39 protein-coding genes and 2 tRNA genes are annotated in these 44,528 nt (G+C 59.0%); 11 read left to right on the top strand and 30 right to left on the bottom strand.

Going from position 1 to position 44,528, the window contains the following annotated elements:
- Positions 1-123: 123 nt before the first annotated feature.
- From ABHR63_RS06630 to ABHR63_RS06535, 20 genes are all read right to left on the bottom strand, one after another.
- Complete coding sequence (locus ABHR63_RS06630) at positions 124-873, bottom strand: transposase (RefSeq protein WP_161144683.1); 750 nt, start codon at positions 871-873, stop codon at positions 124-126.
- A 225-nt stretch (positions 874-1,098) separates the two neighbouring features.
- Complete coding sequence (rsfS, locus tag ABHR63_RS06625) at positions 1,099-1,554, bottom strand: ribosome silencing factor (protein ID WP_138374982.1); 456 nt, start codon at positions 1,552-1,554, stop codon at positions 1,099-1,101.
- A 28-nt stretch (positions 1,555-1,582) separates the two neighbouring features.
- Positions 1,583-2,116, bottom strand: coding sequence for a bis(5'-nucleosyl)-tetraphosphatase (symmetrical) YqeK (gene yqeK / locus ABHR63_RS06620; RefSeq protein WP_192923881.1), 534 nt, complete (start codon positions 2,114-2,116; stop codon positions 1,583-1,585).
- Positions 2,117-2,203: 87 nt separating this feature from the next.
- Entirely contained in the window at positions 2,204-2,881 is a 678-nt protein-coding gene (gene nadD, locus ABHR63_RS06615) for a nicotinate-nucleotide adenylyltransferase (protein ID WP_089573445.1), read from the bottom strand.
- A gap of 3 nt (positions 2,882-2,884) precedes the next feature.
- Positions 2,885-4,351 (bottom strand): GTPase ObgE, encoded by a 1,467-nt coding sequence (gene obgE, locus ABHR63_RS06610; RefSeq protein WP_192923878.1) that lies wholly within the window; start codon positions 4,349-4,351, stop codon positions 2,885-2,887.
- 85 nt (positions 4,352-4,436) lie between these two features.
- Positions 4,437-4,694 (bottom strand): 50S ribosomal protein L27, encoded by a 258-nt coding sequence (gene rpmA, locus ABHR63_RS06605; protein WP_006236075.1) that lies wholly within the window; start codon positions 4,692-4,694, stop codon positions 4,437-4,439.
- A 33-nt stretch (positions 4,695-4,727) separates the two neighbouring features.
- A complete protein-coding gene (rplU, locus tag ABHR63_RS06600) occupies positions 4,728-5,102 on the bottom strand; it encodes a 50S ribosomal protein L21 (RefSeq protein WP_035138585.1) in 375 nt (124 codons plus the stop codon).
- A 67-nt stretch (positions 5,103-5,169) separates the two neighbouring features.
- Positions 5,170-5,982, bottom strand: coding sequence for a TIGR03936 family radical SAM-associated protein (locus tag ABHR63_RS06595; protein ID WP_117745946.1), 813 nt, complete (start codon positions 5,980-5,982; stop codon positions 5,170-5,172).
- Positions 5,979-7,856, bottom strand: a complete 1,878-nt coding sequence (locus ABHR63_RS06590; RefSeq protein WP_161144681.1) for a TIGR03960 family B12-binding radical SAM protein — start codon at positions 7,854-7,856, stop codon at positions 5,979-5,981. Before ABHR63_RS06590 ends, ABHR63_RS06595 begins: the two co-directional genes overlap by 4 nt.
- Before the next feature lie 10 nt (positions 7,857-7,866).
- A complete protein-coding gene (locus ABHR63_RS06585; RefSeq protein WP_035138588.1) occupies positions 7,867-8,796 on the bottom strand; it encodes a YcjF family protein in 930 nt (309 codons plus the stop codon).
- An 18-nt stretch (positions 8,797-8,814) separates the two neighbouring features.
- Entirely contained in the window at positions 8,815-10,041 is a 1,227-nt protein-coding gene (locus ABHR63_RS06580) for an FtsW/RodA/SpoVE family cell cycle protein (protein WP_346965113.1), read from the bottom strand.
- A gap of 9 nt (positions 10,042-10,050) precedes the next feature.
- Positions 10,051-12,120 carry a penicillin-binding protein 2 gene (gene mrdA / locus ABHR63_RS06575; protein ID WP_271731241.1) on the bottom strand — a complete coding sequence of 690 codons (2,070 nt, stop codon included), beginning with the start codon at positions 12,118-12,120 and terminating at the stop codon, positions 10,051-10,053.
- A gap of 13 nt (positions 12,121-12,133) precedes the next feature.
- Positions 12,134-12,700 (bottom strand): rod shape-determining protein MreD, encoded by a 567-nt coding sequence (locus tag ABHR63_RS06570; protein WP_138112715.1) that lies wholly within the window; start codon positions 12,698-12,700, stop codon positions 12,134-12,136.
- 11 nt (positions 12,701-12,711) lie between these two features.
- Positions 12,712-13,653: a rod shape-determining protein MreC gene (gene mreC, locus ABHR63_RS06565; protein ID WP_195246017.1), complete on the bottom strand. Its 942-nt coding sequence runs from the start codon at positions 13,651-13,653 to the stop codon at positions 12,712-12,714.
- A 78-nt stretch (positions 13,654-13,731) separates the two neighbouring features.
- Positions 13,732-14,763: a rod shape-determining protein gene (gene mreB, locus ABHR63_RS06560; protein ID WP_006236061.1), complete on the bottom strand. Its 1,032-nt coding sequence runs from the start codon at positions 14,761-14,763 to the stop codon at positions 13,732-13,734.
- 127 nt (positions 14,764-14,890) lie between these two features.
- The gene (locus tag ABHR63_RS06555; RefSeq protein WP_346965914.1) at positions 14,891-16,195 is read right to left on the bottom strand and encodes a tetratricopeptide repeat protein; all 1,305 of its coding nucleotides are present in this window, start codon (positions 16,193-16,195) and stop codon (positions 14,891-14,893) included.
- A gap of 11 nt (positions 16,196-16,206) precedes the next feature.
- Positions 16,207-16,749, bottom strand: coding sequence for a peptidylprolyl isomerase (locus ABHR63_RS06550; protein ID WP_006236059.1), 543 nt, complete (start codon positions 16,747-16,749; stop codon positions 16,207-16,209).
- A 107-nt stretch (positions 16,750-16,856) separates the two neighbouring features.
- A complete protein-coding gene (locus ABHR63_RS06545; RefSeq protein ID WP_035138591.1) occupies positions 16,857-17,999 on the bottom strand; it encodes a zinc ribbon domain-containing protein in 1,143 nt (380 codons plus the stop codon).
- A 103-nt stretch (positions 18,000-18,102) separates the two neighbouring features.
- Complete coding sequence (locus tag ABHR63_RS06540; protein WP_346965112.1) at positions 18,103-20,826, bottom strand: HAD-IC family P-type ATPase; 2,724 nt, start codon at positions 20,824-20,826, stop codon at positions 18,103-18,105.
- 76 nt (positions 20,827-20,902) lie between these two features.
- Positions 20,903-20,979, bottom strand: a tRNA-Arg gene (locus ABHR63_RS06535).
- Positions 20,980-21,183: 204 nt separating this feature from the next.
- On the opposite strand from ABHR63_RS06535, the gene aroF reads away from it, so the two are divergent.
- The 8 genes from aroF (at position 21,184) to aroQ (ending at position 29,747) form a co-directional block, all read left to right on the top strand.
- Positions 21,184-22,206, top strand: a complete 1,023-nt coding sequence (gene aroF / locus ABHR63_RS06530; protein WP_035138595.1) for a 3-deoxy-7-phosphoheptulonate synthase — start codon at positions 21,184-21,186, stop codon at positions 22,204-22,206.
- A 3-nt stretch (positions 22,207-22,209) separates the two neighbouring features.
- Positions 22,210-23,124 carry a prephenate dehydrogenase gene (locus ABHR63_RS06525; RefSeq protein WP_346965111.1) on the top strand — a complete coding sequence of 305 codons (915 nt, stop codon included), beginning with the start codon at positions 22,210-22,212 and terminating at the stop codon, positions 23,122-23,124.
- A 36-nt stretch (positions 23,125-23,160) separates the two neighbouring features.
- A complete protein-coding gene (aroB, locus tag ABHR63_RS06520) occupies positions 23,161-24,267 on the top strand; it encodes a 3-dehydroquinate synthase (RefSeq protein WP_225093657.1) in 1,107 nt (368 codons plus the stop codon).
- Positions 24,261-25,580 carry a 3-phosphoshikimate 1-carboxyvinyltransferase gene (gene aroA / locus ABHR63_RS06515; protein WP_346965110.1) on the top strand — a complete coding sequence of 440 codons (1,320 nt, stop codon included), beginning with the start codon at positions 24,261-24,263 and terminating at the stop codon, positions 25,578-25,580. The genes aroB and aroA overlap by 7 nt, the downstream gene beginning before the upstream one ends.
- A 1-nt stretch (position 25,581) precedes the next feature.
- The gene (gene aroC, locus ABHR63_RS06510) at positions 25,582-26,679 is read left to right on the top strand and encodes a chorismate synthase (protein WP_271740143.1); all 1,098 of its coding nucleotides are present in this window, start codon (positions 25,582-25,584) and stop codon (positions 26,677-26,679) included.
- Positions 26,680-26,848: 169 nt separating this feature from the next.
- A complete protein-coding gene (gene pheA / locus ABHR63_RS06505; protein WP_346965109.1) occupies positions 26,849-27,994 on the top strand; it encodes a prephenate dehydratase in 1,146 nt (381 codons plus the stop codon).
- Positions 27,995-29,245: a shikimate kinase gene (locus tag ABHR63_RS06500; RefSeq protein ID WP_346965108.1), complete on the top strand. Its 1,251-nt coding sequence runs from the start codon at positions 27,995-27,997 to the stop codon at positions 29,243-29,245.
- A 64-nt stretch (positions 29,246-29,309) separates the two neighbouring features.
- Complete coding sequence (aroQ, locus tag ABHR63_RS06495; protein ID WP_195503086.1) at positions 29,310-29,747, top strand: type II 3-dehydroquinate dehydratase; 438 nt, start codon at positions 29,310-29,312, stop codon at positions 29,745-29,747.
- Between the two features lie 104 nt (positions 29,748-29,851).
- On the opposite strand, the gene ABHR63_RS06490 is transcribed toward aroQ, so the two are convergent.
- The 3 genes from ABHR63_RS06490 to ABHR63_RS06480 all read right to left on the bottom strand — a co-directional run bounded on the left by ABHR63_RS06490 (position 29,852) and on the right by ABHR63_RS06480 (position 31,607).
- Positions 29,852-29,928 (bottom strand) — tRNA-Arg (locus tag ABHR63_RS06490).
- 54 nt (positions 29,929-29,982) lie between these two features.
- Positions 29,983-30,750 carry an ABC transporter ATP-binding protein gene (locus ABHR63_RS06485; RefSeq protein WP_006236046.1) on the bottom strand — a complete coding sequence of 256 codons (768 nt, stop codon included), beginning with the start codon at positions 30,748-30,750 and terminating at the stop codon, positions 29,983-29,985.
- An 11-nt stretch (positions 30,751-30,761) separates the two neighbouring features.
- Positions 30,762-31,607 carry an ABC transporter permease gene (locus ABHR63_RS06480; protein WP_233504732.1) on the bottom strand — a complete coding sequence of 282 codons (846 nt, stop codon included), beginning with the start codon at positions 31,605-31,607 and terminating at the stop codon, positions 30,762-30,764.
- Positions 31,608-31,767: 160 nt separating this feature from the next.
- On the opposite strand from ABHR63_RS06480, the gene ABHR63_RS06475 reads away from it, so the two are divergent.
- Positions 31,768-32,739 (top strand): glycosyltransferase family 2 protein, encoded by a 972-nt coding sequence (locus tag ABHR63_RS06475; RefSeq protein ID WP_346965107.1) that lies wholly within the window; start codon positions 31,768-31,770, stop codon positions 32,737-32,739.
- Between the two features lie 102 nt (positions 32,740-32,841).
- Here the strand turns inward: ABHR63_RS06475 and ABHR63_RS06470 are convergent, their stop codons facing one another.
- The 5 genes from ABHR63_RS06470 to rfbA all read right to left on the bottom strand — a co-directional run bounded on the left by ABHR63_RS06470 (position 32,842) and on the right by rfbA (position 37,930).
- Positions 32,842-34,296: a sugar nucleotide-binding protein gene (locus ABHR63_RS06470; protein ID WP_346965106.1), complete on the bottom strand. Its 1,455-nt coding sequence runs from the start codon at positions 34,294-34,296 to the stop codon at positions 32,842-32,844.
- Between the two features lie 121 nt (positions 34,297-34,417).
- Entirely contained in the window at positions 34,418-35,437 is a 1,020-nt protein-coding gene (gene rfbB, locus ABHR63_RS06465) for a dTDP-glucose 4,6-dehydratase (RefSeq protein WP_346965913.1), read from the bottom strand.
- A 75-nt stretch (positions 35,438-35,512) separates the two neighbouring features.
- Positions 35,513-36,487, bottom strand: a complete 975-nt coding sequence (locus ABHR63_RS06460) for a hypothetical protein (RefSeq protein WP_346965912.1) — start codon at positions 36,485-36,487, stop codon at positions 35,513-35,515.
- A 9-nt stretch (positions 36,488-36,496) separates the two neighbouring features.
- Entirely contained in the window at positions 36,497-36,934 is a 438-nt protein-coding gene (locus tag ABHR63_RS06455) for a DUF4869 domain-containing protein (RefSeq protein ID WP_346965102.1), read from the bottom strand.
- A gap of 96 nt (positions 36,935-37,030) precedes the next feature.
- A complete protein-coding gene (gene rfbA, locus ABHR63_RS06450; RefSeq protein ID WP_346965114.1) occupies positions 37,031-37,930 on the bottom strand; it encodes a glucose-1-phosphate thymidylyltransferase RfbA in 900 nt (299 codons plus the stop codon).
- A 156-nt stretch (positions 37,931-38,086) separates the two neighbouring features.
- On the opposite strand from rfbA, the gene ABHR63_RS06445 reads away from it, so the two are divergent.
- A complete protein-coding gene (locus tag ABHR63_RS06445; RefSeq protein ID WP_117747065.1) occupies positions 38,087-40,558 on the top strand; it encodes a glycosyltransferase family 2 protein in 2,472 nt (823 codons plus the stop codon).
- A 132-nt stretch (positions 40,559-40,690) separates the two neighbouring features.
- Here the strand turns inward: ABHR63_RS06445 and ABHR63_RS06440 are convergent, their stop codons facing one another.
- On the bottom strand, positions 40,691-42,538 hold the full coding sequence (locus ABHR63_RS06440; RefSeq protein ID WP_346965101.1) for a hypothetical protein: 1,848 nt from the start codon (positions 42,536-42,538) through the stop codon (positions 40,691-40,693).
- A gap of 669 nt (positions 42,539-43,207) precedes the next feature.
- Entirely contained in the window at positions 43,208-43,621 is a 414-nt protein-coding gene (locus tag ABHR63_RS06435; RefSeq protein ID WP_138112739.1) for a hypothetical protein, read from the bottom strand.
- A 266-nt stretch (positions 43,622-43,887) separates the two neighbouring features.
- Here ABHR63_RS06435 and ABHR63_RS06430 point away from each other — a divergent pair.
- The coding region (locus ABHR63_RS06430; protein WP_346965100.1) for a DDE-type integrase/transposase/recombinase at positions 43,888-44,528 on the top strand (641 nt) is incomplete at its 3' end.

The following is a 44,528-nucleotide window of genomic DNA, read 5'->3' as shown; positions in this document are numbered from 1 at the left end:
GGTGAATGAATTAGGCCGAATGAATCTCAACCGATATATAGGGGTAGCTAAAATAGCCCCGTCCCAAATTGACTACCCCGGATGTCCGGTTTGCCCGCCGCAACAAAACTCTGTCCCAAATAGCTACTGATCGAGCTTGACCTTCTGAATCGTGCAGTGACCGATGCCCGTGAGGCGCACGATCTGCTTTATCGAAAAGCCCTCGTTTTTGAGCGTACGGATGTAGTTGTCGCGCACGGCTTTAGGCAAATCTTTAAGGTGGTGAGGCTCATACGGTTTAAGGAGAGCCTGTGCAAACTCCAGTGCATCTATGTCGCTCACATGAGCGCCGTCACGGAAGCAATATCGATTCGGTTCTCCCGAGGTACTGAAAGCAAAAAATCTCTGAGAATCTCCGAGCAAACCTAGCACACATTCAGTCATACAAATACCCGGGTATCCCATATATTCGCTAAAACTGCTCCAACGATATAGTGAAGCAGTCCCAATCCTGGCTTTCGCAGGATTATCGTGAATATATCTCACACAGTTGAGCAGCTGATCATCGTTAAGAATCGGCACGCTCTTAAATCGATCCTGAAAAACTGGTCCCTTCCGTCCGGTTTTCGCGTTGAAATACATCGCATATGCAGTCGTAACAGAGTGCATGCAATCGCTCAGGTGAACATGTTCATCATCTAGCAACAAGTGAATATGGTTGTCCATAAGGCACCAAGCAATGATATTGACGTCGTATTTTCGGCATTTCGAGGCAAGCAACCGAATCAAATATATCCGATCATCGGCATCCTCAAATATCAGCTGACCACCACAGCCCTTTTGGACGACATGGTAATAGCCGTAAACAGAGATTTCCCGCGCGGTCCGAGTCATACGCATCTCCTCCTCTACAGATAACAAATACGTTACCCGAGTCGGAAAGCTAAATATCACGCAATGAACCGCAACTCGCTTCTATCGGCGAACGGTAGGTAGTAGCTAAAAAAGCCCCGTCCCAAATTAGCTACTTTGGGCAAAAAGAAAGGCGGGCAGCTGCGGAAAACCGCAACTGCCCGGCGATATGCGTGAGGGTAGCTAAACCCCGTCTCAAATGAGCTACTAGAGGAGATTGAGGGGGAGCTGGGGGGCGTCTCCCCAGAGTTTCTCGAGGCGGTAGAAGTCGCGGGCTTCGGGAGTGAAGACGTGGACGACAACCGAACCGTAGTCCATGAGCATCCAAGTCTTCTGCTCGCGGCCCTCGATGGAGAACGGATGCTCGCCGCAAGCCTCGGCGACCTTCTCCTCAATCTCGTCGACGATCGAATCAACCTGGCGGTTGTTGGTGCCGGTAGCAAGGACAAAGTAGTCGCACACATCGGAAAGCTCAGTCAGGTCGAGCACCTGAACGTCCTCGCCCTTCTTGTCGTAGGCGGCCTGCGCGGCGGCGCGGGCGACATCCTCGGCGGCGACACCGCTCGCGGACAGCGAGGCGGCGGTGCGGTCGGACGTGGCGGCGAAGCTCTTGTGCTCCACATCCTTGAGAATCTGCTCGTCAGTCATGGTCTCGTCGGCCATGGAATACCTCTTTCTAGACGCACCCGAGCTAGCGTAGCTGGGCGTAATGGTTGTAAATCGTAATAGCCGTGGGATAAAGATAACGCCCGGACTGGATCACATAGACCAAACCCTGCGCAAAACAGGAGAAGAACAACTCATCGAGCGTCGACTCCCCCACCATCTTGCGCAGCGCATGCGCATAGTCGCCGTGGCGGTTGGGCTCGATGGCATCGGCCACAAAGACCACCATATCGAGCGGCGTCATGTCGCAAGCTCCCACGGTGTGACGGTCGACAGCCTGAAAGACCGCCGGCGACAGCCCGGGAAAAAGCTGCGGAAGCTCATAGGCGGCAACTGGGCCATGCAGCAGCGGTGTCGCGGCCGAAGGAGAGCCGGCAACCTTGATGCCATAGTGAAGCGCGCGGGCCACGAGCTCGTCATCGGAAAGCACCTTGTCCCAGTCGTGGATCAAGCCGGCGGCAGCGGCATCAAAGCGGTCAACGCCGTAGACCTCGGCCAGATGAAGTGCGGTCTCGGCAACACCCAGCGAATGCACATAGCGCTTGCGCTTATCCTTCATGCGAACATCGAGCAGCTCTTGAATGCGCTTGAGCAGTGCGCGCTCATCGCCCTCAAACTGATCCTCTACCGACAACGTAGACCCCCATCACTCAAAATCTTCTTGGCCCAAATCGGCATATAGCCTGCGTTTGCGAATGTAGCCGAGCACGGACTCGCTCGTAAGATAGCGCACGCTCATGCCGCGGGCAACTCGCTTACGAATGTTCGTCGAGCTGATCGCCAGCGCCGGAATCTGAATATAGCGCACGTCGAACGGCAGCCCCGACTCTTTGATTCGGGCACGCGCTGTATCGATATCAAAGCCCGGTCGTGTCGCCGCAATAAAGGTAGCAAGCTCAGCGATTCGTTCGGCATCATGCCAGGTCACGATATCGATAATCGCATCGGCGCCCGTAATAAAGTAGAGCTTTACCTGCGGCGGGTAAAAGTCGCGAAGGGCATGAAGCGTATCAGCCGTATAGGTTACGCCCGGGCGGTCGATCTCGAACCGGCTCGCCAAAAAGGCCGGGTTCGCGGCGGTGGCGAGGACCGTCATGGCATAACGATCCTCGGCAGGCGTCACCGGCTTGTCAAGCTTAAAGGCAGGCGTGCCCGCCGGCATAAAGAGCACGGCATCCAAGTCGAGGGACTCACGCGCCTGCTCAGCGGTCACCAGGTGCCCGTAATGGATGGGATCAAAGGTGCCACCCATAATGCCGAGCCTAAACTCCTGCCCGTCCTCTAGAGGAAGCTCGGGCAGACCGATTCCACCGCGCAGCGACATGGCTTACTCGCCCTCCGAGGTCTCGGCATCGTCCTCGGCATCCGCCGCATCGACAACCTCGACGCCCTCATCCGCAGCATCGGCCACGTCAATGGCCTCGACGGCAACGTCCTCGCCAGCATCCTCGAGCTCTTCGTACTCCGAGAAGTCCTCGGCGCCCTCAAAGTCAAAAGCGCGCTGGCAAATGCGGACCTCGTCGCCCGCACGGCAACCGGCCTTCTCGAGCGCGTCGTCAACACCCATACGCGCAAACTTATGCTGCAGGTAAATGACGGCTTCCTCGTTTTCCCAGTCGGTCTGGATGACCATGCGCTCGATGGCACGACCGACCACGCGGAAGGCACCGGGCTCTTCCTGGACAATGCGGAAACGCTTCTCGCGCTGCAGGCGGCGACGCTCCCACTCCTCGTCGCGCAGATCGACCGGCTCATCAGAGACCGCCAGCTCGGCGCGAAGCTTAGCCACCTGCTCGCCCACGGCAAGCATCAGCGTGTTGAGGCCGGCGCCCGTAACAGCAGACACGGCAAAGAACATATGGCCATCGTCGAGCGCCGCACGCTTAAGGTCGGCAATCTTGTCGGCCGTGCCCGGCGCATCACACTTGTTGGCAACGACGATCTGCGGACGCTCCGAAAGCTCGGCGCCATACTGCTCGAGCTCGCGGTTGATGATGCGATAGTCCTCGACCGGATCGCGATCCTCAAAACCACCCGTCATATCGACGACGTGCATGATGAGTGCCGTACGCTCAATGTGGCGCAGGAACTGGTGACCCAGGCCACGGCCCTCGCTCGCGCCCTCGATGAGACCGGGGACGTCAGCAACGACGTAAGAATATTCGCCGGCACGCACCATGCCGAGGTTCGGCACGAGCGTGGTAAACGGGTAGTCAGCAATCTTGGGGCGGGCGGCACTCATGCGCGCAATGAGCGATGACTTACCCACCGAGGGAAAGCCCACAAGCGCGGCATCGGCCATAAGCTTCATCTCGAGCTCGATCCAGTGTTCCTCGGCAGGCTCGCCGAGCTGGGCAAAGGCCGGAGCGCGACGCACCGACGTCACAAAGTGTGTGTTGCCCAGACCGCCGGCACCGCCGGGCGCCACGACGACGCGCTCGCCGTCGTGCACCAGGTCGGCAATCTCGAACATCGGGGTCTGCGTCTCGGGATCGAGCTCGCGCACCACGGTACCCATAGGGACCTTGAGAATCAGGTCCTCGCCGCTCTTACCGTTACGACGGGCACCCTGCCCGTGCGTGCCGCGCTCGGCGCGGAAGTGATGCTTAAAGCGGTAATCGATCAGCGAAGACAGCTGAGCATCGGCCTGGATGACGACATTGCCGCCACGACCGCCGTCGCCGCCATCGGGGCCGCCCTTGGGGACAAATGCCTCGCGCCTAAACGACATGCATCCGGCTCCGCCGTCGCCGCCGCACACGTTAATGCGGCTGATATCGGTGAACTGTGACAACAGAATCGCCTCCTACAAAAAAGAGGGAGACCCTTGAATCCTAAAACTCAAGTGCCTCCCACATATGTGCTCTATGAAGGGTGAATTACGCGTTCGCGAGCGGGCGTACGCTGACCCTGTGCTTGATACCCTTGTGGAACTCAACGGTACCGTCGACCAGCGCGAACAGCGTGTCGTCCTTACCACGGCCAACGTTCTCACCCGGGTGGATGTGCGTGCCGTGCTGACGGACGAGAATCGTGCCCGTGGTTACCGTCTGGCCGGCATAGCGCTTCGTGCCAAGGCGCTGACCGCGGGAGTCACGGCCATTACGGGAGGAACCGAGTCCTTTTTTGTGTGCCATTGTGTATACCTACTCTTTCGTTACGAGTGTAATCTACTCGGCGACGGGAGCCTCGGCAACAGCCTCGGCCTCTGCCTTGACAGCCTTCTTGGCGCGGGACGTAGCCTGGACCTTCACGATCTTCAGCTTGGTGAGCTGCTGACGGTGACCCTTCAGACGACGATAGCGCTTACGCTTGTGGAACTTGAAGACCAGCTGCTTCTCGCCCTTGAACTGCTCAACGATCTGAGCGGTAACCTTGGCCTTGGCCAGCTTGTCGGGATCGGTGACGATCTTCTTACCATCGTTGAGGAAGATAACCGGCAGGGTGACCTTGTCGCCCTCATTGCCCTCGATCTTCTCGACGGTGATGACATCGTCGGTGGCGACCTTGTACTGCTTGCCGCCCGTGTTAACGATTGCGTACATGTTTACTTGCCCTTCATGCATCAGTTAGTGCAACAGCCGAATATAGTAGCAGGCGAAAATACCCCCGTCAACGAGTATGTGGAGCAAATCCACAAGTTCGCACAGGTATGGGGCTGACGAGTCGGCCCTCGTCGTCCTCGCATGCTTGATTCTGACGCTCGACATCGTAGGAGCAGATGGTCACGAGGTCTTGCATACCGGTGGAAACAATAGGTGCATCCACGCCCGGGGTCAAGCCCTGCAACAAAACATCAGCAGCAGAAAGCAAAATTTCCGGACGCATAGAGCCCTCGTTGTCGGCATGGGTGTCGAGCATGAGAACCAAATGGTCCGGGCGCTCCCCCGCCGTGAGCTCATAGCCAACGAGCGTGTGATCCAAATCCAAGCGCTTGCTCTTTTTGCCGCGCGCGTAGTCGATGCCATGATCCGCGCGCAGCGTGTCGATCGCACGACGCACCTCGTCGGCGCTTACGGGCGCCTCGGGATCCAGGTGTAAGTCGATGCGATACGACAGGCGCGTGAGCTGCGCCGTCAATGCCGGCGTGCGCACGTCGATGTACGCCGCCTCGATGGGCGCCAGATCGGCCGGAGACGCCGCAGCCAGGCGCTCAAACGCCTCGTCGAGCGCCACGAACTCGGTCATAAACAGGTCATACCACTCGCAGGTCGACGACGTACCAACCGGTAGCGCCGAAGAGAAGCCCACGCGCATGTGCGGAGAGAAGCCCTGCGTGACGGCATAGGGAAGTCCCGCACGGCGCACGATGCGCTCAATGGTATGGATCACTTCGAGATGGCCCAGGTACTTAAGGCGATCGCGCTTGCCATAGCGAACACGAAGTCTAAAGAGCGTGGGGTTGTCGGTCAGGCGCTCACTCATGCGCGATCACCCATCAATACATTCTTGGCGTGGAGCGTGGGGCAGATCCCGCAGCCGGTGCACGACGTGCGGGTGCAGTCGGGAGTCGTGACGCCCTCGAGCGAGCGACGGTACTCGCGCTCGAGGAAGCCGCGCGTGCAGCCGGGGCTCACGTGCTCCCACGGCAGGCGCCAGTCCAACTCGTAGGGCAGGTGCACGAGCTCATTGAGGTCGATGCCGTTTTTGGCAGCAGCTTCCTTCCAGTTATCGAGCGAGAAATGCTCTACCCAGGCGTCAAAGCGAGAGCCCGAGCGCCAAGCGTCGATGATGACGGGCGTCATGTCACGACCGGCGCGGGACAGCGCAGCCTCGATGAGCGAGGTCTCGGCATCGTGGTAATGAACGCGGACGGCACGGTTGCGAACGCTCGTGATGAGCAGCTTCTGGCGACGCTTGACGTCGTCGTAGTCGAGCTGCGGGCACCACTGGAACGGCGTGGCAGCCTTGGGGATAAAGACCGAAACCGAGATCGACACCGAGATCGAGCCGCGACGAGCCTTGGGCACCACGGAACGACCGAGCTCCAGCACGTGATCGGCCAGATTGGCGATGGCCACGATGTCCTCGTCGCGCTCGCCGGGAAGGCCCATCATAAAGTAGAGCTTCATGCGGTTCCAACCGGCCTCGAAGGCCGCCTTGGCCGCACGGTCCAGGTCCTCCTCGGTCACGTTCTTGTTAATGATGTCGCGCATGCGCTGGCTGCCGGCCTCGGGCGCGAACGTCAGTCCGCCCTTCTTTTCGCCGGCGACCGACTCGGCCATATCCACGCCAAACGAATCCAGGCGCTGCGACGGAATAGACACGCGAATACCCGTATCCTCCAGGCGATGGTTGAGCCTGCCGAGCACATCGCGAATGCAGGAGTGGTCGGTCGTGGAGAGCGAGGTCAGCGACACCTCGTCATAGCCGGTCTTTTCCAGACCCTGAATCACCGACGAGACGATCTGGTCGGCCGAGCGCTCACGCACCGGGCGATACGTCATGCCGGCCTGGCAAAAACGACAGCCGCGGGCGCAGCCGCGCAGGATCTCGATAGACAGGCGGTCGTGGACCAGCTGCGCATAGGGCACGCACGACTGCGACAGCGGATTCGTGGCGCCGAAATCCTCGACGACGCGCTTGTAGACCACGGTCGGCGCATCCTTGCCCTCACGCGGCACGGTGTAGCCATGCGGCGAGCAGGGCTCGTCGTGACAAACCTCATAGAGCGACGGCACGTAGTTGCCGGCAATGGATGCAAGCTGCTCGACAATCTGCGCGCGCGGGACTCCTTCGTCACGCAGACGGCGATGCAACTGGCAGGTCTCGAGCAGCGATTCCTCGCCCTCGCCGATGAGGATAACATCGAAGAAGGCCGCGTACGGCTCGGGGTTGTACACCGAGGGGCCGCCGGCGATGATAATGGGGTCGTCCTCGGTGCGGTCAGCCGCTAACAGCGGAATACCAGCGAGGTCGAGTGCCTCGAGGAAGTTCGTCACCGCCATCTCGTGCGGCACATGCAGGCCGACGATATCAAACGAAGCGACCGGCGCTGCACCCTCGAGCGACAGCAGCGGAATGCCTGCCTCGCGCATGGCGTCACCCATATCGGGCCACGGCACATAGCCGCGCTCGCAGGAGATGCCCTCGGCCTGGTTAAGGATGTTGTAGAGGATGGCGATGCCCTGGTTGGGCAGACCGACCTCGTACACATCCGGGTAGATCAGGCAGCAACGGTAGTCGGCATCGGCCTTGGAAAGCGTGCCCCACTCGTGATCGATATAGCGACTCGGCTTCTCGACCTTGGCGAGCAACGGCTCAATTAAATGAAAACAGTCTTGGTATGCAACGCGCAACGGAAAACCCCTAAGCAGCGAGATCTGATGCGTCCTGATAGGACGCCATAGGACGGGTAGCGCCCGCGACCGCAGTCACCAGATCGCGAACGCGGGAAAACGTGGCAGTGACCACCTCGTTAGCACGGCTGTAGTCGACATCGCGCTCGTAGAGCGAAACGAGCGCACGGCCCATGCCATAGGTGCCCGCGGCAGCAGCGAGCGCCTTGACGGCAAACCCAATATGCGGCGTCTGCTTGACGAGCGCGCGGGTGACCGCGCGGATCACAAGACCGCCGGCAAGCACGCCCGCGACCTCGTAGCCGCGCTCAGGCTTAATGCCGCGTCCAAAGACGGCAGCGAGCTCAAAGAGCATGCCCACCTGCGCCAGCGCCATAACGGGATAATCGGTGCCCGGCAAAAACACCAAAGCCCCGGTCGCCATATTGGTGAGCGCACACGAGGTGATGATACGATTGGCCGCCGCGATGCGCATGAAGGCAAAGTTCGCCGCAAAAGCCGTTTCCTTGTCGGTGCGATCGAGAATCCAGCGGGCAAGCGTCTCGAGCAGATACGTCTTATCGGTTGCCGCCACCACACCGAGCATGGGCGTGGACTCCTCGATAAACGGCACCTCCACAGCAGACTCGGCAAGCACGCACACGGGCGCGCCGGCGATCACGAGCTCCTGCACGGCACTCTCCAAGCGGTCGGAACCACACGAGAGCACCAGCACCACATCGGTATCGGTCTTTGGAGCAATTCGCTCCTCCCCCAGACGCTCGACGCGCACAATGCCCGAGGTCGTCTGCGGCACAAAGGCGTCACGCACCGTCTCGGCCAGAAAGCGCGAGGCGGACGAATCCAGATAGACCGAGACGCGCACCGGCGTATCGGAATCCTTCTTAACGGACGCGCCCATCTTAAAAGCGCGGGTCAGCTTATCTACGGGAATTTTCATAGCAAACCCCTCCAGCGGTTACGCGGCGCCCGAACGATGCCGCCATATGGATTGTACGATACCCACCGTCAGCAGCTGGATCATCATCGAAGACGAACCGAAGCTAATAAACGGTAGCGGAATACCGGTAATCGGCATCATGCCGATGCACATGCCGATGTTCTCGAAGGTCTGGAATGCCCACATGCCGACGATACCTACGCACGACAGACGCAGGAACAGCGACTCACACTTAAAGGCGACGCGAATCGTCGAAAAGATCAGCAGCACGTAGAGGCACAAGAGAAAAAAGGAACCGCAAAAACCAAAGGTCTCGGACAAAAAGGCGAAGACGAAGTCGGTGTGGAACTCAGGCAGAAAGCCGCCGGCCGACTGCGTCGCATGGCCCAAACCCTTACCAAAGAAGCCGCCCGAGCCAACGGCGATAAGCGACTGCTGCAGGTTGTAGGCATCGTCCGAATCGGCATTATCGGGGTCGATAAAGACCGTCAGACGGTTCATCTGATACTGCTTGATGAGCACATCGTGGCCGAGCAACGAATCAAAGACCGAATCGAGCGCCAGAACGAGGGCCACCAAGCCCACGAGCAGGGCCAGGGTCGACAGCACCCATTCGCGGCGTGCACCGCTCATACAAATGACGATGGCGCCCGAAACCAGCACGACCAGGCCCGAGCCCAGGTCGCCCATGGCAACGACGGCCAAAAACGGAATGGACAGCATGCCGCAGAGCTTGACGTAGTCGCGAACGGTATCGATGCGACCGTTATACTGCGATCCAAGCGTAGCAATAAAGAAGATGGTGATGAGCTTGGCAAGCTCAACCGGCTGGAAAGTCAAGCCGATACCGGGAATCTTGATCCAGCCCGTCATGCCCAGACCGCCCGTATAGGACAGACCCGGAATCTTGGGCGAGAAGATCACGATCAGGTCGATGACGAGCAACGCCGTCGAGAAATTGGAAATACCGCGCAGGTCGGTACGCCAGACGAGCACCGCCAGCACCGCCCCGATGCCAATTCCCAGCAGATGGCGTGAGAACGAGGCATCGGCCTTAAACTGCGAAGCCGACCAGATAATGATGGCACCGTAGGCGACGAGCGCCACAGTAGCCACGAGCACACCGATATGCACCTTTTGGCGAAACGTGCCGCGCGAGGCCGAAAGTTGCTTGTTGACACGGTCCAGGCTGCTGCGAGAGCCGGTCTTGGTTGAACGGAACAGATCCGCCGGAGAAAAATCCATCGCAACCTCCTATCGAACCGAAGAATCGCCCGAGGCCGAAGAGGTATCGGGCTCGTCATAAATCACGCCGAGCACGTCGCGCACGACATGCATCGCGGTATCTGAGCCACCGCCGCCCTGCTCCAAGACGGTAGCGATGACATACTTGGGGTCATCGGCCGGTGCATAGGCGCAGAACCACGCGTATTCATCCTCGCCACTTTTCTCGCCCGTGCCCGACTTGCCGTATACCTGCGGCGTCAGGGTGCCAAAGTGAGCCGCCAGGGACGTCGATGCCGTGTAAATCACGTCGTGCATGCCGTTGCGAACAAGAGCCAAATCCGAATCGCTGTTGATCTTGGCCTCCAGGCGCTTCTTCTTGCCCTTGCCGTTGTACTTATAGGCATCGCCGTCGCCATCGCGCGACACGGCAGACAAAAACACGTGAGGCACGTACTGTTTGCCGCCGTTGGCAAGACCCATATAGGCACACGCCATCTGCAGGGGCGTCACCAGGATGTCGCCCTGACCGATGGCGATGTTGGTCATATCGCCGGCATTCCACTTGCGGTCCTCGGCAGATGCGTCGGTGAAGTACGACTCTTTCCACTCGGCATCGGGAATACGACCCGCGCCCTCACTCGGCAGATCGATACCGCAGGTCTTGCCTAGACCCCAGCGACGAAAGACCTCCTGCAGACCCTCGGGATGTTGCTCGTCATAAAAGAACGCCTTGCCCATGTCGTAGAAGACAGGGTCGCACGAGTTGGCGATTCCCGACTGCAGCGTCATGGTGCCGTGGCCGGAATGCAGCCAGCAGTACTTGCCCCACGACTTGCCCAGACCCGTCCAATAACCCGTGCAGTTGGTCGTCTGCCCCGACGTGTAGGTTCCAAACTCAAGACCGGCCAGTGCCGAGAGCGGCTTGATGGTCGAGGCCGACATGTACTGTCCGCTAATGGCGCGGTTGAGCAGCGGGTGCGAACCCTTGTCATCATTGAGCTCGGTCCACACGTCATTTGAGACGCCGCCAATAAAGACGGACGGATCGAACTTGGGCTGGCTCGCCATGCCCAGGATCTCGCCATTGTTGGGATCGAGACACACTACAGCGCCGTTGCCGGCATTGCTGTAGCCAGTGGTCTTGGCAAGCTCGATAGCGCTCGCCAGCGCCGTCTCGCAGGCCTGCTGGATCTTAAGGTCGAGCGTGAGCTTAATGTCAGAGCCGGCCTTCGCGGGCACGGCGCCGGCCTGACCGGTCACGTTGCCCGAGGCATCGACCTTGACGGTCTGCTCGCCACGAATACCCTGCAGCAGGTTTTCGTAGTAGCTCTCAACGCCCGCCTGCCCCACGATATCGCCCGACTGGTACGTAATCTTGCCAGCAGAAGCATCATCGTCGCCAGAAGTTTTCTTATTCTGGGCCTCGAGCTGCTCGGAGGTAATGGTGCCGGTATAGCCCAAGATATGGCATGCCGTCTCGCCGTATGGATACTGGCGCTCGGTACGCTCGGCAATCTTGACGCCCGGGAACTCGCCGGCATGCTCCTGAATATAGGCAACCGTGGAGCGACGGACGTCCGTCGCGATGGTATGCAGGCTCTGAGCGCCCTCTGTATTGTCCTGAATATTGCGAAGGACCGCCACATAAGGCATTCCAAGCACGTTGGCAAGATGGCGAACCAGAACCTCATCCTCGGCAAGGTCGCGGTAGGCCACGACAGCAAGTGAGGGACGGTTCTGGACAAGCGCCACGCCATTGCGGTCGAGGATGCGACCGCGCACAGCGGGTGTGGTAACGGTGCGAGTCTGATTACTATTGGCCTGCTTCTCGTAATAGTCCGACGAGACCATCTGCATGCCCCACAGCTTGACGGCAAGTGCCGCAAACATCGCGCCCACACCCGTGGTGAGGATGGAAAAGCGGCCCTTAAAGGCGGTCGCCGCGGTATTGCCTTCGCCCTCGGTGGCGCGCGGGGCCGTTCCATGCTGTGTATCGTAGGTAAAACGGGAATCGCCACGACGCATGACGACCAGCGCGACCACGATGGCCACAACCAGCACGATACCGGCGATAATAACCGTCATCTGGGAAGACATCTACGGGCCTCCCCTATTTGAGCTTGCGGGTCTTGGGCTTAAAGCGCATACCCGTCTGGCGTCCGCCACGTGCGGAGAATCCATAGCCGGACTGCGGCACGACGCCGGACATCAAAAACGGAATGGCAACCAGACCCGTCAGGATCGAGGACGGCAGCGCATGGCCGAAGATCGCCACGACAAAGCTCGTCTCCAAACCCATAAACAGCAAGATGATGCTGTAGATCACATTAATGACGAGCGCGAAGGCGCCCACAGTGACGCCGCGCGCACTTGGGGTACCGCCCGTCTGACCGACGGCGCTGTGCACCAGGGCAAAAGAACCCACGGTCAGCAGGAGCGACATAATGCCCACCGGCACGGCAGCGGACAGGTCATAAAACAAGCCGCTGCAAAAACCGCACACGACGGCACGGGTCGGGTCGCCCGAGAACACACTCAGGCACACCAAGATAATCATGAAGTTGACGCGACCACCCGCAATGGAGATCTGCGGTGCCAGGCCTGCCTGCAGCAGCACGCACACGATGGCGGCGATCACAAACGTGCGGGAGCTCATCCCCTGCTCGTGTAGATCCATGGACATGCCCCCTATTCGTTCGAGCCAGAATCGGTCATCTCGGACGTGTCGGAACTGTCATCCGAGCTCTCGTCCTTCGTCTTGGTTGCAGCATCGCGCGACGTTCCCTGCGGCGTGCTGTTGGCCGTGCTCACGTCCTCATCCGAGGCCGACTGTTCATCGGTCAGCGAGGTAATGACCAGCACTTCCTCGTTGTTCTCGGCCGTGGTCTGAGCGCGCACCACAATGGTGTAGTACACGTCGTTTGCCGATTTCTCAACCGACGAGACGGTGCCGAGCGGTAGACCCTTGGGGAACACACCGCCGATGCCCGAGGTCACGATGATGTCGCCAACCTTAACGTCGGAGTCGACGCTCACGTACTCAAGACGCAGCGTGCCGTCAGCCTGACCCTGCAGCATGCCCTGGGCGCGCGTGTCCTGTACCATGGCGGACACACCCGAGTTCTCGTCGCCAATCAGGCGCACGGTGGACGTCTTGGCCGAGACTTCGATGATCTGGCCGATAACACCGGCAGAACTCGTCACGGGCATGTTGATGGTAAGGCCGTCGGCAGAGCCCTTGTCGATGGTAACGGTCGAGGTCCAGGCATCGCCCGAGGCACCAACGATACGAGCAGCGGTCGATTTGAGGTTATAGGTCGACTGCAGGCCGACCAGCCCCTCCAGACGCTCGGCGGTCTTTTGAGACTCGGAGAGCTCGGCAACCTTAGAGGTCAGTTCCTCGTTTTGCTTCTTAAGCTCGTCGAGCGTGTCCTGCGACGCCGTAAGGTTAGAGAACACGTTGCCGATGGCATTGAAGGGAGCCGCCACAGCCGAACCCACAAAGCGCACCGGCGAGGTAATCGTCGTTACGCCCGAACGCACGGCATGAATCGGCCCAGCCTCGCCCTCACGAATATAAAACGTGAGCAGCAACACCGAAATCAGGCTGAAAACAATCAACGGGCGCATACCCGTTGATTGTCGCTTGGTATTCAGATTTGTGGAGAAACCCGAAGATCGTGCCAAATGGAATCCACCTTTTGGAAATTAAGCATTGGTCTGGACGAAGCCGCCATCAAACGCATTGGCCTCGAGCACGCGGGCACAGCCGTTAACAACGTTATCGAGCGCCGTGGGGCTGACGTTGACCGAAACGCCGGTCTCATCGCGCAGGCGCACGTCGAGACCGCGCAGCAGCGCGCCGCCACCGGTCAGCAAAATGCCGTAGTACATAAGGTCCGAGGCAAGATCGGGAGGCGTAGCGTCGAGCGCGTCCTTGACGGCCTTGGCCATCTCGTCGAGCGGCTTGTTGAGTGCGCGACGAATCTCCTCGCTCTCGATGCGCACGGTCTTGGGCAGACCGGTGATCACGTCGCGGCCGTTGACCTCGACGTCGAGCTCGTCCTTGAGCGGCACGGCGGAGCCGACCTTGATCTTGATGTCCTCTGCCGTACGCTCGCCGATGGCCAAGTTGTAGGCATCGCGAACGTGCGTGAGGATGGCCTGATCGAACTCGTCGCCGGCAATACGGATGGACTGCGAGACGACGATGCCGCCCATAGCGATAACGGCAACCTCGGTGGTACCGCCACCGATGTCGATGACCATGGAGCCGGTAGGCTCCTCGACGGGCAGGTCGGCGCCGATAGCGGCGGCCATAGGCTCTTCGATCAGATAGGCCTGGCGAGCGCCGGCCTGGATCGTGGCCTCAAAGACGGCACGCTTCTCGACCGACGTGACACCGGAGGGAACGCAGACGACAACGCGCGGACGCGGGGTCCACGGATAGCGCTTCTCGGACGCCTTGTCGATAAAGTAGCGAAGCATAGCCTCTGTAACATCGAAGTCGGCGATGACGCCGTCCTTCAGGGGACGAACGGCCACAATGTTGCCGGGCGTACGGCCGAGCATGCGCTTTGCCTCGATACCGACCGCCAGGATGCGCTCGTCGTTCTTGTCGATGGCGACGACGGAGGGCTCGCGGATGACGATGCCCTTGCCGCGCACGGAGACAAGCGTATTTGCGGTGCCGAGGTCGATGGCAAGATCGCCCGCATAGCTACCGAAGAACATATCCATCAAAGAAAACAACGCAACTCCTGATGTGTTGGATGATTGCTGGAAAACTACTAGCTCATCATACTAGCGCAAGCCCGGCACCTCACTTGCGGTGAAGCGCCGGGCAAAGCTAAATCCCATAAGGTCACTACTGGTTGTCAGCAGCCGAGAAATCCATATCGAGCGAGGAAACGGCCCAGCCGATATGGTTGTCGGAGCGCACGAATTTGACGGTGTACTCCTGCTCGCCGCCCTTGGACAGCGATGCCTTCACCTTGGCGGCCGTCTCGGTCATGGACTGATCCATGCCCTCGACGGACACGGTGGCACCCTGCGGAATCGAGGAGATGATCATCGATTTGGCGTCCTCGGACAGGCTCGAGGCCAGGTAAGACTCGGCCTTTGCGGTGTCACCGTCGCCGGCAGCCTGGAACAGATCGGTAACGACAGACTCCTGGGACGGGAAGCCAAAGCCGCGCGTGTAGGCAAAGCCAAGACCGCCCACTGCGATCAAAATGAGCAGAAGCAGCACGACGAAGACTTTGAGACCCGTGTGGCGATGGCGACGACGGACCTTGCCCTGCTTACGATCCTGACGGTCCTGCTGGACCATCTCGGACTCGGACAGCGTAAAGAAGCCGGTGTCCGAGGGATCGGGCATAAACTGACCGGTCGCGCCCGTAGGATCGAGCGGATCGACGGCAGGGGCGTCCATCGCGGGCGCCGGAGCCGTGGCCATAGCCGTCTGGGCAGACAGCGCGGCAAGCGAATCGTGCACGCGGGCAAGCTCATCGGCCTGCTCGGAGGTGAGCTGGTAGATGCCATCGGCAGTAGCGGCGTTAAAGGCGTCGAGTGCGTCGGAGGGACGGCCGGCGGCAGAAAGCGCCTGACCCATGCCGGCGTTGAGCGCACGCGTGTCGTCGCGGGGGCCGGCAAAGTCGATAGCCGTGCGGTAGGTCTCCACGGCATCCGCCGGACGGCCGAGCTTAATGAAGCAACGTCCAAGCTCGCCGAGTGCGGCGGCAGGAGCCGGATTGGCGCCGTCGATGGCAGCCTGACGGAAGGCAGTACCCGCGTTGGCATAGTCGCCCGACTGGAACAGCGCATTGCCCAGGCCCAGATAGGCCTTGAACGGCGTGGCATAGGAAGCATCCTGCGTAGCGGCAGAGAACGCCTGGGCGGCCGTCGTGTAGTCGCCCACGGCGGCGAGCGCCTTGCCGCGGTTGGTGAGCAGCGCGCCGCGCTTGCCATAGGTGCCGTCGTTGAGGGCGGCGGCATAGGCCTCGGCGGCCTCGGCATACATGCCCAGGTGCATCAAGGCGTTGCCACGAAGGTGATCGGCCTCGCCCATAATCTCATCGGGAGTCTTTGCCGCCCCAAGCATCTGGGCTGCAGCGGAAAAATCACCCGCGCGGTAAGCGGCGCGGCCCTGTTGGATCAGCTGGCTATTCAAGGAAGTCCCCTTTACTCGTGAACGATCTCGACATGAACGATCTCGTCGCCGGCACGCAGCTGCGAAATCACATCGAGACCCTCGACCGTGGTACCAAAGACGGTGTAACCGGAATCGAGGTTATGCTGGGCACCCAGGCAGAAGTAAAACTGCGAACCCGCGGAATCGGGGTCCATGGAGCGTGCCATGGCAAGGGCGCCATCGACATGGCTGTTGCGCGGATTGGTGGCAAACTCGCCCTTGATGCAGTAGCCGGGGCCACCGGTACCAGGCATGCCGTCGGGGCCCTCAAGACCAGCGGCGACGTCGGCGCCGGACATATCGCGGGTATTGGGGTCGCCGCCCTGGATGACAAAACCGGGCACATAGCGATGGAACTTAAGGCCATCATAGAAGCCCATCGTAGAAAGCTCGCAGAAGTTCGCGACATGAATGGGAGCGCCCTCGCCGTCAAACTTGACCTTGATGGTACCCTTCGACGTCTCGATAACGGCGCACTCGTCGCCGGCAAGCTGATACTCGGGCGTGTAGAGCTCTTTCTTAAAACCAAACATGTGGTTCCTTCCTCGTGCGTTTAAAGCATATTTGTTCGAATTGTAGCAATAAGCATGCGCTTACATCAATTGCGCACGTAGGTTATGCCGACTATGGCGAACTAATTTTAGGAACGCTGCTGCGGCTTCCAGGAACCCACATTGGCGTCGTACTGGTTCAGTGCGCTGTTGCCGCCCTGCGCGATGGGCGCCAGGATATCGCTTTGGTGGGAACTCATCGACTCACCATCGGGAATGGCCAGCGAGATGTCCCAGCTCTGACAGATCACGTCGACACGCTCGTACATCCACTCGGCAAGCTGCTTTAAGTGGGCGATGTCATCCGCATAGACCGTATCGTCCTGATACTTAAGGTTGTTAAGCTCATCTTGCGTCTTTTTGATCTGGTCGCGCAGGGCGTAGGCACTCTGCGACAGCTCCTGACGGGTGGACAGCGGCGTTCGAAGATAGCCATTGTTAAAAGAATCGATGACCTCGCCGATCTGGTCCTCGTCACCGTAGGACACGATGGTCTGATACAGACCGTCGAGCCTGGTATAGAGCTGATCATCGGTAAGCACGGTTTCTTCCTGGACCACCTCGGCAGAATCGTCCTGCTTGGTATCGTCCTCAGTCGCCTCGCCCTTTTGGCGCGTGGGGAAGGTCGTCTGCGCGGCCTGGCCAAACTGGTCATAGAAGCCAGGCATGACACCCATGGGATCGGCCGTCACGAACCAATACGCACCACCGCACACGACGGCAAGGACCGCGATGACGATGAGCGGCTTGGGGATATGACGCTTGTGCTTGTGATAGGCGTCCTCGTCGGGGTGCACCTTGCGCTTGGGTTTTTGAGCATCGTCGTGCAGGGAAACGGGCGTGGGAATGTCGACCTTGGGGATACCGAAATCCTTATCGAAAGCCGGCAGCACGCAAGTCTCATTGGGGTCGGCGGCATCCGAAAGAACCGCGGCAGCCGAGGCGGGCGCATGCGGCACCTCGGTATCGATCTGCTCTTGCGTTAGGCGCGGAAAACCCGCCGTGCGGCCCGCAGCCAAGTCGGATGCGGCCGCGTCCTCGGAGAGGATACCCGGAGCGGGGCGTCCGCATTTGGGGCATGTACGATCATGCGGAGAAAGACGGGCACCGCAGCCCTCACAGAACACGAACTCGGTGTGCTCGGGACCATCGCCCGGACCCACATAGGCGTTGCAGTAGGGGCAGAACGAGGCGCCGTCCTCGATAGTCTTAAGGCAATGCGGGCAGATCACGGCATCCTCCTTTCGAAGCAATTCAAACAATCGAGGTTAGAGCATAACATCGCCACGGCCCCACAGGAGCAAGGCACCAATTCAACATCGGCAGGGCGCGTAGTTACTTCTTCTTTTTGCTTGGCATCGAGACTTTGATGCCTTGGGCGGACTTGGTCACGCGAGAGCGCTTGGCTCCGGTACTCTTCTTTTTCTTGGGCTGGGCCTGGGCCACGCCCTCGAGTGCGCGGGCCTCGGCCTCGCGAGCGGTGCGATCTTCGCGGCGCTGCGCCATGTCGGCGGCGACGCGCTTGGCAAAACGTTCGGCCGTCGAGCCCGTCGAGCTCACCTTGCCGCCACCGCGACCCAGGCGGACGCGCACACCGCGGCCAAAACCAGTTGCGGCATGACGACGACGCGGCTTGAGCGAATCCATCATCGTGGCGAGCTTAAAGAACACCGAGCAGGTAAAGACCACGATGACAGCCAAGATAACCATCTGGCCCATCGACAGGTTAGCAATAGACAGCAGCTCCGGGAATCCGATAACGCCCACCAGGATGCCGGCGACTACAAACACAAAGAGCACCACACGTAAGGGCGTGAGAGGCTGTGAGATGCGCCAGATCAGGCTGACGCTCGCCGCGCACGACGTAAGCAGGCACATCGTAGACAGTGTGAGCTGGCTAAAGCCAAACACGCGCGCCACAAAGATATCGAGTGCCGCAGCCAAAATGACCGCAATCGACGCCGGCAGTGCACGCTTGAGTACGTTGCTCAAAAACGCACCCTTCACGCGAGCATTGTTGGGCTCCAGGCCCAACACAAAGCCCGGCGCGCCGATGCAAAAGAAGTTGATGAGCGTCATCTGGATGGGCTCGAAGGGGTACGGCGGCAGCGCGATGCACAGCGCCGCCAGGCCCATCGAGAACAGCGTCTTGGTCAGGAACAGCGACGCCGAACGCTGCAGGTTGTTGATGGAGCGACGGCCCTCGGCCACCACGGCGGGCATCGAGGCAAAGTCGTTGTCAACGAGTACGATCTCGGCCACGTTGCGCGCGGCATCGGAGCCGGCCGCCATGGCGACGGAGCAGTCGGCCTCCTTGAGCGCCAGCACGTCGTTGACGCCGTCGCCCGTCATGGCCACGGTGTGCTCGCGGCGCTTGAGCGCCTGCACGAGCTCGCGCTTCTGCTGCGGGGTCACACGACCAAAGACATGGTAGCGGTCCACTGCGGCATCGAGCTTGGCCGGCGTATCGAGCGTCGTGGCGTCCACATAAGCGTCCGCCCCCGGCACGCCCACCACGCGCGCGATCGACGACACCGTACGCGGGTCGTCACCACTGATCACGTTGAGGGTCACGCCCTGCTCGTTAAAGTAGCCGATGGTCTCGGCCGCCGAGGTACGAATCTCATCGCGGATGGTCACAAAGCCCACGGGCTCGGCCTCGCCCACCATATCGCCATCGGGCGTAAAGCCGTCCACGCGCGCCACCACGAGCACGCGGCAGGTATCGGCAAGCTCGGCGACACGGTTCTCGACCTGCGAAAACACACGATCAGAGAGCACAAACTGCGCCGCACCCATCACATAGGAGCCCTGCGCAAACGACGCGCCGCTCCACTTTTTGGAGGACGAGAACGGAATGACCGACAGCGGCTCAGACACCTCGACCGGGCGGTCGGCGTAATAGTTGAGCAGCGCCTGGCAGGTCTCGTTGGCATCGGCCGAAGTCGCACGCGCGACGTTAGCCAGTGCAAAATCGAGCACCGTGGTATCGAAGGGAACGGCCGCCTCGTCCGAGCCGGCGCCTAGACTCACGCCCTCAACCGGCAGCGGATACGTGCCCTCGACCTCCATGCGGCCCGACGTGATGGTGCCCGTCTTATCCAGGCACAGCACGTCGACGCGAGCGAGTGTCTCGATGCAGTAGAGCTGCTGTGCCAGCACCTTGCGGCGGGCCAGGCGCACCGTGGCGATGGCGAGCACCGACGAAGTCAGCAGCACCAGGCCTTGCGGGATCATACCCAGCAGGGCGCCCACCGTGGACAGCAGCGCCGACGAAGGCACATGACCGGCCAACAGCTCGGAGAAGCACCACGAAAGCGCGCTATCGCCCGGGGTTCCCGCGGCATCCCACAGCTCGCTCACACTCGAGGCAAACAACGCCAAACCGAGCGGGATCATGATGATGCTCGCAAAGCGCACGATGGCGTTCAGCGCGTTCATGATCTCGGAATTAACCTTTTTGACGTACTTGGCCTCGTTATTAATTTTGGCCACGTAGTTGTCGGCGCCGACATGGATCACGCGGGCGCGCAGCAGGCCCGAGTCGATAAAGCTGCCGCTCATGAGCTCAGAGCCTGGCTGTTTCTTAATAAGGTCGCTCTCGCCCGTCAGCAGGCTCTCGTTCACGAGCGCCTCGCCCGACACCACCACGGCGTCGACGGGAATCTGGTCGCCGCGCCCCAAGCGGATGATGTCGTCGAGCACGATCTGGTCCAGGCCGAGCTCCACCTCGGCGCCGTCGCGCACCGCGATGGCCTTCTTGGAGGTCAGCAGCGTGAGCTTATCGACCATCTTCTTGGAACGCATGGACTGAATGACGCCAATAGCGGTGTTCAAGAACACCACGAACAGGAACGTCAGATTCTTAAACGAACCGGTCAAAATGACCAGGAAAGCCAAGATCACGTTGATCAAATTGAACAGCGTGCAGAGGTTCTCGATGATGAGCTCTTTGACCGACTTGGTCTTGAGTTCCATGTTGCGGTTTATTTTACCGGCGGCGATACGCTCCTCGACCTCGGCGGTTGAGAGTCCGCGCTCGATATCCGTTGCTGCCATACCACGTCCCATCACGTCGCGTCGGTATAAGAAAAACCGCCCGGACCATGCGAGGTTCGGACGGTCTTACGTTCGATGGTGCCCCATGTTGGATTCGAACCAACGGCCTTCTGCTCCGGAGGCAGACGCTCTAATCCCCTGAGCTAATAGGGCCAACGTTTGGCATTATACCCAAGTGCACCACGGGCTATCAAAATAAAAGAAAAAGCTTTGCAATTCCGAGGAAGACGCGGCGCAACGGCCCACTTTAGAAGGCAAAAGCGAGTCAGATAGTATAAACTCTCATGCACCATATATACACGGCTCGCGATGCGGGCCGTTTTTGCAAAAGTTATCCATCGAGGTGAGAGGCACACCATGATTGCAATTTTAAAGCAGAGCGCCAGCGACGAGGCCGTCGGCCATATCGTCAGCTGGATTGAGAAAAAGGGCCTGAAGACCGATGTCTCGCGCGGCGAGAATGAGACGATTATCGGCCTGGTGGGCGATACGACCAAGATCGACCCGTTCCTGCTCGAGTCCATGGATGTCGTCGAGCGCGTGCAGCGCGTCTCCGAGCCGTTCAAGCGCGCCAACCGCAAGTTCCACCCCGAGGACTCCGTCATCGACTGCGGTCACGGCGTCAAGATCGGCGGCGACCAGTTCCAGGTCATCGCCGGTCCCTGCTCCGTCGAGGGCGAGAACCTCATCCGCATCGCACGCCGCGTGAAGGCCGCCGGCGCCACGATGCTGCGCGGCGGTGCCTACAAGCCCCGCACCTCCCCCTACGCCTACCAGGGCATGGGCCCCGCCGGCCTCGACCTGCTGTGCGAGGCGTCTGCCGAGCTCGACATGCCGATCGTCACCGAGATCATGGATCCACGCGACGTGCAGGTCTTCTTGGACAAGAAGATTGACGTCATGCAGATCGGCGCCCGCAACGCCCAGAACTTCCCCCTGCTCAAGGAGGTCGGCAAGACCCAAACCCCGATTCTGCTCAAGCGCGGCATGTCCGGCACGATCGACGAGCTGCTTATGGCAGCCGAGTACATCATGAGCGAGGGCAACGACAACGTCATCCTGTGCGAGCGCGGTATCCGCACCTTCGAGACCCGCACCCGCAATACCTTCGACCTCAACGCCGTGCCGGTTCTGCACCACCTGTCGCACCTGCCCGTCGTCGCCGACCCCAGCCACGCCACCGGCTACACCCGCTACGTTGAGCCCATGGCGCTCGCCGCGACCGCCTGCGGCGCCAACGGCCTGGAGATCGAGGTCCACGACGAGCCCAGCCGCGCATGGTCCGACGGCGCTCAGGCCCTCACCCCCGACCAGTTCGACGACACCATGCGCCGCATTCGCGCCATCCGCGAGGTCGTCTGCCAAGAGACCATGGAGTAGCCCATGGGTACGGTGAGAAACGCGCGCGTTAACCAGGGCGGCCCCAAGTGCGCCGGTATCGTCGGCCTTGGCCTCATCGGCGGTAGCTTTGCCCGCGGCTATGCCCAGGCGGGCGTCCGCGTGCTGGCCTGGGACCCCGATGACGATGTCATGACGGCCGCCAGCATGGGCACTGTCGCCGGAGAGCTCAACGACGAGACACTCGACGAATGCGACATCATCGTCCTGGCTTGCTACCCCGAGGCCTGCATCGAGTGGCTCGAGGCGCATGCCCAGGCCCTCGCCGACGCCACCGACACCGAGGCCATCATGGGTCCCGTGGTGATCGACACCGTGGGCGTCAAGGGCATCGTGTGCGAACGTGCCTTTGAGCTTGCCCGTGAGCACGGCTTTTACTTTGTGGGCGCACACCCCATGGCGGGCACGCAGTACTCGGGCTACGCACACTCCCGCGCCGACCTGTTCCAGGGCGCGCCACTCGTGCTCGTGCCGCCCGCGGTGGACGATGCGCTCAAACTGGAGCTTTTGGGCCAGGTGCGCGAGATGGTGCGCCCCTTGGGCTTTGGCAAGTTCAGCGTGACCAGCGCCGCCGAGCACGACCGCGTCATCGCCTTCACGAGCCAGCTTGCGCACGTGGTGTCCAACGCCTACGTCAAAAGCCCCACCGCCCAGGTCCACCACGGCTTTTCGGCCGGTAGCTACCGCGATCTCACCCGCGTGGCGCACCTCAACCCGCAAATGTGGTCCGAGCTCATGATCGACGACGCCGACGCGCTCGCCTACGAGATCGACCATCTGATCGAATCGCTCGGCGCCTACAGCCGTGCGCTCAAGGACCGCGACCAGCGCTATCTGGAGAATCTCCTTGCCGAGGGCGACCGCATTAAGCGCGCGCTCGACGACGAGACCTCCCACTAGACCACCTATCACGCCAGGTCGAAAGGACCGAAGCTTATGGCGATTACCATCGATATCGACACTGCACGCCCCTACCAGGTGCATGTTGGCACGTTTTTGCTGGAGCAGGCGGGACCACTCGTGCGCGCCACTGCCGGCGGTACCAAGGCCGTCATCGTGACGGACACCAACGTGGGCCCGCTCTACCAGATGCCCGTTAAGCAGAGCCTGGAGGCGTCAGGCTACGAGGTGAGCATCTGCACCTTCGAGGCCGGAGAGGCCCATAAGCGCGCCGAAACCTATGTTGCCATTATGGAGTTTGTGGCAGAGCACGAGCTTTCGCGCTCCGACGTGATCGTGGCACTCGGTGGCGGCGTCGTGGGCGACGTGGCGGGCTTTGTGGCCGCCACCTACATGCGCGGCTGCAAGTTTGTGCAGATCCCGACGAGCCTGCTCGCCATGGTGGATTCGTCGGTGGGTGGCAAGACCGCCATCGACCTGGCTGCCGGCAAGAACTTGGCCGGCGCCTTTTGGCAGCCGAGCGTGGTTATCGCCGACGTGGGGTGCCTGGCCACCCTCACGCCCGAGCAGTTCGCCGACGGCTGCGGCGAGGTCGTCAAGCACGCCGTGATCGCCGACCCGGAGCTTTTCGCCGAGCTGGAGAAGACCCCGCTCACGCTGGAGCTGCTCAACCGCGATGTGGCGCGCGTAGCGCTCATCATCGCCCGCAATATCGACATCAAGCGCGCCGTGGTCGTTGCCGACGAGCGCGAGATCAACCAGCGCAAGCTCCTCAACTTTGGACACAGCGCCGGACACGCCGTCGAGGCCTGCGAGCACTTTGAGCTCGGACACGGCAACTGTGTGTCGATCGGCATGGGCATCATCACGCGCGCCGCGGCTCTGCACGGCATTTGCGATGCTGCACTGCCCGGTCGTATCGAGGAGCTCTGCGCCCGCCATGGCCTCAAGACCCGCTGCGACCTAGATGCCGATGCCGTTTTTGCCGAGGCGCTCCACGACAAGAAGCGCGCGGGCGACACCATCGACCTGGTGATTCCGCACGGCATCGGCCGCTGCAGCATCGACCGCACGCCGCTTTCCACTTTCCACGAACTCATTGCCGAGGGCCTCGGCCAGAAGGGAGACGCATTCGCATGCTAGCCCGCATCACCCCGTCCCCGCTTAAGGGCACCGTTCCCGCCATCGCGTCCAAGTCGATGGCGCATCGCCTCATCATCTGCGCTGCGCTTGCCAACGGCGAGACGCACGTTACCTGCAACACCACCTGCGCCGACATCGAGGCTACGGTGCGTTGCCTTACGGCACTGGGCGCTCGCATCGAGACCGTCGAGGATGGCTTCCAGGTCCATCCCACTATGAAGAGTGTTGAGTTTGGCCTGCTCAAGGCCCTTGCCGGCGGCACGCTCGACTGCGGCGAAAGCGGCTCCACGCTCCGCTTTATGTTGCCCGTCGCCTGCGCGCTGGGTGCGGATGCCACCTTCGTGGGCCAGGGCCGCCTTGGCGCCCGCCCGCTGTCCCCGCTCTCGGACGAGATTATCGCCGCCGGCTGCGACCTACAGGGTCTGGGCGGTTTTCCGCTCAAGACGAGTGGACGCATGCGCCCGGGCACCTTTGTGCTGCCGGGCAACGTAAGCTCGCAGTATATCTCCGGCCTGCTGCTGGCAGCCCCGCTGCTCGCCCAGCCCTCCTGCGTGCAGGTGACCGGCCTCATTGAGAGTCGCCCCTACATCAACCTGACGATCCAGGCCATGAAGGCCTTCGGCGTCGAGGTCAACGTCGAGCGTATTCCCGCCCGGGACGGCCAGCCCGAGGTCACGAACTTCCGCGTGAGCAGTGGCTCGTATCGCACGCCCGGCAGCGTGGCCGTCGAGGGTGACTGGTCCAACGCTGCCTTTTGGCTGTGCGCCGGCGCCATCGGCTCCGACCCCATCACCGTCGAGGGTGTGTCGCTTAGCTCGGCCCAGGGCGACCGCAACGTACTTGCCGCGCTTTCGCGCTTTGGCGCCCGCATCGTGCGCTCCACCAACGCCGCCACCGTGCAGTCTGACAAACTCGCCGGCTTTGAGATGAGCGCCCACGACATTCCCGACCTCGTGCCCGTTATCTCGGCCGTGGCCTCACTGGCACAGGGCCGCACCTTTATCCGCGATTGCGCCCGTCTGCGCATCAAGGAATCCGACCGTCTGGCCACCACCACCCGCGAGCTCACCGCGTTGGGCGCGCAGGTGCGCATTGCCGGTGACGACCTCATCATCAAGGGTGTCGATGCCTTTACCGGCGGCGAGGTCGATTCGCACAACGACCACCGCATCGCCATGATGGCCGCCATCGCCGCGAGCCGTGCCACCGGCGAGGTCGTGATCCACGGCGCCGAGGCCGTCAACAAGTCCTATCCCGATTTCTTCGACCACTACCGTCTGCTGGGCGGCAAGGTCACACTCGAGGAGGAATAGCATGTCCTCGACCTTTGGCAACGTCTTGCATCTGAGCATTTTCGGCCAGTCGCACTCCCCCGCCATCGGCTGCTCACTCGATGGCATCCCGGCGGGCATCGCTGTTGACCAGGAGCAGCTGCAGGCCTTCCTCGACCGTCGCGCCCCCGGTCGCGACGAGACCGCGACCAAACGCCGCGAGGCCGACGCCGCCCACATCATCGCCGGTGTTGTCGATGGACATACCACCGGCGCGCCCATCGCCGCGATTATCGAGAACACCAACACGCGCTCCAAGGATTACTCCGAGCTGCGCCGCAAGCCCCGTCCCGGACATGCGGACTTCCCTGCGCGCGTAAAGTATCACAACATGCACGATGTCGCTGGTGGTGGGCATTTTTCCGGCCGCCTAACGGCACCCTTATGCATCGCCGGCGGCATTGCGCTGCAGGCACTCGAGGCCCGCGGCATTCAGGTCATGGCGCACGTCGCGCAGATCGGCGGCATCTCCGACCTGCCGATGGACGATATGGTCTATCGCGAGGCCGACCGCAAGGCGATCCTTACGAACGATCTGCCGTGCATTGACGCCGCCGCAGCCGGCCGCATGCGCGAGGAGATCCTAGCCGCGCGCGACGAACTCGACAGCATCGGCGGCATCGTGGAGTGCGGCATTTACGGGCTTCCCGCGGGCATCGGCGACCCCATGTTTGACGGCATCGAGAACCGCATCGCTCAAATCGCGTTCGGGATTCCCGCCGTAAAGGGCGTGGAGTTTGGCATGGGCTTTGCCGTGGCCGCCATGCGCGGCAGCGAGAACAACGATCCGTATCGCATCGATGCCGAGACCGGAAAGATCGAGGTCGAATCCAACAACGCCGGCGGCGCCCTGGGCGGTATTTCGACCGGCGCGCCCGTCATGTGGCGTATGGCCGTAAAGCCGACGCCCTCCATTGGCCGCGAGCAGCAGACCGTAGACATGGACGCTATGGAAAATGCCGAGCTCTCGGTCCACGGCCGCCACGATCCCTGCATCGTCCCCCGAGCCGTCCCCGTAGCCGAAGCAGCCGCCGCCCTCGCCATCTGGGACGCTCTCCTCGAGGACGCCGCCCAGCTTTAGTCCACCCACCCCAAGGGTAGTTAATTTGGGACGGGGCTATTTTAGCTACCCCCATATACCGGTTCATATTTGCCCCGGCACCCATCGATTCGCCGACAGTCAAAGGGTAGCTAAAAAAGCCCCGTCCCAAATTAACTACCCCAGGCAACCATTCACGAAAGGGGTCCCTATGGACCTTGCCGATATTCGCCAAGCCATCGATGGCATCGACACCACGCTCCTCAACAGCTTTGTCGAGCGTATGGACATTGCCACCGAGGTCGCCAAGTCAAAAATCGAGATGGGCAAGGCCGTCTTCGACCCCGCCCGTGAGCGCTCCAAGCTCAACAATCTCGCCAGCCGCGCGCCCGAGCGCTACGAGGCGCAGACCATCACCCTGTTCCGCCTCCTCATGAGCATGAGCAAGGCCGAGCAGCAGCGCTACATCAACGAGCTCAAGGGCATCACCGTCTCGCAAAAGGCACACGCCACGGCTGCAGCCTCCGACACGCCCTTCCCTCAAACGGCCACCGTTGCCTGCCAGGGCGTGGAAGGTGCCTATAGTCAGATAGCCGCGTGCAAGCTCTTCGACGTGCCGGATATTGCGTTCTTCGAGACCTTCGAGGGCGTCATGCGCGCCGTACGCGACGGGTTCTGCGAGTTTGGCGTGCTGCCCATCGAGAACTCCACCGCCGGCTCGGTCAACGCCGTCTACGACCTGCTCGCCCAGTTCGACTTCCACATCGTGCGCTCGCTTCGCCTCAAGATCGACCACAACTTGCTCGTCAAGCCCGGCACCAAGCTCGCGGACATACGCGAGGTCTACAGCCACGGTCAGGCCATCGCGCAGTGCGCTAGCTTTATCGAGTCCCACGACCTGCACGCCACCAAGTACCCTAACACGGCCATGTCGGCCGAGATGGTCGCCAGCTCCGAGCGTACCGATGTCGCCGCTATCGCCTCGCGCAGCTGTGCCGCGCTGTATGGTATGGAGGTGTTGGAATCCAACATCCAGGACTCGGACAACAACTACACGCGCTTTGTCGTCATCAGCCGCGAGCCGCGCGTCTACCCCGGCGCCAACCGCACCTCGCTCATGATCACCACGGCCAACGAGCCGGGCGCCCTCTACCGCGTGCTCGAGCGCTTCTACGCGCTCAACATCAACCTCATCAAACTCGAGAGCCGTCCCATCCCCGGGCACGACTTTGAGTTTATGTTCTACTTTGACCTGGACTGCCCCTTTGGCAGCAAGGCACTCGACGACCTGCTCGATTCCATCGACGACGTGTGCGAGAGCTTTACCTACTTTGGCAGCTACACGGAGGTGCTCTAGATGACCGATACCGCCGCAACCCGTCCCTATGGCGTGCTGGGCCGCGTGCTGGGCCACAGCTACACCCCGACCATCTACAAGGAGCTGGCGGGGCTTGAGTACGTGCGTTTTGAGCGCGAGCCCGAGGACCTCGCGACCTTTATGAGGGGCGACGAGTGGGAGGGCACCAACGTGACCATCCCCTACAAGCGCGCCGTCATGGAGTACCTGGACGAGCTGAGCCCGCTGGCCGAGCGCATGGGCAACGTTAACACCATCACACGCCTGCCCGACGGCCGCCTGCGCGGTGACAACACTGACTATTTCGGTTTTCAGTGCCTAGTCGAGGAATTGGGCGTAGAGGTTGCCGGCAAGAAGGTCCTCGTCCTCGGTGCCACCGGTGGTGCCGGCACCACGGCAAGTATGGTGCTGGGAGACCTGGGCGCCATCGTCGTACCCGTGGGTCGCACGAGCGAGGTCAACTACGGCAACATCGCGCAGCAGTCCGACGCCGCCCTGCTCGTCAACTGCACGCCTGCCGGCATGTTCCCCCACTGCCCCGACGCGCCCTGCACACTCGAAGGGCTCGATGCGCTCGAAGGCGTTATCGACATTGTCTACAACCCCGCCCGCACGGGACTCATGCTCGAGGCCGAGCGCCGCGGCATCCCCTGCATCGGCGGCCTGCTCATGCTCGTGGCCCAGGCAGCGCAAGCCGTCGAGCGCTATACCGGCCAGGTCACCCCGCGCGAGCGCATCCTGGACGTAACGGAGCGCCTGTCGCGCCGCGAACAGAACATAGCGCTGATCGGCATGCCGGGTTCGGGCAAGACCCGCGTGGGTGAGCAGATCGCAATGCTGACGGGTCGCGAGCACATCGATCTGGACCGCGCCCTCGAGGAGCGCCTGGGCATGCCCTGTGCCGACTTTATCGTCGAGCGCGGCGAGGCCGCCTTCCGCGAGCAAGAGACAGCGGAGCTGGCCGACATTTCCAAGCGCAGCGGCCTGGTGCTCTCCACCGGCGGCGGCGTGGTCACACGCGACGAGAACTACCCGCTGCTGTACCAGAATAGCCAGATCGTGATGCTCAACCGCAAGCTCGACGAGCTCGCCCACAAGGGCCGCCCCATCACCGCGCGCGACGGCATCGATAAGCTGGCTGAACAGCGCATGCCGCGCTACCGCGCCTGGGCCGACTACATCATCGACTCACGCGACTGCGCTGCCAACACCGCCCAAGCCCTCCTCGAGACCCTCCCACCCGCTCTCTAACCTAAGCCACCACAAAGGGGACAGACACCTTTGTGGTGGCTTTCCAACCGCAAAGGAAGCAACCATGAAAGCACTCGTCATCAACGGCCCCAACCTCAACATGCTCGGCATTCGCGAGCCGGGCATCTATGGTAGCGACAACTACGACCGCTTAGTGCAGATCTGCCAGGAAGCGGGAACCGCACAGGGCTTCAGCGAGGTCGAGGTCTTCCAGTCCAACCACGAGGGCAGCATCGTCGACAAGATCCAGGAGGCTTACGGCAAGGTCGACGGCATCGTCATCAACCCGGCAGCCTACACGCACACCAGCGTGGCAATCCTTGACGCCCTCAAGGCCGTCGCCATCCCTGCCGTCGAGGTGCACATCAGCGCCGTAGAGACGCGCGAGGACTTCCGCCAGGTGAGCTATGCACGCCTAGCCTGCTTCGCCACCATCACCGGCGAAGGCCTCCAGGGCTACGCCCACGCGCTGGAGCTGCTGAAAGAGCATCTGGAAAAGTAAAATGCCAACCCCAACAAACAGCAGCGGCTTGTTCGCGCTCGGCTTCAGCAGCATACAAGATGAAAAAAGCCCAGACCACCAAGCGGTCCGGGCTTAATAAACGATGGTGCTCCATGGCGGATTCGAACCGTCGACCTTGGGATTAGAAGTCCCCTGCTCTATCCAACTGAGCTAATGGAGCAAATAACCACACGCCCAAGCAAGCGCAAGCCTGTCGGGCGCAAGTAATTATAACCTAGTTGAACTGCTCGCGATACGCCTTGCAGACCTCATCGACCGGGCCGTCCATGCGAAGGTCACCCTTCTCAATCCAAACGGCACGCTGGCAGATGCGCTCAACCTGCTCCATGGAGTGCGAAACGAACAGAACCGTCACGTCACCGCTCTGGATAAAGTGCTGAATGCGAGCCTCACACTTCTGCTGGAAGAACACATCACCGACGGACAGCGTCTCGTCAACGATCAGAATATCGGGCTCGGTAATCGTCGCGATTGCAAAGGCGATACGCGCCACCATGCCCGAGGAGAAGTTCTTAAGCGGCATATCGACAAAGTTCTGCAGCTCTGCGAATTCGATAATGCCGTCAAAGTTTGCGTCGATGAACTCCTTGGTATAGCCGAGCAGGGCGCCGTTCAGATAGATGTTCTCGCGGGCGGTCAGCTCGGGGTCAAAGCCAGCACCAAGCTCAATCAGCGGCGCGATGTTACCGTGCACCTTAACACTGCCCTCGCTTGGCTCAAGCACACCGGCGATGATCTTGAGCATCGTGGACTTACCGGAGCCATTGGTGCCCACCAGGCCCACGACCTCGCCACGATGAATATCAAACGAGATATGCTTGAGCGCCCTAAACTCCTCAAAGAACAACTCGTGCTTGGCAAGCTTGATGAAGTACTCCTTGAGGTTGGTCAGCGACTCGGACGCCATGTTAAAGATCATGGTGACGTCGTCGACCTCGACAGCCAGAGGCTGTTCGCTGTAATCAACAACAGATTCAGTCATCACAGCACTCCTTAGATGTAGAGGATGAACTTGCGCTCGGACTTATGGAACACGGTGTAGCCAATAACAAGCGCAAGGACCGCCCAAGCGACGCACATACCAAACGTCATAAGCGAGGGCGTGGTCTGGAACAGGAAGATATCACGCATAAACTGCAGGTAGTTGTACATGGGGTTCGCATAGACCAGAATGCGCACGAGATGCGGCATTTGCGCAATGAAGTCGGTCGTCCAGAAGATGGGCGTAATGTAAGTCCATGCCGTGATGACGACGCTCCACAGATGCATAACGTCGCGGAAGAAAACCGTGAGGGCGGATAGCATCATGCCCAGGCCCATGCAGAAGCACATGAGCAAAAGTAGGCAAACGGGCAGCAGAATGAGATGCCAAGATGGCATAACGTGGAACCACAGCATAACAATGGCAACGGCGACCAGAGAGAAGGCAAAGTTCACCAGCGAGAAGAGTACCTTCTGTACTGGGAAGACCCAGCGGTGCACTTTAACCTTCTTGAGCAGCGGAGCCGCACCCACGATCGACGTCAGCGCCTGATTCGTAGACTCAGACATAACGGCAAAGGTGACGTTACCCACGATCAAGTACAACGGGTACATCTCGGGCGTAATCGAGCCATTGCGGCCCTGGGCAAAAATCGTCGAGAACACGATGGCCATGACAATCATCATCAGCAGCGGGTTGAGCACCGACCACGCAACACCCAACACGCTGCGGCGATACTTGATCTTAAAATCCTTGGTAACCAGCTGACGAAGGATAAACGCGTCCTTCTCAAATTCGTTCTTAGCAAACGTCGCAGGCAGACTGCGAGTTTCTTGTTGCTTTGTCTGATCCGACACGGATGCAACTCCTTTACTCGTAATCGTTGACAAACGAACAGTATAGACCCGACGGTCATGCAAACGATTCGCGCAACAAAACTGGAGAACTAACCCACATCTTAGGATGCCAAGCCCAAACGGCTATACTTTCAAGGATTGAATGTTTAAGGAGCATTGAGTGAATTCTGAATCCATCGCCGTGATCATCCCCTGCTACAACGAAGCGCTCACGATCGGCAAAGTCATCGACGACTTTCACCGCGAGCTTCCGCAGGCGACGGTCTATGTCTATGACAACAACTCGTCGGACGATACTTCACGCATCGCCACCGAACACGGAGCCACGGTGCGTTTTGAGCCCCGCCAGGGAAAGGGCAACGTCTGCCGCCAGATGTTTCGCGATATCGACGCCAATTGTTATCTGATGGTCGACGGAGACGACACCTACCCCGCCGAGGCGGCCAAAGCCCTCTGCGAGCCTATCCTCAACGGCACGGCCGATATGACCGTAGGCGACCGCCTTTCCAACGGCACCTACGCCGAGGAGAACAAGCGTGCCTTCCACGGCTTTGGCAATAATCTGGTCCGCGCCATGATCAAGTGGATCTATGGCTACAGCTTCGATGACGTCATGACAGGCTACCGCGCCATGAGCCGCCCGTTCGTTAAAACCTTCCCTGTGCTTTCCGAGGGCTTCCAGATCGAAACCGAGCTCTCGATCCACGCCGTCGACCACCGCTGGCGTATCAAAGATGTGCCCATCGAGTACCGCGACCGTCCGGAAGGCTCCGAGTCCAAGCTCAATACCGTGAGCGACGGCATTAAAGTCGTCGCGATGATCGGCACGCTGTTCAAGGACTACCGCCCGCTGAAGTTCTTCAGTCTGGTTGCGCTTTTATTCGCGATTATCGGCCTGGCTTTGGGCATTCCTATCTTTGTTGAGTACTTTCAGACCGGCCTGGTCCCGCGCTTCCCCACCGCCATGCTCGCCGCCTCGTTTATGTTCCTGTGCGGACTGAGCCTTGCGACCGGATTCATCCTGGATTCTGTGGCAAAGGTTGAGAAAAAGCAGTGGGAGGTCAACGTGTACAGCAAATACGCCTACGATGACCAGCCCGGCCACCCTACTTCCAAGCCAAGCGAGAGGTAGATCTTCCGCAAAATACTATTGGCACCACTGCGCAGATAGCCACCAACAAGAAAAGCCGCCGTTAAAGAACGGCGGCTTTTACTCTCGAAAAGTTAATAGCGGCTAGAGCGTCTTGAGGTACTCCCCCAGCTCTTCCTCCCAGTCGGGCATGTGGAAGCCGACCGACTCGAGCCTGGACAGGTCGAGAGCGGAGTGGACCGGGCGCGGGGCGATGGGGCCCGCGGCGTTCGCGTAGTAGTCGGCGGTCGAAACCGGCAAGACCTTCTCGCCGTTGCCGTTGGCCGCCTCGAAGACGGCGCGGGCGATGTCGGCCCAGGACTTGACGGCGCCGGAGCCCGTGCAGTCGTAGGTGCCGTAGGGGGCGTGCGTCCCCAGCACGTGGAAGATGGCCTCGGCCATGTCGCGCGTGAAGGTCAGGCGGCCCAGCTGGTCGTCCACGACCGTGACCTGCGTGAGCCCGTCCTCCGGGTCGGCGACGCGGTCGGAGAGCGCCTTCATCGTCTTCACGAAGTTGTGTCCCTCGCCGATGACCCAGGAGCTGCGCATGATGTAGTGGCGCGGGCAGCCGGCCACGGCGATGTCGCCGGCCGCCTTGGTCTGGCCGTAGACGGAAAGCGGGCTGAGGGGCTCGTCCTCGGTATGGACCTCGGCGGTGCCGTCGAAGACGTAGTCGCTGGACACGTGCACGAGCGTGATCCCGTGCCCGGCGCAGGTGCGGGCGAGGAGGGCGGGGCCGGTCGCGTTGGCCTTCCAGGCGATGACACGGCCCTCGGGGGTCTCCGCCCTGTCCACGGCGGTGTAGGCGCCGCAGTTGATCACGGTGCCGTAGAGCGACCAGTCGTATTTGGAGTAGGCCTCCGGGTCGGACATGTCGAAGGTGTCGATGTCGCAGAAGTCGAAGTCCTTGGCGACGCCGCGCTCCTCCGCCAGCGCGCGGACCGCGCGGCCCAGCTGGCCGTCGCAGCCGGTGACGAGGGTGCGCCTGGGCGCCATGGGGACGACGTCCTTCAGCATCGGGTGGTTGAGGTCGGCCTCGGATACGGTGGCCTCGTCGAGGGGGATCGGCCACTCGATGGCGAGCTCGGGGTCGGCGAGGTTCACGAAGGTGTAGGTCCTCTTGAGCTCGAGCGACCAGTGGGCGTCCACCAGGTAGGTGTAGGCGGTGCCGTCCTCCAGGGCCTGGAAGGAGTTGCCCACGCCGCGCGGGACGTAGATGGCCCTGGACGGGTCGAGCGTGCAGGTGAACACCTTGCCGAAGGTCTCGCTGCCCTCGCGCAGGTCCACCCAGGCGCCGAAGACGCTGCCGCGGGCCACGGAGATGAACTTGTCCCAGGGCTCGGCGTGGATGCCGCGGGTGACGCCCTTCCTGTCGTTGTAGGAGATGTTGTTCTGGACGACCTTGAGGTCCGGGATGCCCAGAGCGGTCATCTTGGCGCGCTGCCAGTTCTCCTTGAACCAGCCGCGCGAGTCGCCGTGGACGGCCAGGTCGACGACCCTCAGGCCCTCGATGCCGGTCTCGGTGACGGAGAGGTCCTTCTCGAATGCGATGTCTGCCATGTGGGAAAAGCTCCTATCGAAGAGGTTGGGTAACCGGGGGCGCCCGCGCGGGGACGCAGGGTCATCCCCATGCCCTGCGGCCCCGCGCGGGCGCCCCGCGGCGTGGTTCGCCGGGCGCGGCCTACTGCCCCTGCGCCCTGTACCTGGCCTCGGTGGCCTCCTTGGCCGGGCGCCACCAGGCCTCGTTCTCGACGTACCAGTCGATGGTGGCCTTGAGCCCCTCGGCGAAGTCGGTGTGGGCCGGCCTCCAGCCGAGCTCGCGCTGGAGCTTCGTGCTGTCGATGGCGTAGCGGCGGTCGTGGCCGGGGCGGTCGGCGACCCAGTCGAAGTCCTCGGGGTCCTTTCCCATCGCCTTGAGGATCATGCGGAGCACGGTGATGTTGTTCCTCTCGCCGTCGGCTCCGATGAGGTAGGTCTCCCCCATGCGGCCCTTGGTGAGGATGTCCCAGACGGCCGAGGAGTGGTCCTCGGTGTGAATCCAGTCGCGGACGTTCTCGCCGCGGCCGTAGAGCTTGGGGCGCACGCCGTCGATTATGTTGGTGATCTGGCGCGGGATGAACTTCTCCACGTGCTGGTAGGGGCCGTAGTTGTTGGAGCAGTTGGAGATCGTGGTGCGCAGGCCGTAGGTGCGCGTCCAGGCGCGGACCAGCATGTCGGAGCTGGCCTTGGTGCTCGAGTACGGCGAGGAGGGATGGTACGGCGTCTCCTCGGTGAACTTCGCCGGGTCGTCGAGCGCCAGGTCGCCGTAGACCTCGTCGGTGGAGACGTGGTGGTAGCGGATGCCGTGCTTGCGGACGGCCTCCAGCAGGCGGAAGGTGCCCTCGACGTTGGTGCGCAGGAACGGCTCCGGGTCGGCGATGGAGTTGTCGTTGTGGCTCTCTGCGGCGTAGTGCACGATGGCGTCGTGGCCCGGGACGATCCTGTCCAGCAGCTCCGCGTCGCAGATGTCGCCCACGACGAGCTCCACGCGGTCCGAGGGCAGCCCGGCGATGTTCTCGGGGTTGCCGGCGTAGGTCAGCTTGTCCAGGACGGTGACGTGGACGTCCGGGTGGTTGTCCACCACGTAGTGCACGAAGTTGCTGCCGATGAAGCCGCAGCCGCCCGTGACGATGATATTCTTGGGTTCAAAAATCTCAGACATGAAAATCCAATCTGAAGCACGTACAGCTTCTTTAGTATGCCGCAGGAAGTGATGCCGCGGCACTATTCAACAAAACTATCGGACATTTCGGCATGCGATAAGAGCCATGACCTTCGCAGAATTACTTCCCGTACAAAACGCCTCCGGAATGCAATCTTTGTCGTACTGAAAAACCGAACCCGCAGTTTCTTCGCGTAAGTACTTATAGAAGAAGTCCTCCCAGCTTTTAAACTTCTCACTGTCTGCAAACGCTTCCGGGGCTTCCAGCACCGTCTTAGCATCAAGCCCAGAAATTACGTCGGAGCTCAGCAGAAGCCACTCGAACGACTCGGGAAGACAAACCGTTACTGCATCGCGGCAAATGTCCTGGAGCTTAAGGACACGGTCCGCATAGCACCCAAATGCTGCTCCGTCCGCAACAACAAACACGCGATCGTCGAGATGCTGATCCAACCAGCCCAAAATCGCGCTGTTCGTCATAGCCGAAGCGCAGGCAAGCTCACTGTCAGCGAAATGCCGTTCAAAGAACTGGAAACCAGACTTACTGTCCTCGCATAGAAGGATAGAAAAGTCCTGTTTTGGCGCCGACCGGGAAATAGCATAACGATGATTCCCTCGATCTTGATAAACAGGGACGAATGAATGGTATTTTCCGCTCGTCTTAATCTTGTAAATCTCATCCACACTATAGGGAAGATTGGGGAAATCTGCCCTTGAGATCAGCACGAAGTAGTTCGAGGAATACAACACATGATGAGCGAATTCATCGGAATGGATCTCTTTTAATCCCTCATCGACGAATACGATCGAATTATGAACGGATGAAAGCTGGTTTCTCCAGTCATAATCGGTCAGGGCAACGCAGGGACAATCGCATTGCAGGGAAACGCCAGACTGCTCGCCCATGCGCATGTAGTCAGCGACCATGTCAAACAGCGTCGTCTTGCCCGTGCCACTATCACCGCGCACGATAGAGATATTCCGTTTTATAGTGAATGTATACTTAGTTCCCCTGCGGCGGGAAATCTTAACGAGATGCGAACCGTTCATAAGCAGCACCTACAGATACGGAATCGACTCATGAATCAGCTCGGCCATGTTATGGGCAATGCGGCCGCTGTTCACGACTTTGATTTTAAAATCCTCGCGACCAAAGTCCATCACGTGATAGAGGTTGATAACGAGCTTGCGGTCTTTCGCCATGTCGAGAATCCACTTGGCACAGTTATCGCCACAGGTCGAAGCGTTAAAAATATGCTTTCGATCGAACCTCATGAGCAGCAACGTTTTCACGCCACCAGAAAGTTGAAGTGGAGAAATGGACCCAAGCACGGGGCTTTCAATGACGTTTTCGGAGACAACATCCGATCGATCGACATCTTTAATGATCGAAACCGCATAGGGGTCCGTGATCCAAGAAGACCGGTATGAGTTTTTGAAATATGTCGCTGTGTTGTAAATCGCTTCTGGCATATCGCCAAAGTAGACGCTTAACACATCCACTCCCAATCATATTGTCTTTACGATCAACAGTAATCATAACGAAAGGGGCCACCAGATAAACGGTGACCCCTAAAAGAAAGCAAGACGGCGCTAGTACTCGCGCGGGCTGTTGACGATCTCGCCGGCGGCGACCTTCTTCAGGTGCCGGCCGTAGACCGACTTGCCGTAGGCCTTCGCGGCCTCCTCCAGCTCCGCGGTCGTGATCCAGCCGTTCTCCCAGGCGATCTCCTCGGGCACGGACACCGGCAGGTCCTGGGAGTGCTCCACGGCGCGGACGAACTCCGCCGCCTCGTGCAGGCTCTCCATGGTGCCGGTGTCCAGCCACGCGTAGCCGCGGCCGAGGGTGACCACGGACAGCGTCCCCTCCTCCAGGTACATCCGGTTGAGGTCGGTGATCTCGAGCTCGCCGCGCGCGGAGGGCTGGACCCTATGGGCCTTGGCGGCCACGTCGCCCGGGTAGAAGTACAGGCCGGTGACCGCGTAGGAGCTCTTGGGGCGCTCGGGCTTCTCCTCGATGGAGACGGCACGGCCCTCGCCGTCGAACTCCACGACGCCGAAGCGCTCGGGGTCGTCCACGTGGTAGCCGAAGACCGTGGCGCGGCCCGACTCGGCGTTCTGGACGGCGCGCGTCAGGTGGCGGGACAGGCCGTTGCCGTAGAAGATGTTGTCGCCCAGCACCAGGGCGCACGGCTCTCCGCCGATGAAGTCCTCGCCGATGGTGAAGGCCTGCGCCAGGCCGTCCGGCGAGGGCTGCTCCGCGTAGGAGAGGTTCACGCCGTAGCGCGAACCGTCCCCGAGCAGGCGCTCGAAGTTGGGCAGGTCGGTCGGCGTGGAGATGACCAGGATGTCGCGGATGCCCGCCAGCATGAGGGTGGACAGCGGGTAGTAGATCATGGGCTTGTCGTAGACCGGCAGCAGCTGCTTGGAGGTCACGAGCGTGAGCGGGTACAGGCGCGTGCCGGACCCGCCGGCGAGGATGATGCCTTTCATAAAAATCCTCTCGATTGACAATCGTTGAGCAAAAGCCGCTGATTACAGATGCATAGTTAATTAAATTATACGCACCGGCAGCAACCTCCCCGTCTTCTTATTTAAATCGGACAGCAGAAACACGCAACTCTTTCTGCATTTCTAGCGAGGCAACAAATGAAAAAGTACAATGAGCAGTGTCCAACAAACGAAAGGCAAACAATGCGAGTCGAAACAACCGGAGTATGCAGAGGAAACTGGAAAATCTACCAGCAGCTTAAGATTGAAGGCATCCATAAAGGCTCCAGCGTAACAGCCCAGGCGGCTACAGACGATAACCGCCGCTCACCTTTATCCCTCCTAAAATTCCGGGACAATAGTTGTGACTCGAACTCATACGTCCTTGTAGTCCCCGATCCCGATGCTCGCACCATCAAAATTGAGTTTAGCGAAATCGGCCAAGACGGTCGCACCCTGAGCAGCGACTCCCTTTCGCTAAATTGCAAGAACATCAAATGGGAGTCGCGCCTTAACTACAAAATTAAACCTGACATGTGCAGCAAACTCCGAAACTACGATGACGTTTCAGAGTTTGACATGGCAACGATTGATTTCTGGCAGTGCATCGAAGATTCAAGCGACTATATCCTTAGGTGCACGGTGAGAACTCCTTATCGTAGCGACTCGCAAATCAAACTTCGTTGTTTCGATCGAACCCTTAATGAAGTTAATTTGAGCATCGTCAATTTCGGTTCGAATGTAACAAGCGTTGGATTTACGTCTGAGAAAAAGCAGCTTGAAACGCAGCTCTCAATTCGAATGCCAAAGGCGTTCGATCGTTACTACTTTGTTATTGACGATCAAAATCACCCATCATTCAGTGCATTTGACTGCTTAACACCCGATAAGTTAGGCTTGCTTCTTGAGGAGACCAACTTTCTCTTTACCCATGCGCAGTTTGACCCTGAATACCCCGAATGGTTCACGGAGCATAAGGCAACCATCGGCGCTCTGGAGAAGCAGAGAAAAATCGTCTTCAACAGTGCTCCGAAGTTCAGCATTATTGTCCCTCTATACAACACACCCATTTCGTTCTTTAACGATATGACCGAATCCGTAAAAAACCAGTCTTATGCAAACTGGGAGCTCATCCTAGTTAATGCAAGTCCTGACAATCAGGAACTAAAGGTTCACGTTGAGCAGGAGACGGCCCACGACAACAGAATTAAATCAATTAACCTTACCGAGAATAAGGGCATTTCCGAAAATACAAACGCCGGCGTTGCCATCGCTTCGGGTGATTTCGTTAGCTTCTTTGACCATGACGATATTCTTGAACCGGACTTGTTGTTCTCATATGCCGAGGCAATTGAAAACAATGATGACGTCGATCTTCTATATTGTGATGAAGATAAACTCATGCCTGATGGAAAGCTAGCGCAGCCGTTCTTTAAGCCGGATTTCAATATCGATCTGCTCAGAAACAATAACTATATCTGCCATATGCTTACCATCCGTAAGTCTCTGCTTGACACTCTAGAACCGAACACGAAAGAGTTCGATGGAGCGCAGGATCATAATCTGACTCTCCGCGCCGTGGAAAAGGCAAGGAAAGTTCATCATGTTCCAAAGGTTCTATATCACTGGCGCCTAAGCGAGACCTCCACCGCAGCAAATGCCGATAGCAAGCCGTATGCCACTATCGCAGGTATCAAAGCGGTCCAGAGTCATTTGGACAGGCTTGGGCTCAATGCGAAGGTCGAACAAGCGCGTCGTCCCTTTACATATAAAGTAACCTACGCTGTGCCAGATTCCCATCCACTCGTGTCAATTATCATTCCAACTAAAGACCACGCCAACATTCTGGACAACTGCATTAAGTCAATTGTTGAGAAATCAACGTACGACAATTTCGAGCTTGTCATAATCGAAAACAACAGCACAGAAAAGGAGACGTTCGATTATTACGATAAGTTGCAAGCAAAATATCCTGACATCGTTCGTCTTGTAACTTGGAAGCACGAATTCAATTTCTCCAAGCTCATGAACTTTGGCGTTGCTCACGCCAAGGGCGACTATCTCTTGCTGTTGAATAACGATACTGAGGTAATTACGCCCAATTGGATTGAGACTATGCTTGGCATCTGCGCACGTGAGGATGTTGGCGCAGTTGGTGCAAAACTCTACTATCCCGACAACACCATCCAGCACGCGGGCTTATGCGTCACTGGTGGCGTGGCAGGACATCTTTGCCAAAGCATGCCAAGGGATAACTGGGGCTACTTTGCACTCAACGATGCACAACAAGACTTCAGCGCCGTCACCGCAGCTTGCATAATGACCAAGCGTGATGAATATGAGAAAGTCGGAGGTTTCACGGAAGAGCTTCAAGTTGCATTTAATGACGTTGACTTTTGCTTAAAGCTACGCGAGATCAACGACCTAATTGTATACACACCCGAAGTCGAGCTCTATCACTACGAGTCGATTTCTAGAGGCGTTGAAAACAATACGGAGAAGCAGATTCGCTTCCACAAAGAGGTCGCGTACATGAATTATCGATGGGCTAAGTATTACGTCAAAGGCGATCCTTATATGAATCCAAACTTCACCGTCGGGGAACCCGCGAATCGTTATTATCATTTATAAGAAGTTTGCATTTCTTTTCTTATTCAATCTAGGCAAATTAGCATGTGTCTAGGCTAGATAGGGGAATCGAGGATTAACCCTCGATTCCCCTATTGTGATAAGTTGTCCTTCACTCGACAGTCAGAGAGCATCTTATTCCAAAGGCGTATTTAAAACCCAGCCCCACTGAGGCGTAGCGGTAGTGTGGTAGTAGTTCAGCCACCAGGCCAGTGATGTCGTCCTGATGTAGCCGATGTTATCCATAACCATACCGTTACCGACGTAAATAGCAATGTGTCCCCAGCGAGCCCCCGCATTTGTATGCGTATGAGTAGGGACCGCAACTATCATTCCAACCTTAAGCTGCGATATATCTCGACTGTGACACCAATTCCAAAACATGTCGCATGCGTCACCGTTGGGATAAGACCCTAGCACGGGATAAAAAACCTCGCTAACCCACTCCGAGCACAACCCCACTCCAGGAGAAGGAACGTTGTAGCAGCGGCCAACAATTTGAGACTGAGAGGAAGTGTGGGCAGAACGTTCGGGCTCTACCCAAGCACCAGCTGCATTAAAGAAATACTCGCCATTATCGATACTGTTCCAGCCGGTTGCCATTTGACCTGACGACATAAGGTAATACCATAGCCTGTCAGCATCGCGGAACCAGCCTGTATTCATAACGCCAGATTCGTTGTCGAGGTGATACCACCTCTCGCCAATTAATTGCCAACCGTGCTGCAGCACCCCGTCTGAATCTGTGTAAAACCACGTCTGAGCAGCGGAAGACCAATACCAGCCTACCATGGGCTTTCCTTCGGCGTCGTTGAGCTTAATCGCGCCCGCGCTGTCCTTGACACCCGTTAACACAATTGCTCCACTGCCGCACGCATAATATGCGCTTCCATCTTGCGAGAAGATCCAGGCGTTGCACTCTAATGCACCACCGCTATCGGGATCCAAATAATAAATAGAGCCATTCACAGTTTGAAAACCTAGGAGCATGGCACCATTATTGTTAGGATCAAGCCAATACCAGTTAGAGCCATAGTAAAACCATCCAGCGCGAATCGCTCCAGTGGCATTGGCACAATACCATGTCCCATCGTCAACAAACCAACCAGTGCTCATGGATCCAGATTGAGAAAAATGATACAACGCACCGTTAACAAGTTTAAAGCCCGTAGCCATTAATCCAGAAGGTTCAAGCCAATACCAAGTATTGTCAAGGAACAGCCAGCCAGTCTGCATAGCGCCCGAAAGGTCCAAATAGTACCAGTTATGATTGACTAAAACCCAGCCGGTCTTCATTAAACCTGATGTTTCGTCAAGGTAGAACCAATGACTACCGCTGGCAGCCCATCCCTTCAAATGCGCACAGGACCCAGAGAATAAGTGCCATCCATCACTCAGATATCTCCAGCCAGTAGCTGCGTAGCCTTCGGAATCAAAATAATATTCCGCTCCCCCAATAGTCAGAAAACAGTTTGACGGCCAGCCACCGTCCTCATATCTCCACCACCATTTACCATTTTGGTAGGCCCAAGAACCAGGAAGAGCGATGCTATTATCGGAGGAACGAACAATTCGAAATGACAACTGGGCTGAAATACCGGAGTAATCCCCTAGCCCATTCACACTTATAGCGGCACAGCCAGGGGCAACATTATTTGAATACAAGACTTCGTAATTGATACCGTTTACTAGCACAGACCCATCGACGGCAAAAACAGAAACCTCAGGAGTAATCGCGGCGCCGGTATATTCATATGTCGAAAAATCAATAGACGCTTTTAAATTAACGGAATCCGAAGTCAAGCGGTCGCCGCCCAGTGTCCCAAATGCCTCCAGGCCCGCTTGAACCAAAGATCCATCAGCGCCTTCAACTGCATAATCATAAGATAATGAAAATGCGGTCGTAGGCCATATAAGAGGGGTGAAACAAATTGATACAAGACAAATCGCGCTGAATAAACTCAAATGCCGATTTCTCATCATTTCACTCTTCCTATGTAATCAGATAAACCTTTGAATATCCAGGCACAATCGACCTAGAGCCACAGTTCCCAAAATAAACAGCATGCCCAAAAAATCGTTTAACATGTCGCATCAGATAAAACGACACATCACTCATCAGCATATGGATTGTATATCTATTAGGCAATTATGGAGCAGCAGACGAGAGTGATCAATGTTAGACAAACGACTTTTTAGTCAAAGATAAGTGTGAATTAATCGTCCTTCTTCCGATATCGACAGTCAGGCAACAAGCCATCACCAGCGATGGAATCACCATCACTAACAGTATTCCAAGTTGATTTCCCAGATTGGTAAAGGTAAACAGACGCTTCCAGAGCCAGCTTTGAGCAAGTGAATTGTCGGAAATCAGATATACGGCAAAAGCGGATCCCGCAAGCCAATTGACACGGGCAGAATTAAATTAATATTTCATACACAATTTAAATACTGATAGAAATACTGCAAACGAGAGACCCATTGAAAGAATGCTAGCTGATGAATAAACATACCCGTTAAATAGATTCACAGCAAAGTCGTGAATTATTCCTTGCGAATGATACGGAAGGTACAGCAAGAGAAGTCCTGATATAAAACATGCAGTCCCAACAAGCGCCAACTTATTCCAGCTAGTGGTATTAAAATTTACTGTTATCGTAAATAACAGACACCAATTGCGAGAACGATGAGATCGATGAGCATTCCTTCGGCTGGAAACGAAACGAACGGCAAATATCGAAATAATCCAAATGCAAACGATAATGATAGTGAAAGGAATTTGTGCTCGCTTCTACTACAGGCTCGAAGCCCCTCCAATATATAGGGGAGCAGCAAAATAAGGCCGGCATCAGAAGTGTTAAACCACCATCCATACCCCGTGGCAATTGGAAAGACCGTATTGATAAAGAAAGAGGCCGAAAGGGGCAAACTGCCCGTAAAAATAGAAATAATCCCTAAAGTTATACTGTAAAAAACAACCTCATTATTAAGAATTATTAGCTTCTTGACCGCATCTTTAATGCTAAAAGAAGCTCTGTCGGCTATAAACCAAACGGCGATAGACACGAAGCAGCCAACTGCAACTTTTCCAATAGGGAGAAACACTCCCTTAATGTTAGCGCCGGGCGATTTTAGCCGCTAATAGTCAAACTATTTTGACCAATCCCGGTCACCGAATAATGGCCACCGTGCCTCCCCGCCGCCACTACGCTGGTGGTGCCAACACGCCGGCGTTAGGAGGACCATTGAGGTGAACGAGAGACACGATGACCTACAGGAGATTATAGACGCGGCGCTCCGGGAGATGGCCGCGGAGGAGGGCCGCGCCGGGCGTGCTCGCCGGCCACACCGGCCTGGTGGACGACCTCCTGCGGAAGGGCGTCACCAACTCGCAGGTGATATTCGAGCGGCTGCTCGGCCAGGGCTACGCCGGCGGCCTCACCACGGTGAAGACCTATATCGCCGCGCACCGGGACCTCGTGCCCGCGAAGAGGCGGCAGGCGGCCCCGCAGGGCTGCCGCGGCCAGCGCTTCAGGACGGCGCCCGGAGAGGCCTACCAGATGGACTGGGGCTTCGTCGCGGTCGAGCGCCCTGGCGGGGAGCGGGCGCGGATCGCCTGCTTCGCCATGGTCTGCCACCATTGCGGGGGCGCCCACGTCGAGTTCTTCCCGAACGCGCGCCAGGAGAACCTCCTCATCGGGATGCTGCACGCGTTCTCGGCGCCGGGCGTGCCCGCGACCGTGCTCACCGACAACATGAAGAGCGTGGTCGTCCGCCGCGATGCCGACGGCCGGCCCGTCTGGCAGGCCGACTACGCCGAGTTCATGGGCGTCGTCGGCTTCCGCACCAGGTTGTGCAGGCCGCGCCACCCATATACGAAGGGCAAGGTGGAGAGGCTCGTCCGCTTCGTGAAGGGGAACTTCCTCGCGGGAAGGTCCTTTACCGACCTTGACGCCCTCAACCGGGAGGCCGC

It is taken from the genome of Collinsella aerofaciens (assembly GCF_039752775.1).
In the GTDB taxonomy this organism is placed as follows: domain Bacteria; phylum Actinomycetota; class Coriobacteriia; order Coriobacteriales; family Coriobacteriaceae; genus Collinsella; species Collinsella aerofaciens_R.
Note: the sequence above shows the minus strand (reverse complement) of the source record. Positions and strands in the feature narration are given on the sequence as shown.

Excerpts from the sequence above, each read along its gene's own strand:
- aroB (WP_225093657.1), top strand. The coding sequence starts at position 23,161 with ATGGCGATTACCATCGATATCGACACTGCACGCCCCTACCAGGTGCAT.
- aroQ (WP_195503086.1), top strand. The coding sequence starts at position 29,310 with ATGAAAGCACTCGTCATCAACGGCCCCAACCTCAACATGCTCGGCATT.
- rfbA (WP_346965114.1), bottom strand. The coding sequence starts at position 37,930 with ATGAAAGGCATCATCCTCGCCGGCGGGTCCGGCACGCGCCTGTACCCG.
- ABHR63_RS06470 (WP_346965106.1), bottom strand. The coding sequence starts at position 34,296 with ATGGCAGACATCGCATTCGAGAAGGACCTCTCCGTCACCGAGACCGGC.
- nadD (WP_089573445.1), bottom strand. The coding sequence starts at position 2,881 with ATGTCGCTGCGCGGTGGAATCGGTCTGCCCGAGCTTCCTCTAGAGGAC.
- aroA (WP_346965110.1), top strand. The coding sequence starts at position 24,261 with ATGCTAGCCCGCATCACCCCGTCCCCGCTTAAGGGCACCGTTCCCGCC.
- ABHR63_RS06525 (WP_346965111.1), top strand. The coding sequence starts at position 22,210 with ATGGGTACGGTGAGAAACGCGCGCGTTAACCAGGGCGGCCCCAAGTGC.
- mreC (WP_195246017.1), bottom strand. The coding sequence starts at position 13,653 with ATGCGCCCGTTGATTGTTTTCAGCCTGATTTCGGTGTTGCTGCTCACG.
- rplU (WP_035138585.1), bottom strand. The coding sequence starts at position 5,102 with ATGTACGCAATCGTTAACACGGGCGGCAAGCAGTACAAGGTCGCCACC.
- ABHR63_RS06485 (WP_006236046.1), bottom strand. The coding sequence starts at position 30,750 with ATGACTGAATCTGTTGTTGATTACAGCGAACAGCCTCTGGCTGTCGAG.
- aroC (WP_271740143.1), top strand. The coding sequence starts at position 25,582 with ATGTCCTCGACCTTTGGCAACGTCTTGCATCTGAGCATTTTCGGCCAG.
- ABHR63_RS06440 (WP_346965101.1), bottom strand. The coding sequence starts at position 42,538 with ATGATGAGAAATCGGCATTTGAGTTTATTCAGCGCGATTTGTCTTGTA.
- rfbB (WP_346965913.1), bottom strand. The coding sequence starts at position 35,437 with ATGTCTGAGATTTTTGAACCCAAGAATATCATCGTCACGGGCGGCTGC.
- rsfS (WP_138374982.1), bottom strand. The coding sequence starts at position 1,554 with ATGGCCGACGAGACCATGACTGACGAGCAGATTCTCAAGGATGTGGAG.
- ABHR63_RS06570 (WP_138112715.1), bottom strand. The coding sequence starts at position 12,700 with ATGGATCTACACGAGCAGGGGATGAGCTCCCGCACGTTTGTGATCGCC.
- ABHR63_RS06460 (WP_346965912.1), bottom strand. The coding sequence starts at position 36,487 with ATGAACGGTTCGCATCTCGTTAAGATTTCCCGCCGCAGGGGAACTAAG.
- ABHR63_RS06500 (WP_346965108.1), top strand. The coding sequence starts at position 27,995 with ATGACCGATACCGCCGCAACCCGTCCCTATGGCGTGCTGGGCCGCGTG.
- ABHR63_RS06540 (WP_346965112.1), bottom strand. The coding sequence starts at position 20,826 with ATGGCAGCAACGGATATCGAGCGCGGACTCTCAACCGCCGAGGTCGAG.
- ABHR63_RS06445 (WP_117747065.1), top strand. The coding sequence starts at position 38,087 with ATGAAAAAGTACAATGAGCAGTGTCCAACAAACGAAAGGCAAACAATG.
- mrdA (WP_271731241.1), bottom strand. The coding sequence starts at position 12,120 with ATGTCTTCCCAGATGACGGTTATTATCGCCGGTATCGTGCTGGTTGTG.
- aroF (WP_035138595.1), top strand. The coding sequence starts at position 21,184 with ATGATTGCAATTTTAAAGCAGAGCGCCAGCGACGAGGCCGTCGGCCAT.
- ABHR63_RS06585 (WP_035138588.1), bottom strand. The coding sequence starts at position 8,796 with ATGAAAATTCCCGTAGATAAGCTGACCCGCGCTTTTAAGATGGGCGCG.
- rpmA (WP_006236075.1), bottom strand. The coding sequence starts at position 4,694 with ATGGCACACAAAAAAGGACTCGGTTCCTCCCGTAATGGCCGTGACTCC.
- pheA (WP_346965109.1), top strand. The coding sequence starts at position 26,849 with ATGGACCTTGCCGATATTCGCCAAGCCATCGATGGCATCGACACCACG.
- yqeK (WP_192923881.1), bottom strand. The coding sequence starts at position 2,116 with ATGAAGGATAAGCGCAAGCGCTATGTGCATTCGCTGGGTGTTGCCGAG.
- ABHR63_RS06550 (WP_006236059.1), bottom strand. The coding sequence starts at position 16,749 with ATGTTTGGTTTTAAGAAAGAGCTCTACACGCCCGAGTATCAGCTTGCC.
- ABHR63_RS06580 (WP_346965113.1), bottom strand. The coding sequence starts at position 10,041 with ATGGATTTTTCTCCGGCGGATCTGTTCCGTTCAACCAAGACCGGCTCT.
- mreB (WP_006236061.1), bottom strand. The coding sequence starts at position 14,763 with ATGGATATGTTCTTCGGTAGCTATGCGGGCGATCTTGCCATCGACCTC.
- ABHR63_RS06630 (WP_161144683.1), bottom strand. The coding sequence starts at position 873 with ATGACTCGGACCGCGCGGGAAATCTCTGTTTACGGCTATTACCATGTC.
- ABHR63_RS06595 (WP_117745946.1), bottom strand. The coding sequence starts at position 5,982 with ATGAGTGAGCGCCTGACCGACAACCCCACGCTCTTTAGACTTCGTGTT.